At 59.8% G+C, this 47,616-nt stretch carries 47 protein-coding genes and 4 tRNA genes; 10 read left to right on the forward strand and 41 right to left on the reverse strand.

Annotation, left to right across the window (positions count from 1 at the left end; genetic code table 11):
* Positions 1-88 precede the first annotated feature (88 nt).
* From ACRC4F_RS02170 to ACRC4F_RS02250, 17 genes are all read right to left on the reverse strand, one after another.
* Positions 89-649 (reverse strand): DUF1285 domain-containing protein, encoded by a 561-nt coding sequence (locus tag ACRC4F_RS02170; protein ID WP_438657881.1) that lies wholly within the window; start codon positions 647-649, stop codon positions 89-91.
* A gap of 15 nt (positions 650-664) precedes the next feature.
* Positions 665-1,270, reverse strand: coding sequence for a DUF4823 domain-containing protein (locus tag ACRC4F_RS02175; protein ID WP_438657882.1), 606 nt, complete (start codon positions 1,268-1,270; stop codon positions 665-667).
* 170 nt (positions 1,271-1,440) lie between these two features.
* Entirely contained in the window at positions 1,441-2,409 is a 969-nt protein-coding gene (locus tag ACRC4F_RS02180; RefSeq protein ID WP_438657883.1) for a GTP 3',8-cyclase MoaA, read from the reverse strand.
* A 138-nt stretch (positions 2,410-2,547) separates the two neighbouring features.
* Entirely contained in the window at positions 2,548-3,186 is a 639-nt protein-coding gene (locus ACRC4F_RS02185; protein ID WP_008152317.1) for a TetR/AcrR family transcriptional regulator, read from the reverse strand.
* Positions 3,187-3,528: 342 nt separating this feature from the next.
* A complete protein-coding gene (locus ACRC4F_RS02190; RefSeq protein ID WP_438657884.1) occupies positions 3,529-4,314 on the reverse strand; it encodes a TatD family hydrolase in 786 nt (261 codons plus the stop codon).
* 14 nt (positions 4,315-4,328) lie between these two features.
* Positions 4,329-4,685 carry a PilZ domain-containing protein gene (locus tag ACRC4F_RS02195; protein ID WP_438657885.1) on the reverse strand — a complete coding sequence of 119 codons (357 nt, stop codon included), beginning with the start codon at positions 4,683-4,685 and terminating at the stop codon, positions 4,329-4,331.
* A gap of 42 nt (positions 4,686-4,727) precedes the next feature.
* Positions 4,728-5,714 (reverse strand): DNA polymerase III subunit delta', encoded by a 987-nt coding sequence (locus tag ACRC4F_RS02200; RefSeq protein ID WP_438657886.1) that lies wholly within the window; start codon positions 5,712-5,714, stop codon positions 4,728-4,730.
* Positions 5,707-6,339: a dTMP kinase gene (gene tmk, locus ACRC4F_RS02205; protein ID WP_438657887.1), complete on the reverse strand. Its 633-nt coding sequence runs from the start codon at positions 6,337-6,339 to the stop codon at positions 5,707-5,709. Before tmk ends, ACRC4F_RS02200 begins: the two co-directional genes overlap by 8 nt.
* Positions 6,340-6,358: 19 nt before the next feature.
* Entirely contained in the window at positions 6,359-7,582 is a 1,224-nt protein-coding gene (gene mltG / locus ACRC4F_RS02210) for an endolytic transglycosylase MltG (RefSeq protein WP_438657888.1), read from the reverse strand.
* Between the two features lie 3 nt (positions 7,583-7,585).
* Positions 7,586-8,401 (reverse strand): aminodeoxychorismate lyase, encoded by an 816-nt coding sequence (gene pabC, locus ACRC4F_RS02215; protein ID WP_438657889.1) that lies wholly within the window; start codon positions 8,399-8,401, stop codon positions 7,586-7,588.
* Positions 8,401-9,645 (reverse strand): beta-ketoacyl-ACP synthase II, encoded by a 1,245-nt coding sequence (fabF, locus tag ACRC4F_RS02220; RefSeq protein WP_131062725.1) that lies wholly within the window; start codon positions 9,643-9,645, stop codon positions 8,401-8,403. The genes pabC and fabF overlap by 1 nt, the downstream gene beginning before the upstream one ends.
* Positions 9,646-9,753: 108 nt before the next feature.
* Positions 9,754-9,990: an acyl carrier protein gene (gene acpP / locus ACRC4F_RS02225; protein WP_003175607.1), complete on the reverse strand. Its 237-nt coding sequence runs from the start codon at positions 9,988-9,990 to the stop codon at positions 9,754-9,756.
* Positions 9,991-10,181: 191 nt separating this feature from the next.
* Positions 10,182-10,925, reverse strand: a complete 744-nt coding sequence (fabG, locus tag ACRC4F_RS02230; RefSeq protein ID WP_438657890.1) for a 3-oxoacyl-ACP reductase FabG — start codon at positions 10,923-10,925, stop codon at positions 10,182-10,184.
* Between the two features lie 16 nt (positions 10,926-10,941).
* Positions 10,942-11,880 carry an ACP S-malonyltransferase gene (gene fabD, locus ACRC4F_RS02235; RefSeq protein WP_438657891.1) on the reverse strand — a complete coding sequence of 313 codons (939 nt, stop codon included), beginning with the start codon at positions 11,878-11,880 and terminating at the stop codon, positions 10,942-10,944.
* Positions 11,881-12,006: 126 nt separating this feature from the next.
* Complete coding sequence (gene plsX / locus ACRC4F_RS02240; RefSeq protein ID WP_438657892.1) at positions 12,007-13,017, reverse strand: phosphate acyltransferase PlsX; 1,011 nt, start codon at positions 13,015-13,017, stop codon at positions 12,007-12,009.
* A 4-nt stretch (positions 13,018-13,021) separates the two neighbouring features.
* Positions 13,022-13,204 carry a 50S ribosomal protein L32 gene (rpmF, locus tag ACRC4F_RS02245; protein ID WP_003179396.1) on the reverse strand — a complete coding sequence of 61 codons (183 nt, stop codon included), beginning with the start codon at positions 13,202-13,204 and terminating at the stop codon, positions 13,022-13,024.
* A 13-nt stretch (positions 13,205-13,217) separates the two neighbouring features.
* Positions 13,218-13,745 carry a YceD family protein gene (locus tag ACRC4F_RS02250; RefSeq protein WP_004371317.1) on the reverse strand — a complete coding sequence of 176 codons (528 nt, stop codon included), beginning with the start codon at positions 13,743-13,745 and terminating at the stop codon, positions 13,218-13,220.
* Positions 13,746-13,850: 105 nt separating this feature from the next.
* On the opposite strand from ACRC4F_RS02250, the gene ACRC4F_RS02255 reads away from it, so the two are divergent.
* Positions 13,851-14,429: a Maf family protein gene (locus tag ACRC4F_RS02255; RefSeq protein ID WP_438657893.1), complete on the forward strand. Its 579-nt coding sequence runs from the start codon at positions 13,851-13,853 to the stop codon at positions 14,427-14,429.
* Between the two features lie 49 nt (positions 14,430-14,478).
* Here ACRC4F_RS02255 and ACRC4F_RS02260 read toward each other — a convergent pair whose 3' ends face one another.
* The 3 genes from ACRC4F_RS02260 to rluC are packed head-to-tail and all read right to left on the reverse strand — an operon-like array spanning position 14,479 to position 17,104.
* Positions 14,479-15,468, reverse strand: coding sequence for a S49 family peptidase (locus ACRC4F_RS02260; protein WP_438657894.1), 990 nt, complete (start codon positions 15,466-15,468; stop codon positions 14,479-14,481).
* Positions 15,469-15,492: 24 nt separating this feature from the next.
* Positions 15,493-16,155: an HAD-IA family hydrolase gene (locus ACRC4F_RS02265; protein ID WP_438657895.1), complete on the reverse strand. Its 663-nt coding sequence runs from the start codon at positions 16,153-16,155 to the stop codon at positions 15,493-15,495.
* On the reverse strand, positions 16,142-17,104 hold the full coding sequence (rluC, locus tag ACRC4F_RS02270; protein WP_438657896.1) for a 23S rRNA pseudouridine(955/2504/2580) synthase RluC: 963 nt from the start codon (positions 17,102-17,104) through the stop codon (positions 16,142-16,144). Before rluC ends, ACRC4F_RS02265 begins: the two co-directional genes overlap by 14 nt.
* A 700-nt stretch (positions 17,105-17,804) precedes the next feature.
* Between rluC and rne the strand changes: the two genes are divergently transcribed.
* Complete coding sequence (rne, locus tag ACRC4F_RS02275; protein WP_438657897.1) at positions 17,805-21,029, forward strand: ribonuclease E; 3,225 nt, start codon at positions 17,805-17,807, stop codon at positions 21,027-21,029.
* Between the two features lie 384 nt (positions 21,030-21,413).
* Here the strand turns inward: rne and ACRC4F_RS02280 are convergent, their stop codons facing one another.
* The 12 genes from ACRC4F_RS02280 to ACRC4F_RS02335 form a co-directional block, all read right to left on the reverse strand.
* Positions 21,414-22,004, reverse strand: a complete 591-nt coding sequence (locus ACRC4F_RS02280) for a nucleotidyltransferase family protein (protein WP_438657898.1) — start codon at positions 22,002-22,004, stop codon at positions 21,414-21,416.
* Entirely contained in the window at positions 22,001-22,984 is a 984-nt protein-coding gene (locus ACRC4F_RS02285; RefSeq protein ID WP_438657899.1) for an XdhC family protein, read from the reverse strand. The genes ACRC4F_RS02280 and ACRC4F_RS02285 overlap by 4 nt, the downstream gene beginning before the upstream one ends.
* A complete protein-coding gene (locus tag ACRC4F_RS02290; protein WP_438657900.1) occupies positions 22,984-25,305 on the reverse strand; it encodes a molybdopterin cofactor-binding domain-containing protein in 2,322 nt (773 codons plus the stop codon). The genes ACRC4F_RS02285 and ACRC4F_RS02290 overlap by 1 nt, the downstream gene beginning before the upstream one ends.
* Positions 25,302-25,772 (reverse strand): (2Fe-2S)-binding protein, encoded by a 471-nt coding sequence (locus ACRC4F_RS02295; RefSeq protein ID WP_438657901.1) that lies wholly within the window; start codon positions 25,770-25,772, stop codon positions 25,302-25,304. Before ACRC4F_RS02295 ends, ACRC4F_RS02290 begins: the two co-directional genes overlap by 4 nt.
* A 243-nt stretch (positions 25,773-26,015) precedes the next feature.
* On the reverse strand, positions 26,016-27,035 hold the full coding sequence (murB, locus tag ACRC4F_RS02300) for a UDP-N-acetylmuramate dehydrogenase (RefSeq protein WP_438657902.1): 1,020 nt from the start codon (positions 27,033-27,035) through the stop codon (positions 26,016-26,018).
* Positions 27,032-27,496: a low molecular weight protein-tyrosine-phosphatase gene (locus ACRC4F_RS02305; RefSeq protein ID WP_438657903.1), complete on the reverse strand. Its 465-nt coding sequence runs from the start codon at positions 27,494-27,496 to the stop codon at positions 27,032-27,034. The genes murB and ACRC4F_RS02305 overlap by 4 nt, the downstream gene beginning before the upstream one ends.
* The gene (gene kdsB / locus ACRC4F_RS02310; RefSeq protein WP_438657904.1) at positions 27,496-28,260 is read right to left on the reverse strand and encodes a 3-deoxy-manno-octulosonate cytidylyltransferase; all 765 of its coding nucleotides are present in this window, start codon (positions 28,258-28,260) and stop codon (positions 27,496-27,498) included. Before kdsB ends, ACRC4F_RS02305 begins: the two co-directional genes overlap by 1 nt.
* Entirely contained in the window at positions 28,257-28,442 is a 186-nt protein-coding gene (locus ACRC4F_RS02315; protein ID WP_010461887.1) for a Trm112 family protein, read from the reverse strand. The genes kdsB and ACRC4F_RS02315 overlap by 4 nt, the downstream gene beginning before the upstream one ends.
* Before the next feature lie 25 nt (positions 28,443-28,467).
* A complete protein-coding gene (gene lpxK, locus ACRC4F_RS02320) occupies positions 28,468-29,478 on the reverse strand; it encodes a tetraacyldisaccharide 4'-kinase (RefSeq protein WP_438657905.1) in 1,011 nt (336 codons plus the stop codon).
* Complete coding sequence (locus ACRC4F_RS02325; RefSeq protein ID WP_438657906.1) at positions 29,478-29,909, reverse strand: ExbD/TolR family protein; 432 nt, start codon at positions 29,907-29,909, stop codon at positions 29,478-29,480. The genes lpxK and ACRC4F_RS02325 overlap by 1 nt, the downstream gene beginning before the upstream one ends.
* The gene (locus tag ACRC4F_RS02330; protein WP_438657907.1) at positions 29,906-30,544 is read right to left on the reverse strand and encodes a MotA/TolQ/ExbB proton channel family protein; all 639 of its coding nucleotides are present in this window, start codon (positions 30,542-30,544) and stop codon (positions 29,906-29,908) included. The genes ACRC4F_RS02325 and ACRC4F_RS02330 overlap by 4 nt, the downstream gene beginning before the upstream one ends.
* A gap of 98 nt (positions 30,545-30,642) precedes the next feature.
* Positions 30,643-32,877 (reverse strand): DNA internalization-related competence protein ComEC/Rec2, encoded by a 2,235-nt coding sequence (locus ACRC4F_RS02335; RefSeq protein ID WP_438657908.1) that lies wholly within the window; start codon positions 32,875-32,877, stop codon positions 30,643-30,645.
* 135 nt (positions 32,878-33,012) lie between these two features.
* Between ACRC4F_RS02335 and ACRC4F_RS02340 the strand changes: the two genes are divergently transcribed.
* Entirely contained in the window at positions 33,013-33,531 is a 519-nt protein-coding gene (locus ACRC4F_RS02340; protein WP_438657909.1) for a DUF2062 domain-containing protein, read from the forward strand.
* A gap of 152 nt (positions 33,532-33,683) precedes the next feature.
* Here the strand turns inward: ACRC4F_RS02340 and ACRC4F_RS02345 are convergent, their stop codons facing one another.
* The 4 genes from ACRC4F_RS02345 to ACRC4F_RS02360 form a co-directional block, all read right to left on the reverse strand.
* Positions 33,684-34,463, reverse strand: coding sequence for an ABC transporter permease (locus ACRC4F_RS02345; protein WP_438657910.1), 780 nt, complete (start codon positions 34,461-34,463; stop codon positions 33,684-33,686).
* The gene (locus tag ACRC4F_RS02350) at positions 34,460-35,392 is read right to left on the reverse strand and encodes an ABC transporter ATP-binding protein (RefSeq protein ID WP_438657911.1); all 933 of its coding nucleotides are present in this window, start codon (positions 35,390-35,392) and stop codon (positions 34,460-34,462) included. The genes ACRC4F_RS02345 and ACRC4F_RS02350 overlap by 4 nt, the downstream gene beginning before the upstream one ends.
* 133 nt (positions 35,393-35,525) lie before the next feature.
* Entirely contained in the window at positions 35,526-36,149 is a 624-nt protein-coding gene (locus ACRC4F_RS02355; protein WP_438657912.1) for a glutathione S-transferase family protein, read from the reverse strand.
* A gap of 43 nt (positions 36,150-36,192) precedes the next feature.
* On the reverse strand, positions 36,193-36,852 hold the full coding sequence (locus ACRC4F_RS02360) for a transglutaminase-like domain-containing protein (RefSeq protein WP_438657913.1): 660 nt from the start codon (positions 36,850-36,852) through the stop codon (positions 36,193-36,195).
* Positions 36,853-37,100: 248 nt separating this feature from the next.
* Between ACRC4F_RS02360 and ACRC4F_RS02365 the strand changes: the two genes are divergently transcribed.
* Both ACRC4F_RS02365 and ACRC4F_RS02370 read left to right on the forward strand, forming a co-directional pair.
* On the forward strand, positions 37,101-39,548 hold the full coding sequence (locus ACRC4F_RS02365) for an acyl-CoA dehydrogenase (protein WP_438657914.1): 2,448 nt from the start codon (positions 37,101-37,103) through the stop codon (positions 39,546-39,548).
* A gap of 65 nt (positions 39,549-39,613) precedes the next feature.
* Positions 39,614-40,021 carry a PA2817 family protein gene (locus tag ACRC4F_RS02370; RefSeq protein ID WP_438657915.1) on the forward strand — a complete coding sequence of 136 codons (408 nt, stop codon included), beginning with the start codon at positions 39,614-39,616 and terminating at the stop codon, positions 40,019-40,021.
* Between the two features lie 219 nt (positions 40,022-40,240).
* Here ACRC4F_RS02370 and ACRC4F_RS02375 read toward each other — a convergent pair whose 3' ends face one another.
* Positions 40,241-41,239: a LysR family transcriptional regulator gene (locus tag ACRC4F_RS02375; protein ID WP_438657916.1), complete on the reverse strand. Its 999-nt coding sequence runs from the start codon at positions 41,237-41,239 to the stop codon at positions 40,241-40,243.
* 90 nt (positions 41,240-41,329) lie between these two features.
* Here ACRC4F_RS02375 and ACRC4F_RS02380 point away from each other — a divergent pair, with 90 nt between their 5' ends.
* From ACRC4F_RS02380 to ACRC4F_RS02395, 4 genes are all read left to right on the forward strand, one after another.
* Positions 41,330-41,956 carry an alanyl-tRNA editing protein gene (locus tag ACRC4F_RS02380; protein WP_438657917.1) on the forward strand — a complete coding sequence of 209 codons (627 nt, stop codon included), beginning with the start codon at positions 41,330-41,332 and terminating at the stop codon, positions 41,954-41,956.
* 93 nt (positions 41,957-42,049) lie between these two features.
* Entirely contained in the window at positions 42,050-42,820 is a 771-nt protein-coding gene (locus ACRC4F_RS02385; RefSeq protein WP_438657918.1) for a 2OG-Fe(II) oxygenase, read from the forward strand.
* A gap of 1 nt (position 42,821) precedes the next feature.
* Positions 42,822-43,460 carry a LysE family translocator gene (locus tag ACRC4F_RS02390; protein ID WP_438657919.1) on the forward strand — a complete coding sequence of 213 codons (639 nt, stop codon included), beginning with the start codon at positions 42,822-42,824 and terminating at the stop codon, positions 43,458-43,460.
* Positions 43,461-43,645: 185 nt separating this feature from the next.
* Entirely contained in the window at positions 43,646-45,385 is a 1,740-nt protein-coding gene (locus ACRC4F_RS02395) for a dipeptidase (protein ID WP_438657920.1), read from the forward strand.
* Positions 45,386-45,533: 148 nt separating this feature from the next.
* Here the strand turns inward: ACRC4F_RS02395 and ACRC4F_RS02400 are convergent.
* From ACRC4F_RS02400 to ACRC4F_RS02415, 4 genes are all read right to left on the reverse strand, one after another.
* Positions 45,534-45,609, reverse strand: a tRNA-Gly gene (locus ACRC4F_RS02400).
* A gap of 3 nt (positions 45,610-45,612) precedes the next feature.
* Positions 45,613-45,688: transfer RNA gene (locus tag ACRC4F_RS02405), tRNA-Glu, on the reverse strand.
* A 105-nt stretch (positions 45,689-45,793) separates the two neighbouring features.
* A tRNA-Gly gene (locus ACRC4F_RS02410) sits at positions 45,794-45,869 on the reverse strand.
* Between the two features lie 3 nt (positions 45,870-45,872).
* Positions 45,873-45,948 (reverse strand) — tRNA-Glu (locus ACRC4F_RS02415).
* A gap of 378 nt (positions 45,949-46,326) precedes the next feature.
* On the opposite strand from ACRC4F_RS02415, the gene ACRC4F_RS02420 reads away from it, so the two are divergent.
* Entirely contained in the window at positions 46,327-47,097 is a 771-nt protein-coding gene (locus ACRC4F_RS02420) for a hypothetical protein (protein ID WP_438657921.1), read from the forward strand.
* Positions 47,098-47,616 lie beyond the last annotated feature (519 nt).

Genomic DNA, 47,616 nt, shown 5'->3' on the forward strand with positions numbered 1-47,616 from the left:
CCTGCTCGCGATAGCGGTTTAGCATCCGACATTGATGTCGCCTGATACACCGCTATCGCGAGCAGGCTCGCTCCCACATGGGTATGTGTTAAGGCTCTAGGCCTATGGGGAAGAACTCACCGCCGCTCCACACGCCAAGCCAGCGTTGCCCGTCGATTTCGCGGGTCACGGCCAGTTCCACCAGTTGGTAGAACACGTTGCGATGGATCAGAGCTTCTAGGTTGGTGCGCACGTGCACGTACGGCGCAGGCTCTTGGGTGACCGGATCGATCACCACGCGGATCGGGTGTTCAGTGCCGGCGTCCGCGGTCTCGTCGACGTTGGTGGTGAAGCGCAGGATCTGAGCTTCGCCCTCGCCCTCCACGTCCACGGCAATCGCCACAAAAGGTGCATCATCGACCTTGATGCCGACCTTCTCGACCGGGGTGATCAGAAAGTAATCATCGCCATCGCGGCGAATGATGGTGGAGAACAACTTGACCATCGGCTTGCGTCCAATTGGCGTCCCCAGATAAAACCAGGTGCCGTCACGGGCGATACGCATGTCGATGTCGCCACAGAAGTCAGGGTTCCACAGGTGGACCGGCGGCAAGCCTTTGGTCTTGGGGATCTGCCCCAACAAGTCGTTGGCTTTTTGCGGGCCACTCATGGCGTTCTCCTTGGATTACTGGTCGCTGAGCCCGATCAGGCTGCGCGCGTACTGCTCCAGCGGCGGGCCAATCAGGTCTTGTGGCTTGTTGTCGTGGAACGTCAGTAAACCGCCACGACTCTTGATACGTGCAGTATCAATCAAATACTGGGTGCTGGTCTCGATCAACATGATTTGAATCACGCCGCTGTCGATACCGAGGCGATCCACGTATTCCTGATCGAGCCACTCGTCCGAGTTACCGATGCGGTCATCCGCCTTGGCGAAGCGCGTGTAAAGCAGGTAATGGGCACCGGCGGCGCGGGCTTCACCCATGGCCTGGTCGAGGCCTTCGGGAGTACGCGCGCGACGGACCATCGGGAAATATTCGATAAAACCGTTGAAGGCTTCTTCAGCGACCACGTTCGGTCGTGGATAGGCACTGCCCGGCGGCGCGAACGCACCCTGGGCGATGTAGATGAACGAGTCCGGCTGGATGCGCAGGTTATTCACACGGCGACTGTCGCTGTGATCCAGCAGCCCTGCATCGCTCATGTGGTAGCGAGTTCCTTCAGCCATATCGCTGACATTCATGCAGCCACCAAGCGCCAAAACGGCCAGCAGCAAAACCAGGCTACGCATCCTACCCTCCAGAGGCCGGTGACGGAAAACCGGCGAATGGCCATGGGATGCAGCTTCCGCGCCATCTCGGGAAACATCAGCGCCTGATAGATCGCAATCGCGAGCAGGCTCGCTCCCACAGGTGAAATGCATTCCCCTGTGGGAGCGAGCCTGCTCGCGATGAGGCCGGTTCAGCCGCCGATGATTTTCATGACGGTAGCACCACCGGAGAACGCCACTTCCTGCTTGTCCCCCAAGGCTTTCACCAGAAGACGCTGCAATGCCGGCAATGCCTGATGGCGCGGCTTGTCCAGTAGATCGCCGACATAATGGCGATTGCTCGACGACAGGCAGCCATGCAGCCAACCGGTGGATGACAGGCGCAGTCGCGAGCAGGTCCGGCAGAAGGGAACGCTTTCATTGGCAATCACCCCAAAGTGCCCCAGCCCCGGTATTTCATAGCGCACGGCAGTGGCATCTACAGGCGCATCGGCTTGCAGGTATTCGTATTGCTCGCCGATCAGGCTCAACAACTGCTGAAGGCTGACGAACTGTTGCAGGAAGGCGTTGTTGTCGCTGGCGAGGTGGCCCATGCGCATCAGCTCGATGAAGCGCAACTCATAGCCACGCTCCAGGCAGTAATCGAGCAGCGGCATCACCTGATCAAGGTTTTGCCCGCGCAAGGGCACCATGTTGACCTTGATTTTCAGGCCGGCGGCCTTGGCCTGATCCATACCATCGAGCACGGTCGCCAGATCACCGCCACGGGCAATACTGCGGAACGCACTGGCATCCAGGGTATCGAGGGAAACGTTGATGCGACGGATGCCGGCGTCTACCAGCAATGGCAGCTTTTTCGCCAGCAGCTGGCCATTGGTGGTCAGGCTGATGTCTTCCAGGCCCATCTTGCCGACGGCGGTCATGAAGGCTTCGAGCTTGGGGCTGACCAGCGGCTCGCCACCGGTGATGCGCAAACGCTCGATACCCGCCGCTTCGATCAGATACGCCACGCCACGGGCCATGGCCTCGGCCGACAATTCATCCTGCGCAGCCACCAGCCGCTTGCCGTTGGGCACGCAGTAGGTACACGCATAATTGCAGGCTGAGGTGAGGCTGATCCGCAAATTGCGAAAACGCCTGCCTTGACGGTCAACGATCATGGATCACTCCGGCAAAAGGAATTCGAACGTGCAAAACTTGACTCACAAATCAAGTTTTAGCAAGTCCTATGCCTGAGTATATTCCTGAGGTACGGCGCCATATAGCGAAATCATGGCGCAATAAGGCAACTGAATGGTTTAGCTGCTTGGAGTGTCAGTATCGCGTTTGCGCTTGTTGCCCATGCGCACGCCGATATCCATCAGAAACTGAAAGAAGCCTTCCTGATCTTCCAGCACATTGCTCCAGAACGGCGAGTGATACAGCGCCACCGCGCCGTGCACCAACGCCCAGGACGCGCAGTAATGGAAATAAGGCGGCACGTCTTCAAGCTTGCCTTCGCTGATCCGGCCTTTGATCAGCAAGGTCAGGCGTTCGAAGTTCGAGGCGCGGATCTTGTGCAACTCCTCGACCATCTCCGGCACCTGATTGCCCTTGACCACCTTCTCTTCCAGGCGATCGAACAAGCGGTAGCGTTGCGGATCGCGCATGCGGAATTCAAAGTAGGCCCGGGACAGGGCTTCCTTGTCCTTGTCGACATCAGCCGAATGCAGCAGCTCGTTCAGATCACGCTCGTAGTCGAGCATCAGGCGCAGATAAATCTCCGCCTTGGATTTGAAATGCTTGTAGATCGTGCCTTTGCCGATACCGACGGCATCAGCAATCATCTCGACGGTGACACTGTCTTCACCTTGGTCGAGGAACAGCTTGAGCGCGGTATCGAGAATTTCTTGCTCGCGGCGACGAAACTCACGGACCTTACGAGGTTCTTTATGCATAAGAAAAGGTCTGTTGGGGTCAAAATTCGAAGCCGCGTATTATGCCTAACTTACGCAAAAATGCACGGATCATCCGACCATATCTGTGTTTCTTGATCATTTCACACAGAGTCGCCTGTTGATGAGAACTCTTCCGAAGCGGGCGTATTCCAAAATTGTTTAAAAACCGGGGCCGGTAAACTGGACTCGGCGCAATACTGATCAATACTTGAACTGTCGGCGGGGCATCTCCCCCAAGTGTCGCGTCGATATAGGTACCAACGGACCGCGTGCCTTTGTTTTACTCCTAATGGTCTTAACCCGGATTCACCCCCCAGAACCCGGGTTTTTTTTGCCTGCGATTCAGCCTTTCACGTGTGCCAACGGGAACAACCGCTTGAAGTTTTCAGTGGTCTGCCCGGCAAATCGCTCGTAGGACTCACCACGCAACATTGCCAGAAATTCCGCAACCTCGCGAACGTACTGCGGCAGGTTTGGTTTGCCGCGATAAGGGATCGGCGCGAGATACGGCGAGTCGGTTTCCACCAGCAAGCGATCAGCCGGCACTTTGCTGGCGACGTCCCGCAGCGCATCGGCATTGCGAAAAGTGACAATGCCGGACAGGGAAATGTAATACCCCATGTCCAGCGCGGCCTTGGCCATGTCCCAGTCTTCGGTGAAGCAATGCAAAACGCCTGCTTGAGGCAATGCGGCCTCACGCAGCAAACTCAACGTATCTTCACGGGCGCCACGGGTGTGGATGATTACCGGTTTGCCGGTTTGCTGAGCGGCTTGCAGGTGCAAGCGAAACGATTCCTGCTGCAGCTCGGCAGCTTCCGGCTCGTAGTGATAATCCAGACCGGTTTCACCGATCGCTACCACTCGCGGGTGATTGAGCTCACGCAACAGCCAATCCAGCGCTGGCGCGGCACCCGGCTGTACATCCAGTGGATGCACACCCACCGAACAGTCGACATCGTCATAACGCTCAGCCAGGGCTTTGACGTCCGCGGCGTTCTCGACGCTGACGCCGATACACAAAAAGTGCCCTACCCCGCGCTGCCGGGCCGCATCGAGCGCGGCATCCAGAGAGCCGTCGTGGGCGGCAAGGTCAAGACGATCAAGGTGACAATGGGAATCTACGAGCATAAAAGGGCAGCAACTTACATCGTATGAGTGGGACGGTCGGACTTCAGGGTTCCGGCCAGATGGGTTTCGATTCGACTGCGCGCCGTATTGTCGCCGTCGTTGAATTGTACGCCGACGCCGGCGGCACGGTTGCCCTGCGCACCTTTGGGGGAAATCCAGGCCACCTTGCCGGCGACCGGAATTTTCTCGGCCTCATCCATCAGGTTCAGCAGCATGAACACCTCGTCGCCCAACTTGTAGCTCTTGTTGGTCGGGATAAACAGGCCGCCGTTCTTGATGAACGGCATGTAGGCCGCGTAAAGCACAGACTTGTCCTTGATGGTCAGGGACAAAATGCCGTTGCGCGGCCCCGGATTGACGGCTTCATTCATGCGGACCTCCACTGCTGATGATCAGAGTCTAGGCACAGACGATCACTTCTGGGTAGGCAAGGATGCCCATTGCACCAGCAGCGCCTCAAGCAACAATGCCGGATTGAGGTTGGCTTTGCTCATGACCTTCTGACGCTGGGCGAGAATCCAGTCCTGAATACTCAAGACCTTATCCTGTGCGGTTTTCTGCGCCAGGTATTGAATGACCTTGCGCATATCCGTCAATCCCAGCCCGGCCTCATCCTGGGTCAACTGATAACGCAGGATCAGGCTCGACCAGTCACAGAACCAGTCGAACAACAGCAACTGCGGGACGGTTTTCCATTCTTCGGCCAACTGCGTCGGTGATTGCTGTTGCTTGAGTAACTTCTTCACGCCCTCGACCACCAACGCTCGCTGCTCGCGCACACCCTGGGCCTGCAACTTGACCGCGGCGAGTGGGGAGCCGGCGGCCAGGGTCAGCAGCTCGATGCGCTCTTCTTCCGAACTGTCCGGCAGAGCCTTGGCCAGCCAGGCAAGGCTCATCGCTTCGCTCGGCAGCGGGCAAGCCTGCTGCACGCAACGGCTCTTGATGGTCGGCAGCAGACGACTGGTCTGGTGGCTGACCAACAGCAAAACAGTATCGCCGGACGGTTCTTCAAGGCTTTTGAGCAAGGCGTTCGCGGCGTTGATGTTCATCGACTCGACCGGCTCGATCAACACCACCTTGCGCCCGCCCATCTGCGCGGTCTGAACCACGAAGCTGACCAGATCACGCACCTGATCGACCTTGATCGCCTTGTCGGCCTCTTCCGGTTCCAGGATGTAGTTGTCGGGATGGCTGCCGGCCTTGAGCAGCAGGCAGGATTTGCACTCACCGCAGGCGTCCTGCGCAGTCGGACGCTGGCACAGCAGACTGGCCATCAACCGTTCGGCCAGCGCCCGCTTGCCGATCCCCGCCGGGCCATGCAGCAGATAAGCGTGGGCATGTTGCTTGCGCCCGGCTAACTGCTGCCAGAGGCTGTCCTGCCACGGATAGGCTTCAGCCACGGGTCAGCTCCAGCAAACGTGGCAGCAAGGTGTCCAGCGACTGCTGAACCTGCGCCAGCGGCTGAGCGGCATCCACGAGGACATAACGCGCCGGGTCAGCCTCCGCGCGCTTGAGGAACGCACTGCGCACGGCATCGAAAAAGGTTCGGCCTTCAAGTTCGAAACGGTCCAGGCGCCCGCGAGCACTGGCGCGGGCCAGACCCACTTCCACTGGCAGATCGAAGATCAGCGTCAGGTCCGGGCGCAGATCGCCTTGGACAAACGCTTCCAGGGCCGCGATGCGCTCCAGCGACAAACCGCGACCGCCGCCCTGATAGGCGTAGGTCGAATCGGTAAAACGATCACACAAGACCACCGCACCACGAGCCAGTGCCGGGCGAATCACCTCGGCCAGATGCTGGGCCCGCGCGGCGAATACCAGCAACAACTCGGTGTCGGGGTTCATGACTTCATCAACCGGCGCCAACAACACTTCGCGAATCCGCTCAGCCAATGGTGTACCACCCGGCTCGCGGGTCAGCACAACCTCGATACCGGCGGCGCGCAGGCGCTCGGCCAGGTACTCGCGGTTGGTGCTCTTGCCGGCGCCTTCCGGGCCTTCCAGGGTAATAAACAAGCCAGTCACAGGCAGTCCTTAATCAAAGTCATTGCGGGCTTTGCGGAGCCGTCGCGTCCGGCTCGGGCACAGGTTCGGGTTCAGGCTCCGGAGCGGGTGCAGCAGCGGGTTCTTGCGGCACTACGGGCAGCACAGCCTCGGATTCGGGGTTGGGCGAAGCGGCCGGAATCGGCGCCTCGGCGTCCGGTGTTTCGCCATTGTGGGTTTCGGGCGACGACGCCGGTGCCGGGCTGGAGCGGTAATCGGCACGACGCTTGAGCTGGAACTCACGCACCGCATTATTGTGGGCATCCAGATCATCGGAGAACACGTGGCTGCCATCACCGCGCGCAACAAAATACAGGCTGTTGCCCGCCACCGGATTCAACGCGGCATGGATCGCTTCGCGGCCGACCATGGCAATCGGGGTCGGTGGCAGGCCCGAAATCATATAGGTGTTGTACGGCGTCGGTTCCTTGAGGTGGGCACGGGTCAATTTGCCGCTGTAGCGATCACCCAGGCCGTAGATCACCGTCGGATCGGTCTGCAGCAGCATGCCCATCGCCATGCGTCGCACAAACACGCCAGCGATTTGCCCGCGCTCCTGTGGCACACCGGTTTCCTTTTCCACCAGCGAGGCCATGATCAGCGCCTGATAGGGTTCGGTGTACGGCACATCGGCGGCGCGCTGTTCCCATTCCTTGGCGAGCACCTCATCGAGTCGATCGTAGGCTTTCTTCAGCACCTCGACGTCGGTCATGCCACGCACGAAGCGGTAAGTGTCGGGGAAGAATCGTCCTTCGGGGAAGATTCCGGTATGGCCAATTTTGCTCATCACCTCGCTATCGCTCAAGCCGTTCAGGGTCTGCTCGAGTTTTTCATCCTTGGCCAATGCGGCCCGGACCTGATGAAAATTCCAGCCTTCGACCAGGGTCAGGCTGTACTGAACGATGTCGCCACGCTTCCACAGGTCGATCAGCCCTTCGACGGTCATGCCGGGCTGCATGCGGTATTCACCCTTGTGCAAGGGTTGTCCGGCCAGATTGAAACGCCAATATACGCGCAACCAGAAAGCGTCCTTGATGACGCCATCCGCTTCGAGTCGATAGAAAGTGCGTGTGGGTGTCGTGCCTTTGGGCACTTCCAGCAGTTCTTCCTGGGTAATGTTCAGCGGCTGTTCGAGCGCCGAATGAATTTTCCAGGCGGCAGCGCCCAGACACAGCCCTGCCAGAACCAATCCGGTTTCCAGCAGCAGCAAGAATTTACGTCTCACGTATCAAGCATCCAGTAGCGCGCGGGCAATGGTTTGGAGTTTACGGGTGAGCGGCCCAACCGACCAGCTCAGCGCAGCATAGGCGCGCACCGGCCAAACGCCATACACGCTGTTGCAGACAAAGACTTCATCAGCCCATTGCAGCTGATCGAGGCTGATGTCGGTGATTTGCGTGGGGATCCCCAACGACTCGGCTTGAAACAATAATTCGGCACGCATCACCCCGGCCACGCCACAGCGTTTCAAATCGGCCGTGATCAACACACCATCGCGGATCAGGAACAGGTTGCTGAACACGCCTTCGATGACCCGCCCCGTCCTGTCGAGCATCAAGCCTTCAGCGTGTTCGGCATCTTGCCATTCACCGCGGGCAATGACTTGCTCCAGGCGATTGAGGTGTTTGAGGCCGGCAAGCAGTGGCTGCCTGGACAATCGTGTCGCACAGGGGAACAGGCGAACGCCCAGCTCGGCATGAACGGCAGGATAAGCGGCGGGAGGATTGCCTTGCAGAATTCGTCGGGCCTGAGCCGAAGGATCGGGAGCGTAACCGCGCAGACTGTCGCCACGGGTGACGATGAGCTTGAGCACGCCCTCACCCAGTGCGGCGGCATAGGCCAGCAGCTCACTGCGGATCAATTCATGATCGGCAGTGATCGCCAGGCGTGAACAACCAACGGCCAGACGCGCCAAGTGTCGGTCCAGCAGCAACGGTTGTCCGCCACGCACGGCAATGGTCTCGAACAGACCATCACCGTAAGCCAGGCCGCGATCCTTCAGCGACAAAGCGTCAGCCGGCTGACCGTCGACCCAGCTGTCCATCAGTCAGCGAACCGGCGGAACACCAGCGAGCCGTTGGTACCGCCAAATCCGAAGGAGTTGGACAGGACCACATCGATGTCCATGTTACGCGCGGTGTGCGGCACGAAGTCGAGGTCGCAGCCTTCATCCGGCTCATCAAGGTTGATGGTGGGCGGCGCCACCTGGCTGTTGATCGCCAGCACGCTGAAGATCGCCTCGACCGCACCGGCCGCACCCAACAGGTGACCGGTCATGGACTTGGTCGAACTGACGGCCAGCTTATAGGCGTGGTCGCCGAACACCGACTTGATCGCGCAGGCTTCGGCAAGGTCGCCGGCCGATGTCGAGGTGCCGTGGGCGTTGATGTACTGCACCTGATCGCTATTGATCTTCGCATCACGCAGGGCGTTGGTGATGCAACGCGCAGCACCGGCGCCGTCGGCCGGAGGCGACGTCATGTGGAATGCGTCGCCACTGGTGCCAAAACCGATCAGCTCGGCGTAGATGGTCGCGCCGCGGGCCTTGGCGTGCTCCAGTTCTTCAAGAACCAGCGCGCCGGCACCGTCGGACAACACGAAGCCATCACGGCCCTTGTCCCATGGACGGCTGGCGCGGGTCGGCTCGTCGTTGCGGGTCGACAGCGCGCGGGAAGCACCAAAGCCACCCATGCCCAGACCGCAAGCCGCCATCTCGGCGCCGCCGGCAATCATCACGTCGGCTTCGTCGTACATGATGTTGCGGGCTGCCATGCCAATGCAGTGCGTACCGGTGGTACACGCGGTGGCGATGGCGTAGTTAGGTCCCTGTGCACCCAGGTGGATGGACAGGAAACCGGAAATCATATTGATGATCGAGCCAGGCACGAAAAACGGAGAAATCCGTCGTGGGCCGGAATCATGCAGGGTGCGGCTGGTTTCTTCGATATTGGTCAGACCGCCAATACCCGACCCCATGGCCACGCCGATACGCTCACGGTTGGCGTCGGTGACTTCAAGGCCTGCGTTACGTACAGCCTGAAAACCTGCGGCCAGCCCGTATTGAATAAACAGGTCGAGCTTGCGCGCTTCCTTGACCGACAGGTATTCCTCGACATTGAAGCCCTTTACCGAGCCGCCAAAACGGGTGGAATAGGCAGAAAGGTCGGTGTGTTCGATCAGACCAATGCCACTGCGGCCAGCCAGAATGCCCTGCCAGCTGCTTGGCACATCCGTGCCCAGTGGCGACAACATACCCATACCGGTGACTACGACGCGTCTACGCGACACAGCACTCTCCTTTTTCAAATGACGACTTTGCATCAGGCCTAAAGAAAAAACCGCACGCCATGATGGCAGTGCGGTTTTTCCATGACAGCAAGCAACGATTACAAACTATTACGCCTGGTGGCTAGTAACGTAGTCGATTGCAGCTTGTACAGTAGTGATCTTCTCAGCTTCTTCGTCAGGGATTTCGGTCTCGAATTCCTCTTCCAGAGCCATCACCAGCTCAACGGTGTCAAGGGAGTCGGCACCCAGGTCTTCAACGAAGGAAGCAGTGTTGACCACTTCTTCTTCTTTAACGCCCAGTTGCTCAGCAACGATTTTCTTGACGCGCTCTTCGATGGTGCTCATACCTTGTTTTCACTCCTAATGGACAAATTCAGGCAGCTGGCCAGTGGGTAAGTGTATAGAAAGACTTTTCAGTTTTTCAACTGAAAGCTTCACTCCTCAAACCCGACAGCCCTCTGCCTATAAATAGATTGCAGCTTTATAACGGATTTTAGACAGCTCGTATGACATTTTTTTGAAGCAATCCGTCACATTTAACTCATGTACATCCCGCCGTTCACCGGGATTGTAGCCCCAGTAACGTAAGCCGCACCGTCGGATGCAAGAAAAGCGACCACAGACGCGATCTCTTGTGCTTGCCCCAGACGGCCCAGCGGAATTTGCGTCACCAGGCTTTCACGCTGTGCTTCTGGCAGTTCGCGGGTCATATCGGTGTCGATGAACCCAGGGGCCACCGAGTTTACCGTAATCGAACGCGAACCGACTTCACGCGCCAGCGCACGACTGAAACCTTCCAGACCGGCCTTGGCGGCTGCGTAGTTTACTTGGCCTGCGTTGCCCATGGCACCCACAACAGAGCCAATACTGATAATTCGTCCCCAACGGGCTTTGGTCATGCCGCGCAAAACGCCCTTGGACAGGCGGAACAGACTGTTCAGGTTGGTATCGACGACGTCATGCCATTCGTCATCTTTCATGCGCATCATCAGATTATCGCGGGTGATACCGGCATTGTTGACCAGGATCGCCGGCGCACCGAACTGCTCGGAGATGCTCGCCAACACCGCAGCGACAGATTCGTCGCTGGTGACGTTGAGTTCCAGGCCAGTGCCTTGAATACCGTTTTCCTTCAGGGTAGCGGCAATGCTCTCAGCGCCGGACGCGGACGTCGCGGTGCCCACAACGATGGCGCCCTGACGACCCAGTTCCAGGGCGATGGCCTGGCCAATACCGCGGCTCGCACCGGTGACCAATGCAACTTTACCTTGCAGACTCATGCAAGTTTCTCCTGATTCAGGCCAACGCTGCACGGGCGGCAGCGAAAGCGTCTGGGGTATTGAGGTTGGATGTCGACACGCCTTCGGCGCAACGCTTGTTCAGGCCGGCCAGCACTTTGCCAGGGCCGCATTCGACCAACTGGGTCGCGCCCTTGGCCGCCAGCGCCTGGACCGATTCGACCCAGCGCACAGGCTTGTAGAGCTGCTCGAGCAGATCGCGCTTGAGGGTTTCCAGATCGGCCGGCACGGCAGCGCTGACGTTCTGAACAACCGGAATCTGCGGCGCTTGCCAGTCGATCGCAGCGATCGACTCGGCGAAACGCTCGGCGGCCGGACGCATCAGCTCGCAATGGGACGGCACACTGACCGGCAACGGCATGGCGCGCTTGGCACCACGCGCCTTGCAGCCTTCGATGGCGCGTTCGACCGCCGCCTTGGCACCGGCGATCACCACCTGGCCCGGGGAGTTGAAGTTGACCGCACTGACCACTTCGCCTTGCGCCGCTTCGGCACAGGCTGCCAACACGTCAGCGTCGTCCAGACCGAGGATCGCGGCCATGCCGCCCTGGCCGGCCGGAACGGCTTCTTGCATCAACTGACCACGGCGCTCAACCAGCTTGACGGCGTCGCCCAGGCTCAGGCTGCCAGCCGCGACCAGCGCGCTGTACTCGCCAAGGCTATGACCGGCAACGTAAGCCGGGCGCGCACCGCCTTCAGCCAGCCACAGACGCCACAAAGCGATCGAGGCGGTCAGAATGGCTGGTTGGGTTTTATCGGTTTGATTGAGTTGCTCTTCCGGCCCTTGCTGGGTCAGCGCCCACAGGTCGTAACCCAGGGCATCGGAAGCTTCTTTGAACGTTTCGAGGACAACCGGATGTTGCGCGCCCAACTCGGCCAGCATGCCGAGGGACTGCGAACCCTGTCCTGGAAAGACGAATGCGAGGGAAGCAGACATGTAACGAGCCCCTAATGATCTTGTCGTCGGAGAATTTGACGTCCCGCTTGGGGGACGCAAGAAACTGACAGTTGGATGGCCAATTGAACTGAGCGGTCACATTTAAGCATTGTCCGACGAAAACGCCTAAAGCAACAAATCCTCCAGACGACCGTGAATGCGTTCCGGCAGATTTTCCTGGATCTCGATCAAGGCACGCTGAATTGCACTCTGGAAACCCTGAACGCCAGCAGAACCGTGACTTTTCACGACAATCCCCTGTAAACCAAGAAAGCTTGCGCCGTTATGTCGTGCAGGGGCCAGATCGGCTTGCAGGCGCTTCATCAGCGGCAGCGCCAGCGCGCCGACCATTTTTGACGCGAGGTTTTTCTTGAACAAGGCTTCGATGCGCCCGGCGATCATGGTCGCCAGGCCTTCGCTCGACTTGAGCAGAATGTTGCCGACAAAGCCGTCACACACCACCACGTCCGCCTCGCCACGGTACAAGCCGTCACCCTCGACAAAGCCGATGTAATTGATACCACGGGCACTTTGCAACAAGGTTGCAGCCAGCTTGACCTGTTGATTGCCCTTGATGTCTTCAGTGCCGATGTTCAGCAACGCCACACGCGGGCGAACGACACCCAAGGTCTCCGCCGCCACCGACCCCATGATTGCGAACTGCAACAGGTGCTCGGCACTGCAATCGACGTTGGCGCCAAGGTCGAGCAACTGGCAATAACCCTTCTGTGTCGGAATCGCCGCCACCATCGCCGGTCGGTCAATGCCCGGCAAGGTCTTGAGCACAAACCGCGACAACGCCATCAGCGCGCCGGTATTGCCCGCACTGACACACGCCTGGACCTTGCCATCACGCAGCAATTCCAGCGCCACGCGCATCGATGAGTCGGGCTTGCCGCGCAAGGCCTGGGCAGGTTTTTCATCCATGGCGATGACTTCGGACGCCGGAGCAATTGACAGACGCGAGCGATCCACAGCCGATTGGCCAGAGAGCAATTCTTCAAGTAGGGAGGGTTGACCGACGAGGGTCAGGTGCAGCGAGGGTGTAGCAGACAGGCAAGCAAGGCTGGCCTGAACAATGCTGCGGGGACCGAAGTCCCCGCCCATTGCGTCAATCGCGATGACTTGAGCAGACAAGTGATTACTCGTCAGCGCCCTTGTCGATCACTTTACGGCCACGGTATACGCCTTCTGGCGATACGTGGTGACGCAGGTGAACTTCACCGGTGGTTTTTTCTACAGACAGGGTGCTAGCCTCGAGAGCGTCGTGCGAACGGCGCATGTCACGGGCAGAGCGGGATTTTTTGTTCTGCTGAACAGCCATAATTGATTAACTCCTAAACGTTTGGGTCACGCTTTAACTGCGCCAATACACTGAACGGGTTGGACCGCGTTACCTCGTCCTCGCTCGGTTCGGGCTCATCGAGACCCGCCGGCTGCTGGCATTCTTCCGGATGATGAGCAGGCACAATGGGCAAGGCGAGCAGAAGCTCCTCCTCGATCAGTGACTGCAGATCCAAAGGATCTTCGCCCAGTTCCAGCACGTCATAACCTTTCGGCAACGACTGGGTATTCGCACCCTCCTTCACCACAGCATAACTGCATTCGCTATGGATCGGCAGGGTGACCAGCTCAAGACAACGCTGGCAAACCATTTTGACTTCGGTGTCGATAAAGCTGTGGATTACCACAGACTTACGTTCATCTCGTTCAAAAACGAATTTCGCCTGCACCGTACCGACAGTGTCGGAAAGCGGGTCGCAGAGTCTCTCCAAATCGGCCAGCAGCAGTTCACCTTGAAGGGTGGTGCCACGGTCAGCCAATTTGCGCGGGTCAACGTGAGGTGGAATCGGGTCATTCAACATAGGCGCAGCATTATAGGGATGCACCCGGCCATGTCAAAGGAAATTCAGCCCTGTCCGTCACTTGGAAGCCTCGGTAGAATTCGCGCCTGTCTTCCGGAGATACGCATGCTGCCTTTATTACTCGCTTCAAGCTCGGTTTATCGCCGGGAATTGCTGGCCCGCTTGCAGCTGCCGTTCACCTGCAGCTCACCGGATATCGATGAAAGCCATCGTGCGGGCGAGCCTGCCATTGAGCTGGTAAAACGCCTCGCCACAGAAAAAGCACAGGCACTTGCCGGCAGCCATCCCGCTCATCTGATCATTGGCTCCGATCAGGTCGCGGTACTCGGCGAGCGGATTATCGGTAAACCCCACACCTTCGAGAAGGCCCGCGAACAACTGCTGGCGTCGAGCGGTGCCAGCGTGACCTTCCTGACAGGCCTGGCACTGCTCAACAGCCAGACCGGCGATTGCCAGGTCGACTGCGTACCCTTCACCGTGCACATGCGCACGCTGGACCCGGCACGCATCGAGCGCTACCTGCACGCCGAACAGCCCTACGACTGCGCTGGCAGCTTCAAGGCTGAAGGTTTGGGGGTGAGCCTGTTTCAAAGCACCGAAGGCCCTGACGCCACCAGCCTGATCGGCCTGCCGCTGATTCGCCTGATCGACATGCTGCTGGCCGAAGGCGTGCAAATCCCCTGAATAACAAAAAACCGGCCACGAAGGCCGGTTTTTTTTGTGCAGCCATAGATCAGCGTAACGACGGACCGTTAAAGCCCATCAACATCGCCAGTTGCTCAGCCACGCTCGCGCCGAGTTTTTTCGAGAAGCGATCGAACGGCGATTCCTGAACGGTGAAGTCCACCAGTTCTTTTTCGCCAATCACATCACGCGCCACCGAACTGGCATTACCCAGACCGTCGATCAAACCCAGCGGCAACGCCTGCTCGCCGTTCCAGACCAGCCCGGAGAACAGCTCCGGATGCTCTTTGTCTTTCAGACGATCGCCACGGCCCTTTTTCACGCTGTTGATGAACTGCTGATGCGTGGTATCCAGCACGCCTTGCCAGAACCGAGTCTCCTCGGGCTTCTGCGGCTGGAACGGGTCGAGGAACGATTTGTGCTCGCCCGACGTGTAGGTCCGACGCTCGACGCCGAGCTTCTCCATGGTGCCGACAAAGCCGTAACCGGCCGCCGTCACACCAATGGAACCGACCAGGCTCGCCTTGTCGGCGTAAATCTGATCCGCCGCGCTGGCGATGTAATAAGCACCGGACGCGCCCAGGTCGGAGATCACCGCGTACACCTTGGTGTCCGGGTGCAAGCCGCGCAGACGCACGATTTCGTCATACACGTAACCCGACTGCACCGGACTGCCGCCCGGGCTGTTGATGCGCAGGATCACGCCCTTGACCTTCTCGTCCTCGAAGGCCGCACGCAGGCTGCCGACGATGTTGTCAGCGCTGGCGGGCTCCTTGTCGGCGATCATGCCGGTCACGTCGATCAACGCCGTGTAGTGGGAACCGCGGGTTGCGCTTTTTTCCATGTCCATCAGCGGCGTGAACAGAATCAACGCGCCAAACAGGTACACAAAGGTCAGCAGCTTGAAGAAGATTCCCCAGCGACGAGACCGGCGCTGCTCCTGGACACTGGCCAGCAAGGTCTTTTCCAGCAGCTTCCAGCTTTTTTCGTCACCGCTCTCTGCGCTCGCCTTGGCGGGCGCTTTCCATTCGTCGGTCATGGCATCTACCCCAGCAAAAACCTGTTAAGCCCGCTGATTAAGCCAGGCATGCAATTCTGAAAAACGATCGATGGACAGTCGCGGCTCGAACAGCTTCAGCGCGTCGATCGATCGCGCGCCATAACTGACCGCCACCGAATCCATGCCCGCATTACGTGCCATCTGCAGGTCGAAAGACGAGTCGCCCACCATCAGCGCCTGCTCCGGGCGAACCTCGCAATGAGCGAGAATCTGCTCAAGCATCAGCGGATGAGGCTTGCTGGCGGTTTCATCGGCGGCGCGGGTGATATCGAAATACTCTTCCCAGCCGTGAGCTTTCAGCACCCTGTCGAGCCCGCGACGGGCCTTGCCCGTCGCCACAGCCAGATGATAACCCTCGGCACGAAACGCCTCCATCGACTCGACCACACCCTCGAACAGCGGCGAAGGCACGGCTTCCGCGGCGATGTAGTGATCCGCATAGTGCTCACGAAACGCTACCAGCTCGGCATCGCCAATTTCCGGATACAACGTGCGAATGGCTTCAGGCAGGCCCAGACCGATTATGCCCTTGACTGCAAAATCATCACGCAACTGAAACCCCGACCGCTCGGACGCAACATGCATCGCCGCGACAATCCGACCAATGGAATCAGCCAGTGTGCCGTCCCAATCGAAAATCAGCAGTTTGTAATCAGAGGGGTGCACTCAGGCGCTCCACGGTCTTGGCCCACATTTCGTCCACTGGCGCCTGCAACTTCAACTCACCGCCATCCGGCAGCGGCACGGTCAGCATATAGGCGTGCAGGAACAGGCGCTTGCCACCCAGATCGCGAATTTCCTTGCTGAAATCGTCATCCCCGTACTTGGTGTCGCCGGCAATGCAGTGCCCGGCGTGCAACGTGTGGACGCGGATCTGGTGAGTGCGGCCGGTGATGGGTCTGGCTTCGATCAGGGTGGCAAAGTCGCCGAAACGACGCAGCACCTTGAACACGGTCACCGACTCCTTGCCCTCCTCCTCATCGACCTCGACCATACGCTCGCCGGAGCGCAGATTGCTCTTGCCGAGTGAGGCACGAACTTGCTTGATCGAGGCCGCCCAGTTACCGCGGACCAGCGCCATGTAGCGCTTATCGACGCCATCGCCACGCAATGCCGTGTGCAAGTGACGCAACATGCTGCGTTTCTTGGCGATCATCAACAGGCCGGAGGTGTCACGGTCGAGACGGTGAACCAGTTCGAGCTCCTTGCAATCGGGACGCAACTGACGAAAGGCTTCGATCACACCGTAAGTCAAGCCGCTGCCGCCGTGAACCGCGATGCCTGCGGGCTTGTTGATCACGATCAGTGCCTTGTCTTCGAAGACAATCGAGGCTTCGAGGCGTTGCAGCAGGCCCTGGGCCAGCGGCACCGGCTCGTCGCGCTCAGGCACGCGAACCGGCGGCACGCGCACGATATCGCCCGCCTGCAGCTTGTATTCGGGCTTGATCCGACCTTTGTTCACTCGCACTTCGCCCTTGCGCAAAATGCGGTAAATCAAGGTCTTGGGCACGCCTTTGAGCCGAGCGAGAAGGAAGTTATCAATACGTTGGCCGGCATATTCCGGCGAGACCTCCAGCAGTTGTACGGCTGGGGTCGAAGGGGCAGTAGTCGTCATGCCGCGGATGATAACAATTTTTTATGGAATTGAAGCACTTAATCATTGCTGCTATAGTCGCGAACGCCGCCAAAAGCGGCCTGGACAGCGGACTAACGGTCAAAAACCGGCCCTGACCAACGCAATTCACCAGGACGAGAGGCCGTCCTACGGGGCTTTCGCTACGTAACGGTGGAGTTTGCAGCTGTAACGAGCGCAGGTGACATGAGGCCTGAATCAAGCCGCAGAGCAGAGTTTTCACTCGCCTTGCGAGCCAATATTCACGGCCAGTTCACAAAGTGCAGTCGGCTTCGAACGACCCCGAGCGAACGCTTCGGAAACAACGCCTAAATTAGCCATGATGCGTGACCTCCCCCTTCGGAGCTCACGGTAAATGCCAACCCGCTGCGGATTCTGCGCGCGGCAGCACCCGAATTATCAGGGATACGTGTAGGGTGGAGATGCACAACCGCTGGACTGTGTAGCAATAGGCTTTATCAAGACGCTTCATCTCGTCCACAGCCGCTGGTTGATTCCTCCTCCTGACTGAGTGCTTAAGTAGCCACAGCAAGCAGGACGCGTACGTCGCGATAACGGCCCAATTGGCCGAATATCGCTGGACACGGGAATGGCCAACCACTCCCGACGCACCTGACACCGACCGTGAGAAGTCGTGTGTGCCGAACGCCGTTTCCGGCAGCCCGGAAACCGACGGTACTACATGAAAAGAATGCTGATTAACGCAACTCAACCCGAAGAGTTGCGTGTTGCACTGGTAGATGGCCAACGCCTCTACGACCTGGACATCGAATCCGGTGCACGCGAGCAGAAGAAGGCCAACATCTATAAAGGCCGGATTACTCGCATCGAACCAAGCCTTGAGGCTGCCTTTGTCGATTTCGGCTCTGAGCGCCACGGCTTCCTGCCCCTCAAAGAAATCTCCCGCGAATACTTCAAGAAAGCCCCCGAAGGCCGCGTCAACATCAAGGACGTCCTGAGCGAAGGCCAGGAAGTCATCGTTCAGGTCGAAAAAGAAGAACGTGGCAACAAGGGCGCCGCCCTGACCACCTTCATCAGCCTGGCCGGTCGTTACCTGGTCCTGATGCCGAACAACCCGCGTGCCGGCGGTATCTCCCGTCGCATCGAAGGTGAAGAGCGCAACGAACTGCGTGAAGCCCTGAACGGCCTGGTTGCCCCGGCTGACATGGGTCTGATCGTACGCACTGCCGGCCTTGGCCGCAGCAGCGAAGAAATGCAGTGGGACCTCGATTACCTGCTGCAACTCTGGACCGCCATCAAAGAAGCCTCGCTGGATCGCTCCGCGCCTTTCCTGATCTACCAGGAAAGCAACGTGATCATCCGCGCCATCCGCGATTACCTGCGCCAGGACATCGGCGAAGTGCTGATCGACAGCGTTGAAGCCCAGGACGAAGCCCTGACCTTCATTCGCCAGGTGATGCCGCAGTACGCCAGCAAGATCAAGCTCTACGAAGACAGCGTTCCGCTGTTCAACCGTTTCCAGATCGAAAGCCAGATCGAAACCGCCTTCCAGCGCGTCGTCGAACTGCCTTCCGGCGGCTCCATCGTTATCGATCCGACCGAAGCCCTGGTGTCCATCGACATCAACTCGGCGCGCGCCACCAAAGGCAGCGACATCGAAGAAACCGCCCTGCAGACCAACCTTGAAGCCGCCGAAGAAATCGCCCGTCAGTTGCGCTTGCGCGACATCGGCGGCCTGATCGTCATCGACTTCATCGACATGACCCCTGCCAAGAACCAGCGCGCCGTGGAAGAGAAAGTCCGCGAATGCCTGGAAGCCGACCGCGCTCGCGTGCAAGTCGGTCGCATCTCGCGCTTCGGCCTGCTGGAAATGTCCCGTCAGCGCCTGCGTCCATCCCTGGGCGAAAGCAGCGGCATCGTTTGCCCGCGTTGCAACGGCACCGGCATCATCCGTGACGTTGAATCGCTGTCCCTGGCGATCCTGCGCCTGATCGAAGAAGAAGCCCTGAAAGACCGCACCGCCGAAGTTCGCGCACAAGTGCCTATTCCGGTTGCAGCCTTCCTGCTCAACGAAAAACGCAACTCGATCACCAAGATCGAACTGCGCACCCGTGCCCGCATCGTCATTCTGCCGAACGATCACCTCGAAACGCCGCACTTCGAAGTTCAGCGTCTGCGCGATGACAGCCCGGAAGCCGCGGTTGGCCAGTCCAGCTACGAAATCGCAGCGGCCGCTGCCGAAGTCGAAGAAGTCCAGCCAGCCGCTGCGACCCGCACCCTGGTTCGCCAGGAAGCCGCGGTCAAGACTGCACCGGCCCGCGCCAACGCTCCGGTTCCGACCGAAGTCGTCGCCGCCCCGGTTGCCGCTCCGGCCGTTGCACCTGAGCCAAGCCTGTTCAAAGGCCTGGTGAAATCGCTGGTCAGCCTGTTCGCGACCAAAGAAGAGCCTGCTGCTCCGGTTGTGGTTGAAAAGCCAGCGACCACCGAGCGTCCAGCCCGCAACGAAGAGCGTCGCAACGGTCGTCAGCAGAGCCGCAACCGTAACGGTCGCCGCGATGAAGAACGCAAGCCCCGTGAGGAACGTGCTCCGCGTGAAGAACGCGCACCCCGTGAGCCACGCGAAGAGCGTCAACCACGCGAAGCCCGCGAAGAGACTCCAGCAGTAGCTCGCGAAGAACGTGCTCCACGTGAAGAGCGCGCACCACGTGCCCCGCGTGAAGAACGTGCACCGCGCGCACCTCGCGAAGACCGCAAGCCACGTGGCGAGCGTGAAGAACGCGTGCGTGAACTGCGCGAACCTCTGGATGCCACGGCTCCGGCCGCTGCGGCTAGCGCTGCTGCGACCGCTGAAGAGCGTCCGGCTCGCCAGCCACGTGAAGAACGTGCTCCGCGCCCACCGCGTGAAGAGCGTCAGCCACGTGCCGAGCAAGCCGCTGCAGCTGTTGCCGAAGAAGAACTGGTGACCAGCGAAGAGCAACTGCAGGAAGACGGTCAGGAAGGCGCCGAAGGCGATCGTCCACGCCGCCGCTCCCGTGGTCAGCGTCGTCGCAGCAACCGTCGCGAGCGTCAACGCGATGCCAACGGCAACGTGATCGAAGGTTCGGAAGAATCCGAATCCGCCGAAGGCAGCGAAGCGAGCGAAAGCAACGAAGCGCCAAGCACTTCCGATCTGGCCGCCGGCCTGGCTGTTACCGCAGCCGTTGCCAGCACCGTGATCAGCGCGCCTGCTGAAGCACAAGCCCACGAGCAAGCCGAACGCGCTACTGCCGCCACCCTGGAAATAGCGCCGGTTGAAGCGCCAGTGGTAGAAGCGACGACTCCGGTCGAAGCCACTGCTGCTCCGGAAATCGAAGTGGCGCCGGTTCGTGAAGCTGAGCCGGTTGTTGAAACGGCTCCAGCTTTCGAGCCAGTGGTTGCCACCGAGCCTGCGGTCGAAACCTCCAGCGAAACCGTGACCGAAGCTGTGCGCGAAGTTCGTGAAGAACAAACCGCGTTCAACTGGGTTGCCGAGCCGGTTGCTGTTGAAGCACCTGCACTGGTTGCTGAAACCGAAGTGGCTGAAGCCATGGCCTCCGAGCCAGTGGTTGCAGCTGCCGAGCCAGCTCCGGTGGTAGAAGCGCCGGTGGTTGCTGAAGTGGCTGCTCCGCAAGTCGAAACAGCCCCTGTCAGCGCCCTGACGCCGAGCGGCCGAGCGCCGAACGATCCGCGTGAAGTGCGTCGTCGCAAGCGTGAAGAAGAGCGCCTGCGCAAGGAAGCCGAACTGGCTGCCACTGCGGCTCCGGTTGAAGCAACGGTCGTTGCCGAGCCTGCACCGGTTGTGGCTGAAGTGGTTGAAGCGGCACCTGCCGAGTCGGTCATCGAAGAAGCGCCGCGTTCGGTACAGGAAGCGGTAGAGCAACACGAGCAAGCCCAGGAAAAAGAACACGAGCCTAAACCGCTCGTCTGATTCCATCGGCTACTAAAAAGCCCCGCCTGGTGATCCAGGCGAGGCTTTTTTTATGCCAGTGTCTCGGACATCACCGCGATCCAATGTGGGAGCGAGCCTGCTCGCGACGGTGAATCAGCTTGCATCATTGTTGAATGTTAAACCGCTATCGCGAGCAGGCTCGCTCCCACCGGGTTCGGCGGCGATGACAAAACAGTGATCACACCACCGATCCAATGTGGGAGCGAGCCTGCTCGCGATGGCGGTGAATCAGCTTGCATCATTGTTGAATGTTAAACCGCTATCGCGAGCAGGCTCGCTCCCACAGGGTTCGGCGGCGATGACAAAACAGTGATCACACCACCGATCCAATATGGGAGCGAGCCTGCTCGCGATGGCGGTGAATCAGGCGAAAACCAGCCTCTCAGGTGTATCCACATCCCACAACACCCCGGCATCCTCCACCGCCACTTCAACCACCCGGCCCTGCGCAAATAACGGCTTGGCCCCATGATCACCCGATAACCCCATCAACCCCGGCCCAAAACTGCGGCCAAAGCCAACCGGATGCCCGTACTCACCCGCCTTCACCGGCACACTGACGCAATCATCGGCAATCCCCGCCACCACCCGTTCAATACTCGACGGTAGAATAAACGGCATATCCCCCAGCACAATCAACCAGCCACTGAGTTCTGAACACGCCTGCACCCCGGCCGCAATGCTATCGCCCATCCCGGTCGATTCAATCACCACAATCTCGCAGCCATACGCCTGAGCCATGCGCATCACTTGCGGGCGATCTTCAGTGGTGACCAGCACGCGCTTGCCAAGGCTGGCCGGCAAATTCACCAGCACGTGTTCGATCACAGAACGAACCGCGCCATCGCGACCGGCACAATCTGCCAGCAGCTTGTCCTTGTCCTCTCCCGCCACCTGCCTGAACCGACTGCCCTGCCCCGCCGCCACCACGATGACGCCGATGGACTCACTCATACAACCTCCTGCAACGGCTTCTTCTGCTTCAGTTCGACGCCGTTCTTGATCGCCACAATCTCGGCCAGCAGCGACAAGGCGATTTCCGCCGGACTGTGGCTGCCGATGTGCAAACCGATCGGGCCGTGCAGCCGCTCGATGGCCTGTTGCGACAAGCCTAGCTGAGCCAGGTTTTCCCGACGCTTCAGGCTGTTGATCCGCGAGCCCAGCGCACCGACATAAAAAGCCCTGGAATCCAGCGCCGTCAGCAAGGCCATGTCATCGAGGCGCGGATCGTGGGTCAGGGCAACAATCGCCGTGCGTTCGTCGGTCTGGATGTTCAGCACCGCTTCATCCGGCATGCCCGACACAAAGCGGCCGTGCTGCTCCTCCCAGCCATAGACGAACTCACTGCGCGGATCGCAGATCAGCACTTCGAAATCCAGCAACCGCGCCATCTCGGCGACATAGCGGGACAGTTGCCCCGCACCGATCAGCAATAGTCGCCAGCGCGGACCGTAGATGGCGCGCAGCGTGTTGCCGTCGAAGCTCAATACATCGCTTTTGTTCGCCGCCTGCAAAACCACCTCACCGGTCGCAATATCCAGCAAGCGAGCGACGATTTCATGGGCCTCGCAGCGCGCCAGCAACTCGGCGACCCAATCTGGATCGCCAACCCTCTCCTCGGTCAGGCGCAACGTGCCGCCGCACGGCAAACCAAAGCGTGCGGCCTCCTCACGGGTGACGCCGTAGGTGATCAGCTGCACCGGTGGCCCGTCAGGCGGAATTCGCCCATCGTGCAACCGGGCAATCAAATCATCCTCGACACAGCCACCGGACACTGAACCGATCACCACGCCATCTTCACGCAATGCCAGCATCGCGCCCGGCGCCCGCGGCGCGGTGCCCCAGGTCTGGACGACGCTGTACAACACCACCCGCTGGCCGGCGCGGCGCCATTCCAGCACGCTGCGCAGGACGTTCAGATCCGCGCTGTCCATCAGGCCTGCGCCTTCTGCCAACCTTGCAGTTGATAACGAACCGGCAAGCTGCGGATGCGCTGGCCGGTGGCGGCGAAGATCGCGTTACACAGCGCGGGCGCAATCGGCGGTACGCCCGGCTCGCCAACACCGCCCAGCGGCACGACGCCTGGTGGCGTAACCAGATGCACCGCCACTTCCTTCGGCGCCAGCGACATGCGCGCCACTTCGTACATGTGGAAGTTGTCCTGCTGCACCTTGCCGTCCTTGAAGCTGATTTCCCCGACCACCGCATTGCCCAGGCCCATGACGCAGGCGCCTTCGAACTGAGCGCGAATCCGTTCGGGGTTAATCCGCGGACCGCAATCCACAGCGATGTCAGCCTTGTGCACGATCAGCGTGCCGTCGTCTTTGACTTCGACTTCGATCACCGCCGCTACATAAGTAACGAAGCTGTAATGCACCGCCAGGCCCAAGCCACGGCCCTTGGGCAACTCACGCCCCCAACCGGCAGCCTTCGCGGCCGTTTCCAGCACGGTACGCATCCGCCCGGTATCGATCGGGTAACGCTCTGGGGATTCACCGTAGTTCCACTCTTCGCTCAAGGTGCGCGGATCGATCTGACGGTCCGGGCCGAGCAATTTGATCTGGTACTTGAGTGGATCCTGCTTGGCCTTGTGCGCCAACTCATCGACAAAGCTCTGAATCGCAAACCCGTGGGGAATGTTCGACACCGAGCGATACCAGCCGACCCGGGTATGAATCGCCGCTTCCGGGTTTTCCAGGCGCACGTTGGGAATCGCATAGGCCATGTTGGTGAAGCCCATGCCCAACTCGAACGCCGCCTCGTGGTTCATGCCCGGGGCGAACAGCGCGGTGATGCTCGGTGCCACGGTGCGGTGCAACCAGCCGGACGGCAGGCCGTCATTGTTCAGGCTGGCCTTCAGGTATTCCGCCGACACGGTATGGAAATAGGAGCAATGGATGTCGTCTTCACGGGTCCATTGCACCCGCACCGCTTTGCCGGGGAATTCCTTGGCGAGGATTGCCGCTTCGATGATGAAGTCCGGCTTCGACTTGCGACCGAAACCGCCGCCCAGCAAGGTGACATTGAAGGTGACTTTATCGAATGGAATACCGAGGCGTTCGCCAATCCGTTCCCGGGTGACTTGCGGTGCCTGGCTCGGTGCCCAGGCTTCGCACACGCCGTCCTTGAACCGGGCGATGGCGACCATCGGCTCCATCGGCGCCTGCGTCAGGTGCGGCAGGTAATAAGAGGCTTCGAGGGTGCTGTCGGCGCTTTTCATGGCGTCGTCGATGTTGCCGGTATTGCGCACCACTTTGCCGGGCTTGAGGGAGGAGGCCTCCAGTTCTTTGCGGTAGGCGATCGAGTCGTAACTGGCATTGGGGCCGTCATCCCACTCGATTTTCAGCGCTTCGCGGCCCTTGATCGCGGCCCAGGTATTGCTGGCCACCACGGCCACGCCACCTAGAGGCTGGAACTCGGACGGCAGCGGACGACCTTCGATCTGGACGACTTTGATCACGCCCGGGACTTTCATTGCCGCGCTGGAATCGACGGATTTGACCTTGCCGCCGTAAACCGCCGGACGTGCAATCACGGCGTAGAGCATGCCGTCGAAATGCACATCGGCACCGTAAATGGCCCGGCCATTGACGATGTCGGCACCGTCGATCGCCTTGCTGCCTTCCTTGCCGATATAGCGAAATTCCGACGGCTGCTTGAGCCGCAGGCTGTCACGCGCCGGCACGGCCAGCGCACCCGCAGCGGCGGCCAGGGCGCCATAACCCAGTTCACGACCGGTCGGTTGGTGCACGACTTTATGCAGCTGCGCGTGACACTCGCTGACCGGCACTTTCCACTGTTCGGCCGCCGCTTGCTCAAGCATGGTCCGCGCCGCAGCACCGCAACGGCGCATCGGTTCATACCAGTGACGCATGCTGCGCGAACCGTCGGTATCCTGGTTGCCGAAGCGGATCTCATCACCCGGCGCCTGCTGCACTTTCATCATTGCCCAGTCGGCGTCCAGCTCATCGGCCACCACCATGGTCAGGCTGGTGCGCACACCCTGGCCCATTTCCGAACGGTTGCACACCACCGTCACCATGCCGTCAGCGGCAATGCTGATGTAAACCTTGGGATCATCGATCCAGCCATTGGGCATGCCATCGGCGCCGAACTTTTTCTCTTTCTCTTCGGCGAACGCATCTTGCCAGCCCCAACTGGCCACCAGCACCAACGCACTGGTCGCACCGACGCCTTTAAGGAAGCCACGGCGGCTGAGGTTGCTCAGCGCAAAATCATTCGGTAACTGGCTCATGCCTTGGCCTCCTTCAGGTGAGTGGATGCCTGGCGAATGGCGGTCTTGATGCGGTTATAGGTGCCGCAACGGCAGATATTGCCGACCATCGCCTCTTCGATCTGTTCGTCGCTGGGGTTCGGGTTGGTCTTGAGCAGCGCCGTCGCCGACATGATCTGCCCGCCCTGGCAGAAACCACACTGGGCCACGGCGGTGTCGAGCCAGGCTTGTTGCACCACTTGCCCGACCGGGTCGGCGTGCAGGTTCTCGATAGTGGTGACGTTCTGGCCCACCACCGCGCCGATCGGCGTGATGCAACTGCGCGCCGGAGCGCCTTCGATATGAATGGTGCACGCGCCACACAGGCCCATGCCGCAGCCGAATTTGGTGCCGTTGTAACCGGCCACGTCACGGATAGCCCAAAGCAGCGGCATGTCCTCGGTGACGTCGAGTTGATGGTCTTGACCGTTAAGCTTCAGGGTAATCATGGGCACGCCCGCATAGTTGTTTGTTATGGGGTCGAGCAATCTGCCGCCAGGAAGTGGCGGTTGGCATCACGCAGATCGGCTCAGGCTAAAGAGGCTCTCTTATGCAGACGATGGCGTCTGCATCGGGCCTTTGATGGAGCAAACGTTTGCATCGTTAGGGGGCTAAGTTAACCCAGCATTAACAAAAAAGCCCTGCACAGTTGAAGTGTGCAGGGCTTTGAGATCAGTTAATAAAGCGTAGCTTCAATACTGATTCGGCTCCATTTCCAGGTCGACTTTGAAACGTTGCGAAATGTCTTTCTGAATGTGCTGCGCCAGGTTCAGCAATTGCAGGCCGGTGGCGTTGCCGTAGTTGACCAGCACCAGCGCCTGCAACTTATGCACGCCGGCATCGCCGTCTCGAAAGCCTTTCCAGCCGGCCCGCTCGATCAACCAGCCTGCCGCCAGTTTCATTTGCCCATCGGGTTGCGCGTAGGCTACCAGGTCCGGGTATTCACTCTTGAGTTGTGCAACCAGCGCGGTCGATACCAACGGGTTCTTGAAGAAGCTGCCGGCATTGCCGAGAACGGCAGGGTCCGGAAGCTTTTCGTTGCGAATGCTGCAGATTGCCTCGCTGACATCGGTGGCGGTCGGATGATCGATGCCTTGCTCGGTCAGGCGCTGACGCACCGGACCGTATTCCAGGTGCAGGTGGGCGACGCGGTCCAGGGTGAAACGCACGCGCAGGATCAACCAGCGCCCCGGCTCCTGTTTGAACAGGCTGTCACGGTAGGCGAAATTGCATTCTTCCAGCGTGAAATCCCGCAGCTCGCCGGTCTGACGATCCAGCGCGGTCAGGCCGGCGAACACGTCCTTGATCTCCACGCCATAGGCGCCGATGTTCTGCATCGGTGCCGCGCCCACAGTACCGGGAATCAGGCTGAGGTTCTCCAGCCCCGACAAGCCCTGCGCCAGTGTGTGTTGCACGAACGGATGCCAAGGCTCGCCGGCCTCGGCTTCGATCACGACCTTGCTGCCGTCATCGCTGAGGATCCGGATGCCGCGGGTGGCCATGCGCAGCACCAGCGCCTGGACATCAGCCGTCAGCAGCAGGTTGCTGCCGCCACCGATCACCAGCAACGGCACGTCGTGTTCAGCCGCATACGCCAGGGCTTCACGCACATCGGCATCGCTGTGGGCCTCGGCGAACAACCGGGCCTGGACGTCGACACCAAACGTATTGAACGGCTTGAGCGAAACCCGGGGTTGAACCTGCAAACTCATAACCGTCCCTTCAATTCGATCACCAGCCGATCACTGGCGCGCTCGATCAGGTCCAGCACCTGCTCGAAACCCTGGTCGCCGTCATAGTACGGGTCCGGCACCTCATCGACGTCCGACTCATAGCGACGCAGGAACAGGTCCAACTCAGCCTTGCCCTTGGCCGGTTGCAGGGCCCTGAGGTTGCGCAGGTTGCTGTTGTCCATCGCCAGAATCAGGTCGTAGGTGGCGAAATCGGCGCGGGTCACCTGCTGGGCGCGCTGGGCGGACAGGTCGTAACCGCGCAGTTTGGCGGCGGCCTGGCTGCGTTTGTCCGGCGCCTTGCCGACATGCCAGTCGCCGGTGCCGGCGGAGGCGACTTCGATGTGATCGGCCAGCCCCGCCTCGCGCAGTTTATGCCGCAGCACACCTTCGGCCGTCGGAGAACGGCAGATGTTGCCCAGGCATACGAACAGAACGCGCATCAGGCCTCCAGCAGGCGACGAACGCGCTCAAGGTCTTCGGCGGTATCGACGCCGGTGGGCGGTGCGATCAGCGCATCGGCGACGTGAATTCGCACGCCGTGCCACAGGGCACGCAGCTGTTCCAGGGATTCGGTGTTCTCCAGCCAGCATGGCCCCCAACTGACGAAGTCATGCAGGAAACCGGCGCGGTAGGCATATATGCCGATGTGGCGGCGATACGGCACGCCTTCCGGCAGTTGCTCGCGGCTTTTGGCGAACGCGTCCCGGGCCCACGGCAAGGTGGCGCGACTGAAGGTCAGCGCCAGGCCATTAAGGTCGCTGACGACCTTGACCACGTTGGGATTAAACAGGGTTTCGACGTCTTCGATCGGCTCGGCCAGGGTGGCCATGCGCGCTTCGGTGTGAGCGGCCAGGTTGGCGGCGACCTGATCGATCACGCTCGGCGGGATCAACGGTTCGTCACCCTGGACGTTGACCACGATGGCGTCGGCGGCCAGGCCCAGTTTCGCGGCGACTTCAGCCAGGCGATCGGTACCGGAATTGTGATCTTCGCGAGTCAGCACCACTTCGGCACCAAACGCATTGCAGGCCTCAACGATGCGCGCGTCGTCAGTAGCGACCACCACACGTTCGGCGCTGCTTTTGCTCGCCTGTTCCCAGACGTGCTGGATCATCGGCTTGCCGGCGATCAGCAGCAGCGGTTTGCCCGGCAGACGGGTAGAGGCATAACGCGATGGAATGACAACGGTAAAGGCTGTGGTCATTTATCCAGACGCTCGTCGGTGGTCAGAGTGCGGGCTTCGGTTTCGAGCATCACCGGGATGCCGTCACGAATCGGGTAAGCCAGGCCGGCGCCCTTGCTGATCAGCTCGGTCTTGTCGGCGCTGAGCTTGAGCGGGCCTTTGGTGACCGGGCAAGCGAGGATATCGAGCAATTTGGTGTCCATGAGCATTCCCTGGATTAGAACGGAGTTAAGGCAAAAGACGAGCCGGCAACAGGCGCATCAGCTGCGTATCGAACCAGGCCACGAAGGCCGGCGACGGCGCAGCATCGACCGCCAGGTACCACCAATCGGCGGCGGCGAAGGCACGGCACTTCACCGCGTCCTTTTCGGTCATCACCAACGGCAATGACGGGGTGAAATTCAAGGCTTGCACACTGTATTCGGCGTGGTCGGCAAACGCATGCGGTACTGGCCGCCAGTGTAGCGTTTCGAGGGTCGTGAAGAAACGCTGCGGATTGCCGATCCCGGCCACGGCGTGCAGCGCCTGGCCTGCGGGAAAGTGGTCGAGGGGACGCCGTTCACCGCTTTGCAGGTTGACCAGTTCGGTGGGTTGCAACTGGAAGGCAAACCCGTCTGCGCGATCATCGGCTGCGCCGTTGTATAACACGGCGTCGACGCTTTGCAGGCGTTCGACCGGCTCACGCAAGGGGCCGGCAGGCAGGCAACGTTTGTTGCCCAAGCCTCGGGCTGCGTCGATCAACACCAGCTCAAGGTCGCGGGCCAGACGGTAATGCTGCATGCCGTCATCGGACAGGATCAGGTCCAACGGCTCACTCGCCAGCAACGCTTTGACGGCACTGCTGCGGTCCGGGTCGATCATCAACGGCACGCCGGTGCGCTGGACAATCAACAACGGTTCGTCGCCAGTGATGTCGGCGCTTTGATCGGCCTCGACGCGCCACGGCAATTGCGGCGGTCTGGCACCGTAACCCCGGCTGACCACGCCGACCCGCAAGCCGCTGCGCTGGCAATGCTGGATCATCCACAGAATCAGCGGTGTCTTGCCGGTGCCGCCGACGGTGATGTTACCGACGACGATCAGCGGCACGGGCGGCTGATAGATCTCGCCCTCACCTGCCAGAAATCGCTTGCGTTTGTTCATGACCACGCGCCGATACAGCCACTCCAGCGGCTGCAACAGCTTCAGGGCCGGATGACCTCGATACCACGCGGCAAGCAAGCGATCAGACATGGCCATCAGGGCGCGGGCGGCGCCGCTTCGACCGTGGTCATGCGCAAGTGGCTGAAACCGAGCTTGCCGGCGGCGTCCATGGCGGTGATGACGGACTGATGCTGGGTCTTGCCATCCGCGCTGATGGACAGCGGCAGGTTGGTGTCACCATTGGACTCTTTCTGCAACGCGTCCATCAGCGTTGTGAGGTCGTTCTTCGGCAACAATTGATTGTTCACCGAGAACACGCCTTCGGCGCTGATGGCGACGTCCAGGTGTTTGACCTGCTGGTCTTCGGCAGGCGAACCGCTGACCGCTTCCGGCAGATCGACGCGCAACTGGGTTTCACGGGTAAACGTGGTCGTCACCACGAAAAACAGCAGCAGGATGAATACCACGTCGATCAGCGACGCAAGGTTGATGTCCACATTCTCCCGTTGCTTGCGGCGGAATTTCACGCTCTTTTGCCCTCCGACAAGTCCACGTCACGATCACCCTGCACAACCTCGACCAGCTTGATCGCTTCCTGCTCCATACCCACCACCAGCTCATCGATCCGGCGTTGCAGGAAACGGTGGAAGAACACCGATGGAATACCGACCATAAGGCCCGCGGCTGTGGTGATCAACGCCTTGGAGATACCACCGGCCAGAACGGCGGCGTTGGTGGTCATGCCCGAGCCCATGAAGGCGCTGAAAATATCGATCATGCCCAACACGGTGCCCAGCAAGCCCAGCAATGGGGCCATGGCGGCGATGGTGCCCAGCGCGTTGATGTAGCGTTCGAGCTCGTGAATCACCCGCGCGGCGGCTTCTTCGATGCACTCTTTCATGATCTCGCGACCATGCCTGGAGTTGGCCAGCCCCGCCGCGAGGATCTCGCCCAACGGAGAGTTGGCGCGCAGTTCCTTGAGTTTTTCTTTATTGAGCTGTTTGTCCTTGATCCACACCCAGACCTGCCCGAGCAAATGCTCCGGGGTCACACGGCTGGCTCGCAGGGTCCAGAGACGCTCGGCGGTGATCGCCATGGCCGCGATGGAACTCAAAATGATCGGCAGCATCATCCAGCCGCCGGATTTGACCAATTCCCACACAGTGACAGTCCCCTCGAAAAAGTGCGCCACTCTAACATAGGGGCTGGATGCACCGAAGACCGTGATGTCGCATCCGGTCGGGCTTTCATAACTCGTGGTTATGGATCGGACGGTGGCGGATCGCGCCAGAAACGCCGTTCCAGACGCATTGTCCACGGCGGCTTGAAGCGTCCCAGTTGCAGACGAATGGCGCCGTGCGCGGCGCTGTCGTAGATTGCCATGCCGCGCTTTCGGTAGCGTGCCATGACCGTGGGATGCGGGTGACCAAAGGAATTGCCCTGGCCACGGGAAATCAATACCGCCTTGGGTTGTAACGTTGCGAGCAGTGCCATCGAAGAAGAACTGCGGCTGCCGTGGTGCGGCGACTGCAGCCAGTCGGTAGGCACGGCGAGCGGACTGTCGAGCAGCGCCCGTTCGGCAGCGACATCGATGTCTCCGGTCAACAGCAATCGCTCGCCATTGGCTTCGATCTGCAAGACACAGGATTTTTGATTGCTGTCCCGGGCGGATGTCCATTGCCAGAGCTGGAAGTTCACAGCGTCCCAGGTCCATTGCCGGCCGCTTTCACAGCCCTTGGCGCGCAATTCGGCTGGCAGCGCCTCGGGATCACCGCTCAGGACCTGCGCCACCGGCAATCCATGGGCAACCGCTCGTGCACCGCCGGCGTGATCGGCGTCCGCGTGGCTGATGAGCATCAGGTCGATCCCGACCACGCCCAGTTTGCGCAATGACGGCAGCACCACGCGCTCGCCGAGGTCGAAATCACCGAAACGCGGCCCGGTGTCATACAGCAATGTGTGATGACGGGTGCGCACAAGGATGGCCAGGCCCTGGCCGACGTCAAGTTGCCAGATTTCGGCGACGCCTTCAGGAAGCATCGGGCGAGGAGGAAAAACCAGCAACAGCAGCAGCGGCCAACCCAACGGGCGCAACGGCACACCTTTAGGCAGTAATAGAAGAAAGGCACCCAGTGTGCCGAGTGCCCAAATCCACAACGGGACCGCGACCGGCACCCACGCGGGCAATTGCCCGGCCATCAATGCCAGCCCCTTGAACAACAGGTCGACCAGACCGCCCGCCAGCCACAGCAATCCCTCGCCCACATAAGGGATGGGCAAAAACAACGTCCCGAGCAAGGCCGGCGGCAAGACCACCAGGCTGACCCAAGGCACCGCCAGCAGATTCACCACGGGCCCGCTGACGCTGATCGGCAACCCGAGAATCATCAGCAACGGGCACAGACCGATCGCGATCAGCCATTGCGCCCTGGTCCAGGTTTGCCACCAGCGCCAAGGGCCCAGCCGTCCACCGAAGGTCAATATCAACACTGCCACTGCCGCGAAGGACAACCAGAACCCCGCTTGCAGGCTCGCCAGCGGGTCGAGCAGTAAAACGCCGTTGAGCGCCAGCAACAGCGGCCACCAGGCCCCGAGGTGGCGAAACCGCAGCCGCCACAACAGCACCAGGCCGATCATCACGCAGGCCCGCCGCACCGGCACCTCAAAACCGGCCAGCAGCCCGTAACCCAGCGCCGCAGCAAAGGCCAGTCCGCAGGCCCAAGGCAGCCAGGGCAAACGGCTGGGCCACAGACCATAACGGGCCAACCCGGCGATCAGCAGATACACCAATCCCGCCAGCAGCCCGATGTGCTGCCCGGAAATCACCAGCAGGTGCACGGTGCCGGTCTCTTGCAGCACCTGCCAATCCTCGCGACTCAACCCGCCGCCGTCACCCAGGACCAGGGCCGTCAGCGCCCCCGTCCGGCCTTGGGCATCTACGGCCTGTAACCGTTGGCGAACGCCGTCGCGCCAGGCCCATTGGGCGGCGGCAAGCCGCAGGCCATCCTTGACCGTTCCTGTCGCGCCGATGCGTTGAGCCAGCAGCCAGGCGTCGTAATCGAAAGCATGCGGATTGAGCAGCCCGGCAGGACGCTTCAACTTGACCGCCAGCCGCCATCGTTCGCCGCTGTTGACGGGCGGTCCGTCATACCAGGCCAGGCGCAGAAGCCGCGGCAGCGTGGTGCTTCGAGACTGACTGTCCGTCAGTTCGAAGCGCACGACACCTTCGGCATTCTGCGGCAGCCCCGTCACTCGACCTTCGACCCAGCGAGTCTCGCCATCGAGCTTCAACGGAAGGCGATCGTCCAACGCCCACTGCGCACTCGCGCACGCCCAACTGAAGCCGAACAGAAAAAACGCCAGCGGGTGAGTCCGAAACGGCAATAACATCAAGCCGACAACCGGCAGAAACATCCATAACCAGACCGGCGGTAAAACCGGTAAAAAACGCAGGGCCAGCAAGCCCAACGCCAGCGCCATCATCCCTGTGCGCATACGCCCGTCCTTGAGAGTCCCACCCTAGGCATAGCTGCCCGAACGCACGCGCACGGTTATTAATTGTCACAAAGTCTGAATAGGTGGCTCATAGAATCCAGACATACTTGCCGCCTTAACCGACCGAGAAGCCTTATGCCCCGGCGCTTATTCAAACGTTACATGCCAGACCCGACCAGCATCAGGGAACACAAATCCTTACGCTTTCTCGGCACCCTGCTGCATGACCCGAACCTCTGGCACCTCAACCGCCACTCGGTCGCCCGGGGCATGGCGGTGGGTCTGTTTGCCGCCTTCCTGCCCATTCCGTTGCAGATGCTGGTCGCTGCCATCCTTGCGATCGTGGTGCGTGGCAACATGCCAATTGCCGTCAGCCTGGTCTGGCTGACCAACCCGATAACCATGCCTGCCGTGTTCTTCTGCACCTACCAGACGGGGGCGTGGTTGATGGATGTACCGGCCAGGCATTTGCCCGACGAGCTGACCTGGGAGTGGATCAGCGGCGAGCTGTCTACGTTGTGGCAGCCGTTCTTGTTGGGTTCGGTGGTGACGGGGCTGGTGCTGGGCGCCCTCGCCTATTGCCTGGTGATGATGTATTGGCGCTGGTGGGTGAGCCGGCAATGGAAGCGGCGTAAGCAACGCCGCATGCAGTAGATGCAAAACGGCCTCCACAATGGGAGGCCGTTTTTTGTTGTGTCTGGGCTGGCGCCTTCGCGGGCAAGCCCGCTCCCACATTGGATCTATGCCGTAACGAAGATCCCCTGTGGGAGCGAGCCTGCTCGCGATTGAGGGCGACTCGGTATCCCTTAAGTACGCATCCCGCGCCCACTGACCAGCAGCCGCGCACAGCCGATGTACAACACAACCGTCGCCACCAGCATGAAAGTAATCGCCACGCTGATCTTGATGTCCGAAACGCCAAGGATGCCGTAACGGAAGGCGTTGACCATGTGCAGCACCGGGTTCGCCAGGGACACGGTCTGCCAGAACGGCGGCAGCAAGCTGATCGAATAGAACACCCCGCCCAGGTACGTCAGCGGTGTCAGCACGAAGGTCGGGATGATCGAGATGTCATCGAAGTTGCGTGCAAACACGGCGTTGATGAAACCCAGCAACGAGAAGATCGTCGCCGTCAGCACCACCACCAGAATGGTCACGCCCAGGTGATGCACCTGCAAATCGGTGAAGAACAGCGACAGCAGCGTCACGATGAGGCCGACCATTAACCCGCGCAGCACACCGCCCAGGGTGTAGCCGATCAGAATCGTATGGGGCGATACCGGCGACACCATCAATTCCTCGATGGAGCGCTGGAACTTGCTGCCGAAGAAACTCGAGACCACGTTGCCGTAGGAGTTGGTGATCACCGACATCATGATCAGCCCCGGCACGATGTATTCCATGTAGGTGAAGCCACCCATGGCACCAATCTGCTTGCCGATCAGGTTACCGAAGATCACGAAGTACAGAACCATGGTGATGGCCGGCGGCAGCAAAGTCTGCGGCCAGATCCGGGTAAAGCGCTTCACCTCACGGTAAACGATGGTGTTGAGGGCAACGAGGTTGGGTTGCAGCTCGGAACTCATACCGCCACCTTCGACAGATTTTTCTCCACCAGGGACACGAACAACTCCTCGAGGCGATTGGTTTTGTTACGCAGGCTCAACACTTCAATGTTCTGCTGCGCCAACTGGGTGAACAGCGCGGTGATGCCCATGGCCTTGTCGACCTGAACTTCAAGGGTGTGGCCGTCCAGCAGTTTGGTCGGGTAACCGAGCAACTGCGGCGCAACGTTCAGCGTGTTCTTGAGGTCGAGCAGGAAGGTTTCCACATGCAGCTGGCCGAGCAGCTGTTTCATGCTGGTGTTCTCGACAATGGTGCCGTGGTCGATGATGCCGATGTTGCGGCACAACTGCTCAGCCTCTTCCAGGTAGTGGGTGGTGAGGATGATGGTGATGCCTTTCTGGTTCAGCTCGGTGAGGAAGGTCCACATCGAGCGACGCAGTTCGATGTCCACACCGGCCGTCGGTTCGTCGAGGATCAGCAGGCGCGGTTCGTGAACCAGTGCGCGGGCGATCATCAGCCGACGCTTCATGCCGCCGGACAGCGACCGTGACGGTACATCGCGCTTGTCCCACAGCCCGAGCTGGGTCAGATACTGCTCGGCGCGTTCCTTGGCGATCTTCGGCGGGATGCCGTAGTAACCGGCCTGGGTCACGACGATGTCGAAGGTTTTTTCGAACTGGTTGAAGTTGAATTCCTGAGGCACCACGCCGATTGAGCGCTTGAGCTGCGCAGGATTCTTGTCCAGGTCGTGACCGAAGATATTCACGGTGCCGCTGGTCTTGTTCACCAGGGTCGAGAGAATGCCGATGGTCGTGGATTTGCCGGCGCCGTTAGGGCCGAGCAAGGCGAAAAAGTCACCTTCGGCGACGTCCAGATCGATACCACTCAGGGCCTGGAAACCGTTGCCGTAGGTTTTGGTTAGCTGCCGGATGGACAGAGCGGAACTCATATCGGATTTACGCACCAAGAAGGAAAAAAAGGGATAACCATGGGCGGGCGGCGAGCAATGCAACCGCGGCGCGTGAGCGCAATGGTGCTTGTCGCCGCCACACAAGTACAGTCAAGTGTGTCGATAGTGAGTATTAAGTCAACGCGGTCATAACGGCTTTTTTATAGGCCGGGCGTTGTTTCAGCCGTGCGTACCAGGCTTCAAGATTGGGCTGCGGTGCGCGCTCGATCGGCATCTCGAACCAGGCATAAATGAAACTGCCGAGGGGGATGTCGCCCATGCCGATGTCGTCGCCGGACAGATACGGCTTGGCCGCCAATGCCTGGTCGGCCGTCGCCAGCAAGTCATCGCATTCCTTGATCGCGGCATTGATGGCAGGCCAGTCCTGCTTGTCTTCGGGTGTGCGCAACACGCCCCAGAACACGGTGCGGAACGGGCCGGCGAAACTTGAAGTGGTCCAGTCCATCCACTTGTCAGCAGCGGCGCGGGCCTTCGGATCCGCCGGATACCAGGCCGTGCCATCGGCGTGGCTGGCCACCAGGTAACGCACGATGGCGTTCGATTCCCAGAGCACGAAGCCGTCGTCTTCGATCACCGGCACGCGGCCGTTTGGATTCATCGCCCGGTATTGCGGCGTATCGACAACACCGAAGGCGCCGCCCGCATCGATGGCTTCATAGGCCAGGCCCAGTTCCTCGGCAGCCCACAACGGCTTTCTGACATTCGACGAATTTTTCCGACCCCAGATCTTCAGCATGACCGCCTCTTTATGGATGAATGCGCAGGCAGCATACGCCGGATCAGGCGCGGCTCAAATCACTCTGCATGTCACCCAGCAGCACGGGCAGTGTGTCGCTGAACAGATGCGGATAGCACTTTTCCAGGTGCTCGAAAAAGAACGTTTCAGGCACGTCGGTGAACTGGCCATGGTCGACCAGGTACTCCATCAACTGCTCGCCGTCGCGATTGAAGGGATGGAAAACACTGTCGTTGATGCCATCGAATTCCAGCGGCGCCACATTGAACAGTTCGCAGAGTTTCTGGTTGAAGGCCGGCGTCGCCTTGACCCAGCGACCGTTCAGAAACAGCTCCGTGTAGCCGTGCATGGCAAACACGTCGCTCTTGAGCAGTTCGAGCAAACGCGGGGTCGACAGGTGATTGCGCACATCCGCCAGACCGATGCGGGCCGGGATCCCGCAATGTCGCGCGGCACCGGCCAGCAGTGTGGCCTTGGGCACGCAATAACTCTCCCCGGCCGCCAGTGCATAACTGCCGCGCAACGTATCCGGGTCGCGACTGAACGTGTAGGGGTTGTAACGCACGGCCTCGCGCACCGCGTAATAGAGGTTGATCGCCTGCTCAAGCGGATCGCGACTGGCGCCCCGATGTTTTTCGGCGAACTCCACCACCGAGGGGTGGTCACTATCGATGAAGCGGCCGGGACTCAGATACTCGTGCATGAGAACAATCTCCTGGGGAAGCCACGAGTCTAACGACACCTTCAGCACAGAGATAACGACGTTTCGGCCAAACATGGGCGCATAGCCGCGTAGGAAAAGAACGATTTCCCGGGCGTGTTGCCAACCCAACCTACAAAATTCATCGATGATTTCCCACGAATTCAATCACCTCGCTCCGACCACCCTGTTTTGCGGATGCCGTCTAAGCTCTGAAGGTTGGTTTTGCCCTGGTTCACGGAGGATTAAATATGCTGCTGTTGTGGATACTGGTTCTGGTTGTCGGGATAGCTTATTTAGCCCACCGTCGTATCGCTCCCCTGCCCGCCCTGTGCATCGTCGCTGTGTATATCGTCGCGATGGGCGCCTTCAGTCGCGCACCAGGCTGGCTGCTGCTGATTTTCTGGGTATTGATCGCAGCCGTCGCGGCGCCGTTATTGCTGCCCGACCTGCGTCGTAAATTCTTCAGCGCGCCGCTGTTCAGCTGGTTCCAGAAAACCCTGCCGCCAATGTCGCAAACCGAACGCGATGCGATCGACGCCGGGACCGTGTGGTGGGACGGCGAACTGTTCAGCGGTCGTCCGGACTGGAACAAACTGCTGTCCTATCCAAAAGCGCAGCTGAGTGAAGAGGAACAGGCCTTTATCGACGGCCCGACCGAAGAACTCTGCGCCATGGTCACCGACTGGCAGATCGGGCAAGACATGGACTTGCCGCCAGAAGCCTGGACCCACATCAAGGAAAACGGCTTCTTCGCGCTGATCATCCCCAAGGAGTTTGGCGGCAAGGGTTTCTCGGCCTATGCCCACTCCCAGGTGGCGATGAAACTGGCGACCCGCAGTGGCGACCTCGCGTCCACCGTGATGGTCCCCAACTCGCTTGGCCCTGCCGAACTGCTGCTGCATTACGGCACCGACGAACAACGCAACCATTATCTGCCACGGCTGGCCCGCGGTGACGACATCCCATGCTTCGCATTGACCGGCCCATTGGCCGGCTCCGACGCCGGCGCCATGCCCGACACAGGGATCATCTGCAAAGGCGAATGGGAAGGCCAGGAAACCCTCGGCCTGCGCCTGAACTGGGAAAAGCGTTACATCACGCTGGGCCCGGTGGCCACCCTCCTCGGCCTTGCCTTCAAGGCCTATGACCCGGACCATTTGCTGGGTGACAAGGAAGACCTGGGCATCAGCCTGGCACTGATCCCGACCGACACCGCTGGTGTTGAAATCGGCCGCCGCCACCTGCCGCTGGGTGCCGCCTTCATGAATGGCCCGAACTCCGGCAAGGACGTATTTGTGCCGCTGGACTTCCTCATCGGCGGTCAGGAGATGCTCGGCAAAGGCTGGATGATGCTGATGAACTGCCTGTCGGTCGGGCGTTCGATCTCCCTGCCCGCAGTCGGCACCGGCGCGGCCAAATTCACCAGCCTGGTGACCGGTCAGTACGCGCAGATTCGTGAGCAATTCAACGTGCCACTGTCAGCATTCGAAGGTATTCAGGAAGCCATGGCGCGCATCGGCGGCAATGCCTGGATGATGGACGCCGCCCGAATGCTGACCGCCAATGCGGTGGACCTTGGCGAGAAGCCGTCGGTGCTCTCGGCGATTCTCAAGTACCACCTCACCGAACGCGGCCGCGAGTGCATCAGCCACGCCATGGATGTGCACGGCGGCAAGGCGATCATCATGGGGCCGAACAATTACCTCGGTCGCAGCTGGAATGGCGCCCCCATCTTCATCACCGTGGAAGGCGCGAACATTCTCTCGCGCAACCTGATGATCTTCGGCCAGGGCGCGATTCGCTGCCATCCATTCGTCCTGAAAGAAATGGCCCTCGCCGGCCGTGAAGACAAGGATCAGGCACTCACCGAATTCGATGGCCTGCTGCTCAAGCACATCGGTTTCGCCGTGAGCAACGCCGCCAGCACGCTGGTGCTGAACCTCGGCTTCGGGCACTTCGAACACGCGCCCGGGAACAAGCTGAGTCAGGGATATTTCCGCGCCCTTAATCGTCAGGCAGCCGCGTTTGCCATGCTTGCCGACCTGAGCATGATGCTGCTGGGCGGTGAACTGAAACGTCGTGAACGCCTGTCGGCGCGCCTGGGGGATGTGCTCAGCAACATGTACCTCGCCTCCGCCGCGCTCAAGCGTTACCACGACCTCGACTCGCCGGAACACATCGCGCCACTGTTTACCTGGGCCATGGAAGAAAGCCTTGGCCAGTCTGAACGTGCACTGGATGAATTGCTGAGCAACTTCCCGAACAAGGTGCTGGGTTGCCTGTTGCGGGTGATCGTGTTCCCGTTCGGCCGTCGCCACAAAGGGCCATCGGACAGACTCGGCGCTGAAGTCGCCGCGGTGATTGGCCGGGCCAAGGGCGATCCAACCCTCGAAGAATTGCTCGGCGGTTGCTACCGTCCACAATCGGCAGACGATGCGGTCGGGGCCCTGCAACACGCCTGCAACCGGCTGAATGCAGCGCAGCCGTTGCAGAAAAAACTGCACGTGGCGCTCAAAAGCGGTCAGGTCAAACCGGCCGCCGGGGAACACGTCATCGATGCGGCGCTGGAGGCCGGGGTGTTGCAACCGGTGGAAGCGCAGACCCTGCGTGACGCCGAAGCGGCGCGGCGCAAGGTGATCGATGTCGATGATTTCGACAAGGATGAACTGGCGCTGGCCGACGGAAAGGTCCGCTGATCCTGTAAAAAGGGGCGTGGGGGCTTTATACTCCCGCGCCCGTTTTGCTCTTGAGGACTTATCTCGTGTCCAACGTCGTTGCCGATCATCTTGTCTTGCTCGACCACCTGCGCAGCATCCTGGTCGCCGTAGGTGAGGCCGAACAGGTTCCCGAAGAAAGCCATGCCTTGTTCCTGGAGCGCTTTGACGAACTGCGTGCCTTGCTGCCGGTCGACCCGATCGAAAGCCAATACCTTGGCCAGGACATTCTGTGCCAGGTGATCACCCGTTATCCGCAAATCGCCCACCTGGTCCCGCGCGACTTGCTGTGGTACTTCGCCGGTGACTGCCTGCATTACATGCCCGATGATGAAATCGACTTGTACCAGGCACTGGAAGAGCGTCGTTTCGAAGCCGAACAGAACGACGAACCGTTCGACTGGAATCAGGAAAAACAGCTGCTGGCGATGTCGCAAGACGAGCCGAAGCACTGATTCTCGGCTGGAAATGCAAAAGGCCCGCATGGTTATTCATGCGGGCCTTTTTTATGTCATTTCCGAGTGGTGTGGTGTTCGGGCGGCCGCCATCGTCGGAACGCCGCCCGGAGCAGGCTCGCTCCCACAGTAATCTCGATTGCTTACAAAATTTTTGTCTACCACCAATCCCCTGTGGGAGCGAGCTTGCTCCGGGCGGCGTTCCGACGATGGGGCCCTTCAGAGCAACCCATCACTCTCGGGCAACTCATACTCGGTCGCACCCCGGCCCAATGCACTTGGCTTCCCCGGCTTGCCCAACGTCGGTTCCTTCTCCAGACACTCCACCAGATAATCAATAAACACCCGCAACTTCGGCGGCAAATAGCGCGTCGGCGAATGCAGCAACCAAGCGCCGCCATGATAGGACGCGAGAAAGGTCCAGTCCGGCAGCACCTGCACAATCAACCCCTGCTCCAGCGCATAACGCGCCGTGAAGTACGGCAGGCTGCCAATCCCGATGTGCTGCAACACCGCCCCCAGTCGCACGCCCGTGTGATTCGCCGCATACCGCCCGCGTACACCGACTGTCACAGACTTGGTGCCTTTCTTGAATTTCCAGCGCGCATCACTCGGGGTTTCACCCAGGTAGATGCAGCTGTGGTTGAGCAAGTCATGGGGATGCGTCGGTGTGCTATGTTCGGCCAGGTACTGCGGCGTCGCGCAGAGCAAATGGTCGATGGTCAGCAGCTGCCGCCCGACCAATCCAGCGGGTGGACGATCTGTAATGCGAATCGCCAGATCAACGTTGTCGTCGATCAGATCCACCTGCCGATCCTCAAGCAGCAACTCCACATCCACTTTGGGATAACGGCGCAGAAATTCCGGCATATGCGGGTGAATCACAAATCGCCCGACAGCCTTGGGCACGCTGACCCGCACCAGCCCTTCCGCTTCATGGGTGAATTGCCCACTGATTTCCATCACTGACTTGGCCGCACTGACCATTTCCTGGCAGCGCTTGAACACCTCTTCGCCACCATCGCTCAAGCGCAGTTTGCGCGTGGTTCGCTGTAGCAAACGCGTGGCCAGCGCCTTCTCCAGACGCGAAATACTGCGGCTCACCGCCGAGGGTGAAGAGCCCAATTGGCGAGCGGCTTCGGAGAAGCTGCCGGTCTCGACAACCTTGACGAAGATCGCCATTTCACCCAGCAGTGGCAATGGAAGATTTATGCTCACAGCGCAACAGTCCTTTGATGTTTGAACGGATTATCACGCAATTCCACGCTTCATATAATAAAAAAAGAAACTTTAATGAGGACATGGAATATGACGCTTCGCCTCTTTTTCCATAGTGATGACCTCAAGGCCAACGTGGAAGTCCTGGATTGCACGCCACAGGAAAACGAATTTGCGGTGGTGCTGCGCGCCACGTTGTTTCACCCCCAGGGTGGCGGTCAGCCTTGCGATACCGGCTGGATCGGTGAGAGCCAGGTCCTGCGCGTGGTCCAGGACCCGGACCGAATCATTCATTTCGTTGATCGCCCGGTAAAACCGGGCATGACTCAGATTCGGATTGATGAGCAACGCCGCCAGTTCAATTCACGCATGCATTCGGCCGGCCACCTGATCGGCCACTTTGTCCAGGCCCTGGGCTGGATGCCGACCAAAGCTCACCACTGGCCGGGCGAAGGACGCGTGCAATTCAAACCGGCAGAGTCGGCAAAAGAGGTGGAGGCCGAGAAGGTTCAGCACGCCATCGAGCAATGGGTTGCCCAGGATCTGCCACGCCTGACGTCGATGCGCGAAGGCGCCCGGGAAATTGGTTTCGGTGAACTGCCCGCCTATGGCTGCGGCGGCACCCATGTACGTAGCCTGAAGGATTTGGGCACGGTCACGATCGCTTCCCTTTCACTGAAAAAGGGAACGCTGTCAGTCCACTACAGCGTGGATTGAGCATTTGGGCGATGGCGTCCCCGTCATCGCCTGACGCCCGGGGGAGCCTGCATTCGCGGGTTCTGTTGACTATCTGATAGATGGACCTAAGACATGATGCTTGACGTCGAGCGTCTCGATGAGACGTGCATAAAAAAACTGGCCAACGAAGAAGTCCTCGCCATCCGCGTCAAAGGCTTGCTGCCCCAGCCGCTGGCGATTCAGATTGGCGACAAGATCCTCGCTCCGGGCTTCGAAGGCTATATCAATGCGCCGAGCATCGGTCGCATCGGCATGGCGTTTTATGAGGCGGAAAACCAGCCGTTGCTGATCGAGGATTATTTCGAGCACGCCTCGCGCAACATCGAGGAGTTGCGCAAACGCTGCGCACCCTACTCCTCCCCGGTCGACACCCTGCGCTGCATGCTCGATGAGACTTGGCCGGCGGGTGCGCATCTGGAAAATCTCTACGGTCGCAAGATGTATGTCGGGCTGTCCCGCGTAGTGAAACCGGGTGTGTGCTTTCTCGCCCATCACGACATTTTCGCCAAGGACGCCCCGGACAGTTTCCAGGCCCGGAGTCTGGAAGCGCAGTTCGCCTGCAACGTTTACCTGAACATGCCGAGCGAAGGCGGCGCGCTGCAGATGTGGGACCACGACATTTCTCCGGATCAGTTCGACGAAATGCGCGGCGACAGCTACGGCATCGACCCGGCCCTGCTTGGCACTCCGACTCTGGAGATCCGTCCTGAGCCAGGTGATTTCATCATGTTCAATTCGCGCTGCATGCACTCGGTGACACCGGGTGTGGCGGATCCGCGATTGAGCCTTTCGTTCTTTGTCGGCTATCGCGGCAATGCTTCACCCCTTACTTTCTGGAGTTGAAATGCTTTCGAATTACCTGGGCGAGTTCCTGGCGCTGGCGACCATTCACTTTCTGGCTGTAGTCGCACCGGGACCGGACTTCGCGGTCACCATCCGTCAGAGTGTGCGTTTCGGCCGATTGATCGGGATCTGCACAGCACTGGGTATTGGTGCGGGGATTTCCGTGCACGTGCTTTACACCCTGCTCGGGGTCGGCGCCTTGATGCACACGACGCCCTGGTTATTGACCGTGGCCAAGGTGGTGGGTGGCGCTTACATTTTGTACCTCGGTGTCAGCCTGCTGCGCAGTCAACCCAAGTCCGTGCTTGAAGGTGAAAAAGTCACTGATGAGCCGGTCGTTGAGCAAACGCTGCTGAAGGCATTCACCACCGGTTTTCTGACCAACGCGACCAACCCCAAGGCGACGCTGTTTTTCCTGGCGATTTTCACCACGATCATCAGCGCCACGACACCGCTGAAGGTCCAGGCGCTGTATGGGGTGTGGATGTGTTTCGTGAACGCGCTGTGGTTCGTGATCGTCGCGCTGTTCTTTTCCAGCGCCCGGGTGCGATTGCTGTTCATGCGCATGGGGCATTGGTTCGAACGCACCATGGGGGTGATTCTGATCCTGTTCGCCGGGCGCCTGATTCTGTCGATGTAAAACCGTCTGAAACGCAAAAAGGCCCGCTCGGGCCTTTTTCGTTTCTGCGCCGCTTTTGCATTTCTGTGCGACAGATCCCACTTCAGGGCTCCCGCAACACTCAGTTACAGTGTTAGGTTGGAAGCGTTTCTGTCTCATCGATCAGAAACTTCTCACAAACTGCCTGCAAAGGAATGCCTTCAACAATGAATTTCTCACTCAAGCACCTGGCTGCGTCAACCCTGATTCTGGCCAGCCTTTCATCGTTCACCCTGACCGCGCAGGCCAACATCACCCCGCAACAGAGCGCGGCGATCCTCAAGTCCTTCAGTGACGCATCGGCAACGGATTTCAGGCAATTCCTGGGCGGCCTGGCCAAGAGCGACCTCGGCAAAACCGCCAATCTCGGCCCGGCCATCAGCGCCTTCCTCGACAACAAGACCCTTACGCCAGAACAACAGAACGAGATCCATCGCCTGCTTGGTCTCTACGCACGGGTGAAATACGGCAGCGCTGCCACCGAAACCCTGCGCGAGTTGGTGGCCATCCCGACTTTCCGCGTCGACGGCGTTGACCAGCACGACAATCCCGAATTCATCAAGATCGCCGACAAGATCAAGAACCTGGCGCAGGCGTTCAACCTGAACTTCCGCAACATCGACAATCGCGTCTATGAGATCTCCCTTGAAGGCAAAGGTGATGAAGTCGTGGGCATTCACGCGCATGCCGATGTGGTGCCCGTGACGCCGGAGAACTGGGTCCTGAAAGACGGCACCAAACTCGATCCGTTCAAGGTCACCCTGATCGGCGACCGCATGTATGGCCGGGGCACCGAAGATGACAAGAACGGCATCGTCGTGGCGCTTTATGCGATGAAGATCATCAAAGAAGAAAAGCTGCCACTGGCACGGAATTTCAAGCTGCTGGTCGACACCACCGAAGAAACCACCGGCGACGCCATCCCTTATTACTTCGAAAACAACCCGACGCCCAACTACAACCTGGCGCTGGATGGTGGCTATCCGGTGGTGATTGCCGAGAAAGGCTACGGCACGGTAATGGCGAATTTTCCCAAGCGTAAGGCCGAGGGCAAAGGCGCGGAAATCATCTCGATGACTGGCGGTCTGGCCACCAATCAGATCCCGTCGGCTTCCGTTGTCACATTGGTGACTGACAAGCCCGCCGAATTGGCCTCAAGTCTGCAAAAGGCCGGCACTGAATATGCCAAGCGCAACGGCGGCGATTTCAAAGTGAACGCCAAGGTCGATGGCAAGGACGTGAAGCTGACGGTCACTGGCGTTTCCGCCCACTCCTCCGAGCCGGAGTCCGGCGTCAACCCAGTGTCCAGAATGCTGGTCTTCATCAACAGCCTCGACGGCAAGGTTGCGCTCAAGCACAACCACATCACCGACGCTGCCCGCTACGCTGCGGACAACTGGGGGCTGGATTATCTGGGTGGCAAATTGGGCGTCGGTTTTTCCGATGCCTTCATGGGGCCGCTGACCGCTTCCCTGACCTATGTCGGCATGGATGACAAAGCCTTCAAGCTGGCGGTAAACCTGCGCGTGCCGAAGGGTAAGTCCCCGGAAACACTCAAGACCGAAATCGCCGACAAGCTTGACGCCTGGAGCAAGAAGACCCACGTTGCGGTGGCCTTCGACTACTCGATTGCCGAACCGATGTACCGCAATCCTGAAGGCGAATGGGTCAAGGCCTTGCTCGCCGTGGCCAGCGAAAACCTGGGCATGGAACACAAGTATGGCACCTCCGCTGGCGCCACCTCAGTCCATGAACTGCCCAATGGCGTGCAATTCGGCCTGGCTCGGCCCGAGGTCAAGTACACCGGGCACACTGACAACGAGTTCAAGACCGTTGACCAGTTCCTGCTGGATCTGCAAATCGTGACGGAAATGATGGGGCGCATCGGGCAGCTGCCGAAGCTCTGATCGCTTTATCGGACCCGCTGTTGTGGCGGGTCCGACACGTTGAAGTCCTGATTCCTGCACAAACAAAAAAAGGACCTTGAGGTCCTTTTTTATAAATGATGCACAAACAAAAACGCCGCTCATCACTGAGCGGCGTTTTCGTTAAATATGGAGCGGGAAACGAGACTCGAACTCGCGACCCCGACCTTGGCAAGGTCGTGCTCTACCAACTGAGCTATTCCCGCAAATGGCGTCCCCTAGGGGACTCGAACCCCTGTTACCGCCGTGAAAGGGCGGTGTCCTAGGCCACTAGACGAAGGGGACACGCTAACTGAAACACATGGTGTGTATTTCAGTGCCCAAATCCGCATCCGAAGATGTCGGCTCTGGCTTCACTCAACGTTGCCCGAGAGCAACGCTGCTTAAAATTGGAGCGGGAAACGAGACTCGAACTCGCGACCCCGACCTTGGCAAGGTCGTGCTCTACCAACTGAGCTATTCCCGCATATGGCGTCCCCTAGGGGACTCGAACCCCTGTTACCGCCGTGAAAGGGCGGTGTCCTAGGCCACTAGACGAAGGGGACACACGTACAACATTCACTCCCTACCGCGTTTCGCTGTGTGCTTTACGCTGTAAGTGGCGCGCATTCTATGGATGGATTGAGGGGTCGTCAACCCCCAGATATAAATTTATTTAAATCAATGACTTCGCCCCGCTTTCAGCCGGGATTACGGGTTTTCCGTCAACTGACCTTTGGCCGCTATATTCTGGCAACCACCAAGACGTTATAGTCCGCCGCCGAAGATGATGGCAATGTGATCCACCTTTGCCAGCATTTATATAAGTCGAACCACGGCCGATATAAAGACAGCCACAACCGATTCAACTCGTCGAGCGGCCCTATGCGCCCAAATGCCAAGCCACTACACTCGATCGCGAACCCTATAAAGAGGTCTTACCGGTGACACCACTCATGATCACCCTGCTAGTCGTAGCCGGGATCGCACTATTGATCGCCATTGGCTACATGAACCATGTGGTGGAAAACAACAAGCTGGAAAAGGCCCGTACCAAGGTTGAACTCAACGACCGCCTGCGTCGTTGCGGCGAAATCACCGAGACCTTCCCAGGCCAGTTGATGACACCGGGCCTCAAGCTGCTGTTGACCCGCCTGGAACTCAACGTCTGTCAGCGATTGCTCAACCTGGAAAAAACCAGCGCCAACCTCAGGGCCCGCATTACCGAACTGGAAGCCCTCGCCGCCCAAGGTGAATCGATCCCGGTCAACAACCCACCCGCACCGATCCAGACCGAAGCCAAGGCCAAGGACGTGCGCTTCCTGCTCGAAGCCCTGCACGGCCAGATCACCCGCGCCGCACAGGACGGCTTCCTGCCGACCAACGAAGCCAAGCGCTGGATCCGCGAAGTGCGCCACATCCTGGTCCTGCTGCACATCGAGTTCTTCAACAACCTCGGCCAGCAATGCCTGCAACAAAACCAGCCAGGCCAGGCCCGCCTCGCCTTCGAACGCGGCGTGCAATACCTGCGTAAACAGCAGGAACCGCAGGTCTACGCCGAACAACTCGAATACCTGGAAAAACTCCTGGCTCGCGCCAATGCCATGGTGATGGACAACATCGCGGCCGTTGAAAGCGAGGCAAACCAATTGAACGTAGGCCTCAAAGACGTCGAGGCGGATGCGGACTGGAAGAAGAAAGTGATCTACGACTGATCAGAAGACATAGAGAAGCCACCGCAAGGTGGCTTTTTTTATGGGTTGGGTTTGGTGGATGAGTACAACAGGGAAAGATAGGTTGGCTGTCAGGCCGCCATCGCTGGCAGGCCAGCTCCCACAGGGTTCGGTGCAGACCTGCTAGAGATTGGTCGGCTGTCAGGCCGCCATCGCTGGCAAGCCAGTTCCCACAAGGTCGGTGTCCATCTGCAAGTGATTGGTCGGCTGTCAGATCGCCATCGCTGGCAAGCCAGCTCCCACAGGGGGTCGGGGTACATCTGCAAGTTAGTGGTCGGCTGTCAGGCCGCCATCGCTGGCAGGCCAGCTCCCACAGGGGGTCGGGGTACAACTGCAAGAAATTGGTCGGCTGGCAGGCCGCTATCGCTGGCAGGCCAGCTCCCACAGGGGGTTGGTGTATATCAGCAAGAAACTGGTCGGTTGTCAGGTCGCCATCGCTGGCAGGCCAGCTCCCACAGGTCTGGTGTACATCAGCAAGAAATTGGTCGGCTGGCAGGCCGC

The sequence above is a fragment of the Pseudomonas sp. genome (assembly GCF_051660785.1).
GTDB lineage: Bacteria > Pseudomonadota > Gammaproteobacteria > Pseudomonadales > Pseudomonadaceae > Aquipseudomonas.

Bases quoted from the DNA above. Each gene is read 5' to 3' on its own strand.
- ACRC4F_RS02345 (WP_438657910.1), bottom strand. From the start codon at position 34,463: ATGAGTTCCGAGCTGCAACCCAACCTCGTTGCCCTCAACACCATCGTT.
- ACRC4F_RS02350 (WP_438657911.1), bottom strand. From the start codon at position 35,392: ATGAGTTCCGCTCTGTCCATCCGGCAGCTAACCAAAACCTACGGCAAC.
- ACRC4F_RS02295 (WP_438657901.1), bottom strand. From the start codon at position 25,772: ATGATTACCCTGAAGCTTAACGGTCAAGACCATCAACTCGACGTCACC.
- kdsB (WP_438657904.1), bottom strand. From the start codon at position 28,260: ATGACCACAGCCTTTACCGTTGTCATTCCATCGCGTTATGCCTCTACC.
- ACRC4F_RS02390 (WP_438657919.1), top strand. From the start codon at position 42,822: ATGCTTTCGAATTACCTGGGCGAGTTCCTGGCGCTGGCGACCATTCAC.
- ACRC4F_RS02255 (WP_438657893.1), top strand. From the start codon at position 13,851: ATGCTGCCTTTATTACTCGCTTCAAGCTCGGTTTATCGCCGGGAATTG.
- ACRC4F_RS02315 (WP_010461887.1), bottom strand. From the start codon at position 28,442: ATGGACACCAAATTGCTCGATATCCTCGCTTGCCCGGTCACCAAAGGC.
- ACRC4F_RS02180 (WP_438657883.1), bottom strand. From the start codon at position 2,409: ATGATCGTTGACCGTCAAGGCAGGCGTTTTCGCAATTTGCGGATCAGC.
- ACRC4F_RS02280 (WP_438657898.1), bottom strand. From the start codon at position 22,004: ATGAGTGAGTCCATCGGCGTCATCGTGGTGGCGGCGGGGCAGGGCAGT.
- ACRC4F_RS02360 (WP_438657913.1), bottom strand. From the start codon at position 36,852: ATGCACGAGTATCTGAGTCCCGGCCGCTTCATCGATAGTGACCACCCC.
- lpxK (WP_438657905.1), bottom strand. From the start codon at position 29,478: ATGGCCATGTCTGATCGCTTGCTTGCCGCGTGGTATCGAGGTCATCCG.
- murB (WP_438657902.1), bottom strand. From the start codon at position 27,035: ATGAGTTTGCAGGTTCAACCCCGGGTTTCGCTCAAGCCGTTCAATACG.
- ACRC4F_RS02380 (WP_438657917.1), top strand. From the start codon at position 41,330: ATGACGCTTCGCCTCTTTTTCCATAGTGATGACCTCAAGGCCAACGTG.
- ACRC4F_RS02305 (WP_438657903.1), bottom strand. From the start codon at position 27,496: ATGCGCGTTCTGTTCGTATGCCTGGGCAACATCTGCCGTTCTCCGACG.
- ACRC4F_RS02185 (WP_008152317.1), bottom strand. From the start codon at position 3,186: ATGCATAAAGAACCTCGTAAGGTCCGTGAGTTTCGTCGCCGCGAGCAA.
- ACRC4F_RS02285 (WP_438657899.1), bottom strand. From the start codon at position 22,984: ATGGACAGCGCGGATCTGAACGTCCTGCGCAGCGTGCTGGAATGGCGC.
- ACRC4F_RS02290 (WP_438657900.1), bottom strand. From the start codon at position 25,305: ATGAGCCAGTTACCGAATGATTTTGCGCTGAGCAACCTCAGCCGCCGT.
- acpP (WP_003175607.1), bottom strand. From the start codon at position 9,990: ATGAGCACCATCGAAGAGCGCGTCAAGAAAATCGTTGCTGAGCAACTG.
- rne (WP_438657897.1), top strand. From the start codon at position 17,805: ATGAAAAGAATGCTGATTAACGCAACTCAACCCGAAGAGTTGCGTGTT.
- ACRC4F_RS02190 (WP_438657884.1), bottom strand. From the start codon at position 4,314: ATGCTCGTAGATTCCCATTGTCACCTTGATCGTCTTGACCTTGCCGCC.
- ACRC4F_RS02385 (WP_438657918.1), top strand. From the start codon at position 42,050: ATGATGCTTGACGTCGAGCGTCTCGATGAGACGTGCATAAAAAAACTG.
- ACRC4F_RS02395 (WP_438657920.1), top strand. From the start codon at position 43,646: ATGAATTTCTCACTCAAGCACCTGGCTGCGTCAACCCTGATTCTGGCC.
- ACRC4F_RS02170 (WP_438657881.1), bottom strand. From the start codon at position 649: ATGAGTGGCCCGCAAAAAGCCAACGACTTGTTGGGGCAGATCCCCAAG.
- fabG (WP_438657890.1), bottom strand. From the start codon at position 10,925: ATGAGTCTGCAAGGTAAAGTTGCATTGGTCACCGGTGCGAGCCGCGGT.
- ACRC4F_RS02175 (WP_438657882.1), bottom strand. From the start codon at position 1,270: ATGCGTAGCCTGGTTTTGCTGCTGGCCGTTTTGGCGCTTGGTGGCTGC.
- ACRC4F_RS02365 (WP_438657914.1), top strand. From the start codon at position 37,101: ATGCTGCTGTTGTGGATACTGGTTCTGGTTGTCGGGATAGCTTATTTA.
- rpmF (WP_003179396.1), bottom strand. From the start codon at position 13,204: ATGGCTGTTCAGCAGAACAAAAAATCCCGCTCTGCCCGTGACATGCGC.
- ACRC4F_RS02260 (WP_438657894.1), bottom strand. From the start codon at position 15,468: ATGACCGACGAATGGAAAGCGCCCGCCAAGGCGAGCGCAGAGAGCGGT.
- ACRC4F_RS02335 (WP_438657908.1), bottom strand. From the start codon at position 32,877: ATGCGCACAGGGATGATGGCGCTGGCGTTGGGCTTGCTGGCCCTGCGT.
- ACRC4F_RS02250 (WP_004371317.1), bottom strand. From the start codon at position 13,745: ATGTTGAATGACCCGATTCCACCTCACGTTGACCCGCGCAAATTGGCT.
- pabC (WP_438657889.1), bottom strand. From the start codon at position 8,401: ATGGACAGCTGGGTCGACGGTCAGCCGGCTGACGCTTTGTCGCTGAAG.
- ACRC4F_RS02355 (WP_438657912.1), bottom strand. From the start codon at position 36,149: ATGCTGAAGATCTGGGGTCGGAAAAATTCGTCGAATGTCAGAAAGCCG.
- ACRC4F_RS02340 (WP_438657909.1), top strand. From the start codon at position 33,013: ATGCCCCGGCGCTTATTCAAACGTTACATGCCAGACCCGACCAGCATC.
- rluC (WP_438657896.1), bottom strand. From the start codon at position 17,104: ATGACGACTACTGCCCCTTCGACCCCAGCCGTACAACTGCTGGAGGTC.
- ACRC4F_RS02195 (WP_438657885.1), bottom strand. From the start codon at position 4,685: ATGAATGAAGCCGTCAATCCGGGGCCGCGCAACGGCATTTTGTCCCTG.
- fabD (WP_438657891.1), bottom strand. From the start codon at position 11,880: ATGTCTGCTTCCCTCGCATTCGTCTTTCCAGGACAGGGTTCGCAGTCC.